Here is a 55837-nt window from a genome sequence, read left to right as displayed (position 1 = left end):
CAGCCCCACGCCAATATTCGCCCGCACCGCCTGAATCAGGTGCGAGGTCATTTCAAAGCTCGGCCCGATGCGCATGCTGCGGTGTGGCAAACCATGATGGGTGAACCATTCCGCCCAGGCCTGGGCATTGCTGCTGACATTGAGCAGTAACTGCCCGGCGATATGCTGTTCGGCTTCGTCGCGTTCGGCCGGCGACAACTGCGCACTGGCAATCACCACCAGTTCTTCAGTGTGCAGGGGCAGGGCGCTCAAGCCCGGCCAGTCCCCCGCACCGACACAGATCGCCGCATCGATTTCGCTGGTGTCGAAGTCGATTGCTTCGATGCGCGAATGCAAGTGTACGGTCATGCCCGGGTGCGCGGTGTAGAAGTCCTTGAGTCGCGGCAGCAGCCATTTCGAGCCGAAGGTCGGCAGCGTCGCCAGACGCAAACTGTGAATGCCCGAACCGAACGCCATGGCCTGCAGGGTCGCGCTGCGGATCTGCCCGAGGGCTTCGGCCAGTTCGCGCTGATACATGCGCCCGACATCGGTGAGCACCACTTGCCGGCCTTCGCGGCTGAACAGGCGCATGCCAAGCATCTTTTCCAGAATCTGCACCTGACGGCTGACCGCGCTTTGCGTCAGCGACAGTTCGTGGGCGGCGCGGGTGTAGCTTTCATGGCGCGCGGCGGCCTCAAAGGCCAGCAACAGCGACATGGAAGGGGTGAGGGTTCGCGGATTCATTCGTTTTAGTCATGGATTACGGGTCGATTTTACGTTTGTCCCGACGGCGCCAAGCAATGAACATAAGCACCATGAGATGGCGGGAGCGTGACGCAATCATTCATTGCGCACAACTGTTCACCGCCACACGGCCCGATTTTGACCGAGATTTCCTGACCGATGATTGCCCAGCTGAAACCCGCCCCGGCATTGACCGCCGATTACCAGCAATTCCTCAAAGCCTTGAAGGCCAGCGGTTTTCGTGGCGAGATCAGCGTCGATTACGCCAGCCGCGTAGTGCTTGCCACCGACAACTCGATCTACCAGCGTCTGCCGCAAGCGGCGGTGTTTCCGGTGGATGCGGAGGATGTGGCGCGGGTCGCACGACTGATTGCCGAGCCGGCCTATCAGCAGGTGGTGATCACTCCGCGCGGCGGCGGCACCGGCACCAACGGTCAGTCGCTGACTGACGGCATCGTTGTCGACCTGTCGCGGCACATGAACCGTATTCTGGAAATCAACGTCGAGCAGCGCTGGGTGCGGGTGCAGGCCGGGGTGGTCAAGGATCAGCTCAACGCCGCGCTGAAATCAGCCGGGCTGTTTTTCGCCCCGGAGCTGTCGACCTCCAACCGCGCCACCGTTGGCGGCATGATCAACACCGACGCCAGCGGGCAGGGCAGTTGCACCTACGGCAAGACCCGCGACCATGTGCTGGAACTCGACATGGTGCTGCTTGGCGGCGAACGTCTGCACGGCGCAGCGCTGGCGGAAGACGACCTGACAGCGCTGTGCGCCCGTGAAGATCGGGTGGGTGAAGTTTATCGCTGTGCGCGGCAGATCATTGATGAGCAGGGCGAACTGATCAAACAACGGTTCCCTGACCTCAACCGTTGCCTGACCGGCTACGACTTGGCGCACCTGCGCGAGGCGGACAATCGTTTCAACCTCAACAGCGTGCTGTGCGGCGCCGAAGGCTCGTTGGGGTTTGTGGTTGAGGCGAAACTCAACGTACTGCCGATTCCCAAGCACACGATGCTGGTGAACATTCGCTACGCCGGGTTCATGGATGCATTGCGCGATGCCCGGGCGCTGATGGCGCTCAAGCCGCTGTCGATTGAAACCGTGGATTCCAAAGTGTTGTTGTTGGCGATGCAGGACATCGTCTGGCACGGCGTCGCCGAGTATTTCCCGGAAAGTACCGAACGGCCGACACTGGGGATCAACCTGGTGGAGTTCTGCGGCGACGATCCTGAAGACCTGCAACGCCGAGTCGAAGCCTTCCTCGAACACTTGAGCAGCGACACCACGGTCGAACGTATCGGCCATACGCTGGCGGTCGGTCAGGCGGCGGTGAACAAGGTCTATGGCATGCGCAAACGCGCAGTCGGCCTGCTCGGCAACGTTGCCGGTGAAGCGCGGCCGCAGCCGTTTGTCGAAGACACCGCGGTGCCGCCGCAGCACCTGGCCGAGTACATCGCCGAACTGCGCGAACTGCTCGACAGCCACGGTTTGCAGTACGGCATGTTCGGCCACGTCGATGCCGGCGTGCTGCACGTGCGGCCGATTCTCGACATGAAGGATCCACAGCAGGCGGCGCTGGTGCGTCCGGTGTCTGATGGCGTCGCGGCGCTGACCCAGCGCTACGGCGGCCTGTTGTGGGGTGAACACGGCAAAGGCCTGCGCTCGGAATACGCGCCGGCCTTTTTCGGTGAGCTGTACCCGGCGTTGCAAGCGCTGAAAGCCGCGTTCGACCCGTTCAACCAGTTCAACCCGGGCAAGATCGCCACCCCGGCCAACACCGCTGCGGCATTGCTGAAAATCGACGAAGTGACCCTGCGCGGCGAACTCGATCGGCAGATCGACGAAAAGGTCTGGCAGAGCTACGGCGCCGCCATGCATTGCAACGGCAACGGCGCCTGCTACAACTTTGATCCCGACGACGCCATGTGTCCGTCGTGGAAAGCCACCCGCGAGCGTGCGCAATCGCCCAAGGGCCGCGCATCGTTGATTCGCGAATGGCTGCGCTTGCAGGGCGAGGCGGGCGTTGATGTGTTGTCCGATGCGATCCGTCGTCCGGCATTTTTCCGCAACCTGTGGACACGCTGGCGCAACAGCCGCGCGCAGGATGCAGATTTTTCGCATGAGGTGTATGACGCCATGGCCGGTTGTCTGGCGTGCAAATCCTGCGCGGGACAGTGCCCGGTCAAAGTCAATGTGCCGGAGTTCCGTTCGCGTTTTCTTGAGCTGTATCACAGCCGTTATCTGCGCCCGGCGCGGGATTATCTGATTGCTTCGCTGGAGTACAGCATTCCGTACATGGCGCGGATTCCGGCGCTGTACAACGGATTGATGGGCGCAACATTCGTGCGCAAACAGTTGGAGCGTCTCGGTGGAATGGTCGATGTGCCTTTGCTCAGCCGCTTCGATTTCCATGCCGCCATGCGCCGCTGGAATGTGCGGCCGGCGACGGTTTCCACGCTGTCGGCGCTGACCCAGGCCCAGCGCGAGCGCAGTGTGGTGCTGGTGCAAGATGCCTTTACCCGATACTTTGAAGCGCCGCTGCTGGCGGATCTGACGGAGCTGATTTCGCGGCTCGGCTATCAGGTGTATCTGGCGCCATTCAGTGCCAACGGCAAGCCGCTGCATGTGCAGGGCTTCCTCTCGGCGTTCAACCGCGCGGCGTTGCGTAATGCCCGGCAACTGCGCGAGCTGGCGGACGTTGGCGTGCCGCTGCTGGGGCTGGATCCGGCGATGACGCTGGTCTACCGCCAGGAATACCTGAAAGTGCCCGACATGGAGCACTGCCCGGAAGTGGCGCTGGTGCAGGAATGGTTGCTCAAGGTGATGCCGGAGCAGACGGGTGTCGAAGCGGTCCAGCCATTCCGTCTGCTGGCACACTGCACCGAGAAAACCAACGCGCCGGCCGCCACCCGCCAGTGGGAGCAAGTGTTCGAGCGGGTCGGTCTGAAACTGGCGACGCAGGCCACCGGTTGCTGCGGCATGTCCGGCACCTACGGCCATGAAGCGCGCAACCGCGAAACCTCGGCGGTGATCTACGAGCAATCCTGGGCGCGGCAGGTCGAGGCACCGGCGGAGCAGGGCGAAGCACTGGCCACCGGTTATTCGTGCCGCAGCCAGGTCAAGCGCCAGTCGGATCGGGCGCTGCGTCATCCGTTGCAGGTGCTGCTTGAGGTGGTACGTCGCTGAGCGCTTCGTCGTCCGCGGCGTTGTCCCAGATCAGCCGTGGATCGAAACTCATCGCCGAGAACATGGTGAACACCACCACCATGCCGAAAAACAGGATGCCCGGGCGTGGTTCGATGTCGCCCAGCGCCTGGAACTTCACCAGCGCCGCAACCAGCGCGACCACCAGTACGTCGAGCATCGACCAGTAACCGATCAGCTCGACGAAACGGTACAGCTTCGAACGCTCACGGCGCGCCCAGCCGCTATCGCGCTGCACGGTGATCAGCAGCAGCGACAGGGCGACGAATTTGATCCCTGGCACCGCGATGCTGGCGATGAAAATGATCAGCGCAATGTCCCACGCGCCGCCCTCCCAGAACTCCAGCACGCCGCTCATGATCGTGCTGTCGGCGCCGTTGCCGAGCATCATGGTGTTCATCACCGGCAGCAGATTGGCCGGCACGTAGAACGCCAGCGCGGCGAACAGATAGGCCCAGGTGCGCGTCAGGGAATTGGTTTTGCGCCGATGCAGCGGTGCTTCGCAACGCGGGCACTGGTGCGGCTCGTCGGTCATGTCGCAGGCCAGCCCGCAGCTGTGACACAGGCACAGGTTCAGTTCGCTGGCGGTCGGTGGTCGCTTCATAGAATGTCCCACAGGTCACGAATGTCGCGGCCGGCAATGCGGATCATCATCAGGCTCAGCACCGCCAGGGCGAACAGGCCGATCCCCGGCAGCACATCGAGCAGCCCGGCCAGTTTGAACACCGCCACCATCGCCCCCAGCAGACACACCTCGAGCATGCTCCACGGGCGCAGCGTTTCCAGCCAGCGCATGCACAGCTTGAAGCCCGGTGCCCGGCGCGACGACAGGGCGAAACTCAGCACCCAGATCAACAGCACCAGTTGAAACGCCGGGGCGATGATGATCGAGATCGCTGCGACCATCGCCATGAACGTGATCGGCCCCTGACTCAGTGCCAGCACCGAATCCCACAGCGTCGCGCTGTTCTTCAGACCCTTCATGCTGATGCTCATCACCGGATAGAAATTGGCGAACAGCCACAGCATAGCCGCGGTGAAACTCAAGGCCAGCCGCTGCTCGACGGTCAAACCGTTATAGCGCTGCAGCACGCCGCCGCAACGTACGCAAAGGGTTTTCTGGTGTTTGCCGAGCACGACTTTTTCGTACACGCAATCGCAATGCTCGCAGATGATCAGGTGTTCGGTTGAGGTCATGGGCAACGCTCGACAGCAGGCGCAAAGGGCAGGGGGCGCCTGATCACTATAGAAGCCTGGCGTGATTGGGCAAATGGCGTTTGGCTTGGGAATCGACTTTTAATGTTATAGAGTAACGCGAATATTTTTGTAAGGCTCGCCGTTGCGACCTCCCGATTCATAGACTCAATGGCGAAATGTCCATGACGATTGCGTGTGCCCGTTCCAACCTGCCGCCGACCGGCCGCTTGCTGTCCATTGATGCGTTGCGAGGTCTGGTCATCCTGTTCATGCTGCTGGATCACGTGCGCGAGACGTTCCTGTTGCATCGTCAGGTGTCCGACCCGATGGACATCGCCAACACCGAGCCAGCGTTGTTTTTCAGTCGCACTTTGGCGCATCTGTGTGCACCGGTGTTCGTGTTGCTCACTGGACTGTCCGCCTGGCTGTTCGGCGAAAAGTACGCGGGCAAGGCCGATGTCAGTGCCTTCCTGTTCAAACGAGGGCTGTTTCTGGTGGTGCTGGAATTCACCTTGGTGAATTTTGCATGGACGTTTCAGTTGCCGCCGAGCGTGATCTATCTGCAGGTGATCTGGGCGATTGGCTTGAGCATGATTGCCCTGTCGCTGCTGGTCTGGTTGCCGCGCTGGCTGTTGTTGGCGCTGAGTCTGGCGATCATTGCCGGGCATAACCTGCTGGATGGGCTGCATTTCGCGCCGGAGTCGGCACTGCATGTGCCGTGGGCGATCCTGCATGATCGGGGCTGGATCGAGGCCGGTGACAGTCTACGCTTGCGTACTTCGTATCCGCTGTTGCCGTGGATCGGCGTGATCGGTCTGGGTTATGCGTTGGGCCCGTGGTTTGCCCGTGCGGCCGACGCCGGAGTTCGTCAGCAGTGCCTGTTGCTGGCTGGTATCGCCGGCCTGCTGGGTTTCGTCGGGCTGCGGCTGCTCAACGGATACGGCGAAAAGCCTTGGGCGGTTGAAGACACGACCGTGCAAACGCTGATGGCATTTTTCAATATCACCAAGTACCCGCCATCGCTGCTGTTCATCACTCTGACGGTGAGCATCGGATTGCTGTTGTTGCTGGTGTTCGAGCGGTTGCAGACGCGCCGCTGGATTCACTGGCTGACGGTTTTCGGATCGGCACCGATGTTCTTCTATCTGCTGCATCTGTACGTGCTGAAGGTGCTGTATCTGATTGCCGTGGCGCTGTTCGGCCTTAACCACGGTAGCTATTTCGGCTTCGATTCAGTAGCGGCAATCTGGCTGGTGTCGCTGCTGTTGGCGCTGGCACTGTACCCGGCGGTACGCTGGTTTTCCGCACTGAAATCGCGGCGCCGTGACATCGCCTGGCTGAAATATCTGTAAGCCCCGAAGGCAACTGTGCTGCTTAACACTCTGTAGGAGCTGTCGAGTGAAACGAGGCTGCGATCTTTTGATCCTGATCTGCAAAATCAAAATCAAAAGATCGCAGCGTGCCGCAGCTCCTACAGGGGGCGGTGATGTCGCGGGTTATTTGCGGTCCAGCCACACGGTCTGTGCGTTGCAGAACTCACGCACGCCGAAGTGCGACAGCTCGCGGCCAAAACCGCTTTTCTTCACGCCGCCGAAGGTCACGCGCGGGTCACTGGCCGAATAGCCATTGATGAACACGCCACCGGTTTCCAGTTCGCTGGTCAGTTGCTGCGCCAGTTGCACGTTGGCGGTGTAGATCGTCGCGGTCAGGCCGAACTCGCTGTCGTTGGCCAGGGCGATGGCGTGGGCGCAATCGCGGGCGGTGATGATCGAGGCGACCGGGCCGAACAGTTCCTGTTTGAACGAGGTCATGCGGTCGGTCACGTCGGCCAGCACGGTTGGTTCGTAGTAGTTGCCCGGACCTTCGGCTTTGCCACCGCCCAACAGCAGGGTCGCGCCTTCTTCAAGGGTATCGCGCACTTGCTGATCGAGTTCGTCACGCAGGTCGAAACGTGCCATCGGGCCGATGTAAGTGTCGGCGGACAGCGGATCGCCGACCTTCAGCTTGCGGGTGGCCTCGACGAATTTGCGGGTGAATTCCTCGACCACGCCTTCTTCGATGATCAGACGCTTGGCCGCTGCGCAAACCTGACCGGAGTTCTGGTAGCGACCGATGACGGCAGCCTGCACCGCCTCATCCAGATCCGCATCGTTGAGCACGATGAACGGGTCGGAACCACCCAGCTCCAGCACGCATTTCTTCAGTGCGGCACCGGCCTGAGCGCCGATGGCCATGCCGGCGCGTACGCTGCCGGTCAGGGTCACAGCGGCGATGCGCGGGTCGGCAATGGCGGTCGAAACGCCTTCCGGGGTGACGTTGATCACTTCAAACACGCCGTCAGCGAAACCGGCGTTCTTGAAGGCGTCGCGCAGCAGGTAGGCGCTGCCCATCACGTTCGGCGCATGCTTGAGCACGTAGGTGTTGCCGGCGATCAGCGCCGGAACCGCGCCGCGCAGCACTTGCCAGATCGGGAAGTTCCACGGCATCACCGCGAGGATGGGCCCGAGTGGTCGGTATTCGATGCGCGCCTTGCCGCCTTCGACCTGGGTCGCTTCGGCGCTGAGCATGGCCGGACCGTTTTCGGCATACCACTCGCAGAGCTTGGCGCATTTTTCGATTTCGCCGCGGGCCTGGGCGATCGGCTTGCCCATTTCCAGGGTGATCATGGTCGCCATGGCTTCGGCGCTGTCGCGCAGAGCGCCGGCGAGGGCGGTCAGGGCGCGGGAGCGATCCTGCAGCGGCTTGCGTTTCCATTTCGAGAAACCGAATGCGGCGCGGGTCAGCGCTGCGTCGAGAGCTTGTGCCGATTCAAAGGCGTAGTGACCGACCTGCTCGCCGGTAGTGGGGTTAATCGAGATGGCGTGGGTCTGGCTGGAAATCTGGCTCATGGCGTCGTCCTGCGTGTTCAGTGGATGGGCCTAGAGTAGGGTGGCGTTTGTTTTCTGGAAACTGAATAATAAAGATCGTTTCTTTCACGATTGGAGAATGACTGTGGATCTGGTGCAGCTGGAAATCTTCAAGGCCGTTGCCGAGCACGGCAGCATCAGCGCCGCCGCGGCGCAGATCCATCGCGTGCCGTCGAACCTGACCACGCGGATCAAGCAATTGGAGCAGGACTTGGGCGTCGACCTGTTCATTCGCGAGAAAAGCCGGTTGCGCCTGTCGCCGGCCGGCTGGAGTTTTCTCGAATATGCGCGGCGCATTCTTGACCTGGTGCAGGAGGCGCGGGCCACCGTCGCCGGTGAAGAGCCGCAGGGCGCATTCCCCCTCGGCTCGCTGGAAAGTACCGCAGCGGTGCGCATTCCTGAACTGCTGGCGGCGTACAACCAGTTGCATCCCAAGGTCGATCTGGACCTGTCCACCGGCCCGTCCGGGACGATGATCGACGGCGTCCTCGCCGGGCGCCTGGCGGCCGCCTTCGTCGATGGCCCGGTGCTGCACCCGACGCTGGAAGGCGTGCCGGCGTTCGAGGAAGAAATGGTCATCATCGCGCCGCTCAATCACGCCCCGGTGCAGCGCGCAGCGGATGTGAACGGCGAGAACATCTATGCGTTCCGCTCCAACTGCTCCTATCGTCACCACTTTGAAAAATGGTTCAGCGCCGACGCTGCGGTGCCGGGGAAGATTTTCGAGATGGAGTCGTATCACGGCATGCTCGCCTGCGTCAGCGCCGGTGCCGGACTGGCGCTGATGCCGCGCAAGATGCTGCAGAGCATGCCCGGCAGCGCAACCGTGAGCGTGTGGCCGCTGGCGGCGGATTTTCGTTATCTGACTACGTGGCTGGTGTGGCGCCGGGGCACGGTGTCGCGCAGCTTGAGCATGTTCGTGCGTTTGCTGGAGGAGCGCGGCGTGGTGCGTGCAGAAGAGTAATTGACACGTTGTGTCATGGTTGTATCTTGATCGGCGTTTCGCAATATAAAAAACTTTACAGCGTAGCCATGAGGAACAAGCAAATGAGTGCAGCCCTGAGCGGTAAAGAAGCCGTCGGAGAACGGTTTGTGCTGGAGACGATGCGTCATGCGCAGGAACTGACCTGGAACGCCGTTGATGCCATTGCCAAGGTGATCAAGCCGGGCATGCGTGAATCCGAAGCCCAGGAACTGGGCAAGCAGATCCTTGCCGGACTGGGCATGGATCGCATCTGGCATCCGCTGCTGATTCGCTTTGGCGCCAACACGCTGAAGGCATTCAAGGAACGTTCCGAAGGCGATCCGGTGCTGGGTGAAAACGATATTTTCTTCATCGACATGGGCGTGGTCTGGCAGGGGCACGAAGGCGATGCCGGCGAAACCTTCACCACCGGCTCCGATCCGGAAATGATCGCCTGCGCGGCGGCCTCCAAGGAGCTGTTCAAGCGGGTCGAGGCGCTGTGGCGCCAAGGCGTGAGCGGTGTCGAACTGTACCGCTATGCCAGCGATCAGGCTGAAGCCATGGGCTGGAAACTCAATCTCGACATCAAGGGCCACCGCGTCAGCGATTTCCCTCACGCGATCCATCGCGGCGGTAATCTCGGCGATTTCGACCAGGCGCCGAACGCCGGTGTATGGATCCTGGAAATCCAGATCGCCCACCCGCATCGACCGTTCGGCGCGTTTTATGAAGATCTGTTGATCTGATTGTCACGGCGTACCGTTTCGGCCGTACAGGCGAAAGCCTTCGCGTTGACTCAAACGCTCGTAATACGCCCTGACGGCGGGATAGTCCGGATGCACGAGCGGCGTTTCGAACCAGCGATTGACCGACAGCCCGATAGGAATATCTGCCAGCGAAAACGCTTCGCCACTGACGTAGGCACCGGTTTTCTGCAACTGCTGATCAAGGATGCCCATGGTCTTCGACCATTGCTCGACGCCGTTGGCCAACGCGGCACTGTCCTGATGATCCGCTGACTGTCGCACCAGCGACATGAACGCATACGACCACGACCGGTTCAGCTCCGACGCCTGCCAGTCGATCCACTGATCGACCCGCGCGCGAACTCGTGGCTCGGCGGGATAGAGGTCGGCGCCGCCATAGGCGCCTGCCAGATAACGAATGATCGTGTTCGATTCCCACAGGGTGAAATCGCCATCTTGAACCACCGGCACCATGGCGCAGGGATTGAGCGCGAGAAACTCCGCCGTGTCGGTGGGTTTGAAGCCCGAGCCCCAGTCCTCACGCTTGAACGGGATCTGCAGTTCGACGCAGGTCCACAGCACTTTGCGCACGTTGATCGATGAGGCCTTGCCCAGTATTCGCAGCATGAGATTCCCTGTGTTGTGGCTGACTGTCCAGCCACAAGAAATACCACACTGCAATGCACAAGGCCCGCACAGTGGCGGGCCTTGTGTTTACAGCGAGTCAATCTCAGAGACTGCCCACCAGTTTCCCGCCCATCATCCGTCGCCGATAGGCGCTGTCACGATTGGCCAGCCAGAAGTACAACGGCGAGGTCACCAGCAGCCCCACCAGCCACGACAGATCCGCGCCGTTGATGTGTGCCGACACCGGGCCGACGTACAGCGGGGTGTTCATGAACGGGATCTGCACCGCGATGCCGATCGCGTAGGCCAGCAATGCCTGCGGGTTGTAGCGGCCGTAGATGCCGCCGTCGACCTGAAAGATCGACTGGATGTCGTACTGGCCCTTGTGGATGGCATAGAAGTCGATCAGGTTGATCGCCGTCCACGGCACCAGGACCACCAGCAGCACCAGCACCATGTCGACGAAGTGGCCGATGAAGTCCTTCGACGCGCCGACGGCGGCAAAGCAGCAGGCCAGCAGGACGATGATCGAGATCACCGCGCGACTTTTCGCGGTGGGGATCCAGCGGTAGGCGAAGGTCTGCACCAGAGTGATCAGCGACAGCACCGCGCCGTACAGGTTGAGGGCGTTGTGGCTGATCACGCTGAGCAGGAACAGCACCAGCATCAGCGGCCCGATCGAGCCGGTGGCGAGTTTGACCGCATCCATGGTGTCCATGCCCACAGGGGTCGCGAGCACGGCGACAGCGCCGAAGATGAACGCCAGACTTGAACCCAGCGCCGAGCCCAGATAGGTGGTCCAGAACGTCGACGAGACTTTGACATCGGCCGGCAGGTAACGCGAATAGTCGGACACGTACGGCGCAAATGCGATCTGCCACAGCGCGGCCAGCGACACAGTGGCGAGCCAGCCGGAGAGGTTGAAGTTGCCGCGAGTGAGGAAGTCATCGGTCTGAATGTGGGTGAAGATGTAGCCGAAACCAACGACGATGCCGATCCCCAGCACCCAGGTGCCGATGCGGTTGAGCACGTGGATGAAGCGGTAACCGATGATGCCGATGATCCCCGAACCGAGGGCACCGATCACGATGCCGACCGGCACCGGGACGCTGTCGACCACGCCATGCAGCGACTTGCCGGCCAGCACGATGTTGGAGGCGAAGAAGCCGATGTACATGACCCCGGCAATCAGCACTACCAGCAGCGCGCCGAGCGAGCCGAACTGCGCGCGGCTCTGGATCATCTGCGGAATGCCCATCTGCGGGCCTTGCGCCGAGTGCAGCGCCATCAGCACGCCGCCGACCAGGTGACCAACCAGAATCGCGACGATGCCCCACACCAGATTCAGGTGGAACAACTGCACGCCCAGCGCGCCAGTGACGATGGGCAACGGCGCGATGTTGCCGCCGAACCACAGCGTGAACAGATCCCTGACCTTTCCGTGGCGATCTTCGGGGGGCACGTATCCAATCGTGTGTTTTTCAATGAGCGGGGCGGACGTTGTTGCAGAGGTGGACATGACGAACTCCAAGGCAAGGATGAGTACGTGGACGTACTTCGGTAAGCGCCGACACGGACGGCGCATTTCTTGTTGAAGCGATCATGTGCAAAGGCCGGGGATAGATAAATTAGTAAGTTTGTTGCTTCAGACCTTAAAAAATATATGCCGCGTGTAATGCGTAGCTCCGGTATGTTCAGGCTTCACTCTTTTCTGGATTTACACAGTTTTGTGGTGAGGGGATTTATCCCCGATGGGCTGCGAAGCGGCTCCTCTTTTGACTTTAGAAACAGGGGCCGCTTCGCGCCCCATCGGGGATAAATCCCCTCACCACAGAACCCCTGACTACAGACAAATGCCCTAACTACAGACAAATGCCCTGACCACAGATAAATCTCCTCAACACAAAAGCGTTGTCTCACTTGCAGAGGTTCATATGGCCGCCTACAACCTGCGCCAGCTCAAATACTTCGTCACCACCGCCGACTGCGGCAGCGTCGCCGAAGCCTCGCGCAAGCTCTATATCGCCCAGCCGTCCGTCTCCACCGCGATCAAGCATCTGGAAGAAAGCTTCGGTGTGCAGCTGTTCATCCGCCATCACGCCCAGGGCGTTTCGCTGACGCCCAGCGGCTCGCGCTTCTATCGCAAGGCGCTGGAGTTGCTGCGAGTGGCGCATGAGTTCGAGCAGAACGCGCTGGCGGACAACGATGTGGTCTCCGGACAGATCGATATCGGCTGTTTCGAAACGGTGGCGCCGCTGTACCTGCCGCGCCTGATCGCCGGGTTCAAGCAGCGCTGGCCAGGGGTGGAAATCCGCATTCGCGATGGCGAACAACAGGAACTGGTGCAAGCGCTGACCGCCGGCAGCATCGATGTGGCAATGCTCTTCGAACACGACCTCGACAGCACCATCGAAACCACTTCGCTGATGCCGCCGCAGCAGCCTTACGCCTTGCTGCCGGCCGACCATCGTTTTGCGCAACAGGCGAAAGTCTCGTTGCACGATCTGGTGCTGGAACCGATGATCCTGCTCGACGTGGTGCCCAGCCGCACCTACTTCGTGAGCATCTTCGAAGAACGCGGACTGACCCCGCACATCGTCTTCAGCTCACCGTCGATCGAGATGGTGCGCGGCATGGTCGGGCGCGGTTTCGGTTTTTCGATTCTGGTGACCCGACCGTTCGGCGAGTACACCTACGACGGGCAGAAAGTGGTGTGCGTGCCGCTGGCAGAAACCGTGACCGGCTCGGGGTTGTCGGCAGCCTGGCTGCGCCGGGTGCAACTGACCAAACCGGTGCAGTTGTTCGTCGATCATTGCCGGGAAGAGTTGGCTCGACTGTACGCCTGAACGTGCGTCGAGCCGTGTTTCAAGCGCGGATAAAGGCCAGCATCCGCTGCAGCATCGCATCGCAGGCATCGAGTTGCGCACGACTGACGAACTCATCGGGCTTGTGCCCCTGGTCCATGCTGCCGGGACCGCAGACCACGGTGGGAATCCCCGCCGCATCGAACAGCCCGCCCTCGGTGCCGAACGCCACGGTGCCGAATTCCTGTGAGCCGCAGAACGCTGCAATCAGCTCCGCCGCCTGACTCTGCGCATCGGTGGCCAGGCCGGGATAGGCCGACAACTCACTGAAACGAATCGCGCTGTGCTCACTCACTGCCCGCATGCGCGGCAGTACTTGTTGCTCTGCGTAGGTTTGCAACTGCTGCGCGACCAGGGACGGATCCTGCGAGGGCAGGGCGCGGATTTCGAAGTCGAAGCGGCAATCGGCGGGCACGATATTCAAGGCCTTGCCGCCGCTGATCACCCCGGTCTGCACCGTGCTGTAGGGCGGGTCGAAACGGCTGTCGTGCTGCTCGGGCGCCTTCAGTTGCTGGCCGATGCGCCCCAGCTCGCCGATCAGCTCGGCGGCGTACTCGATGGCGTTGACCCCCAGCGGCGCGTAGGCCGAATGACACGGATGACCGTGCACGTCGCAGCGCATCGCCAGTTTGCCTTTGTGGCCGAGCACCGGTTTCAGTTCGGTGGGTTCACCGATGATGCACAGCAAAGGTTTGACCGGACGCTGCTCCAGTTCTGCGAGCAACGAGCGCACCCCAAGGCAGCCGACTTCTTCGTCGTAGGACAGGGCGATGTGCACCGGCATGCGCAACTCTGCAGCGACCAGCGCCGGCACCAAGGCCAGCACGCAGGCGATGTAGCCCTTCATGTCCGCCGTGCCACGCCCGAACAGCTTGCCGTCACGCTCGCTGAGTTCGAACGGCGTAACAGTCCACGGTTGGCCGTCGACCGGCACCACATCGGTGTGACCCGAGAGCACAATGCCCGGTTGCTGGGCCGGGCCAATCGTGGCGAACAGATTGGCCTTGCTGCGCTCGGCGTTGTAGATCAACTCGCACGGCACATCGAAGCCAGCGAGGTAGTCGCCCACGAACTCGATCAATTGCAGATTGGATTCGCGGCTGGTGGTGTCGAAGCCCACCAGCGTCTTGAGCAACGCGACGCTGTTGCTCATCGATCGTCTCCGGCAACGCCATAACCCGGCGCCTTGGCCGGGTCGAGGGCGCGATCGATGTAGTCCTGCAACTGAGGCTGATAAGCGTCCCAGAGTTTTTGCAGCTGGCCGATCGGATCTGCGTCCGCCCAGTCGACCCGCAGATTGACGATCGGCCAGGTCTGCTCGCCGACCACCACCACGGCTGCCGAATGCACGGGACCAGCCTCGCCACCCAGGGCCTGGGCGGCGTGCAAGGCCTTGAGCAGGCGGTCGGCCAGTTGGCCGTCGCCGTCTTCAAAAGCCCTGACCATCGCCTCGATCACCGCACGCCCGGCGAGCATGTTGCCGGCGGCCACACATTGCTCGCCGCAGACCGCGTTGTGCACGCCGAGGGTTTGCGCGCCGCTGAAATGTGCGGTCTGGCCGAGGTGGTTGATCGCGGTGATCTGCCGGTACTGGCTGTAGCCGTTGCGGGTCAGGACCTGGTCCAGCGCCGCGTCGGGCGCGTGGCCTTGCTCCATCAGCGCGAGGACTTCCGGACCGAGGGACGGCAGGGTGATGTTCTGGCTCGACACCGCGCCAACCCCCGGCAACAGCCACGGGCAACGTGCGCCGACGGCGATGCTGGAGGAACTGATGGCGACACCGAACTGGCCGGTTTCGGGGCAACGGGCTGCGATTGAAAAGGTCATGGTCTAACTCCTTTCGAGGAATTTGTTGTCCTGGCGGGCCTCTTCGCGAGCAAGCTCGCTCCCACAGTTGGCATGTATTTCCCTGTGGGAGCGAGCTTGCTCGCGAAGGCCGCGACTCGGTCTGCCGACTTACTCGGGAATCACCGCCACCACATCAATCTCCATCAGCCACTGCGGCTGCCCCAGTGCCGACACCACCAGCCCGGTGGAAATCGGGAACACGCCTTTGAGCCATTTGCCGACTTCCTGGTACACCGGCTCGCGGTAGCGCGGGTCGATCAGGTAAGTGGTGGTCTTGACGATGTGGCTCATGTCGCTGCCGGCTTCTTCGAGCAGTTGCTTGACGTTGCGCATGGCCTGTTCGGCCTGCGCACGCGGATCACCGAGGCCCACCAGATTGCCGTCGAAATCGGTGCCGACCTGACCCCGGACATACACGGTGTTGCCGGCGCGCACGGCCTGGCACAGGTCGTTGTCCAGGGTCTGGTTCGGGTAGGTGTCCTTGGTGTTGAACATACGGATGCGGGTGTGAGTTGGCTTGCTCATGTACAGCTCCAGACTGAGTATTGAGCGGCGCACCGGGCGCCGCCGCGAAAGAGGGCAATCAAGCGTCGACGGTGTCGGCGGCTTTGGTGTTGGCGTTCGAATGCAGGGCCGCTTCACGCTGCTCGGCATCCTTGTAGTCGAGGTATTTGCGCTGGGTGGCGATGTGGTCGGCCACGTGTTTGGCGTCATGCCACACGCCCCAGATGAACGATGAACCGCGCCGCGACTGCCATGGCAGCCCGAGGAAATACACCCCCGGCTCGCTGGACACGCCGCGCTGATGCTGCGGTTTGCCCTTGTCGTCAAACGCTGCGACCTGCAGCCAGGAATAATCCACGGCGAACCCGGTGGCCCAGATGATCGAAGTGATCCCGGCTTTGGCCAGATCCAGATCCACCAGCGGATTTTTCACGCAGTCGGGATCCGGGTAGGTTTCGCGTGCCTCGGGCTCTTCGGGCAGATCCAGACCGTTGCGCTCGATGTAGGCGTCGGCGGCATCCAGCAAGGCGAGGTAGTTGTCATCGCCACGTTTGAGGTTGTCCACCAGGTCCTGCTTGAAGGTCACCACGCCGTTATTGAACGACTCGGTGACGCCAACCAGGGTCATGCCGCGATGGGCCAGACCACGGAAGTCGATGGTGCGCCCGCCATGCGCGCCGCTGACCGCGATGGTCACATGCTCGCGACCGGGTTTCATCGCTGCCTGATCCCACTCGCCGAGCACTCCAAGCCACCAGCAGAAATCACGGTTGCGATAGGCACGCGGCGGACGGTCATGGGCGCCGACCGAAAGGTAAACCTGCTTGCCGGAGCGCTGCAGTTCATCGGCGATCTGTACGCCGGACGAACCGGCACCGACCACCAGCACCGCGCCTTCGGGCAGTTGCTGCGGATTGCGATAGTCGGCGGAGTGGATCTGCAGCAGGCGCGGGTCTTGCGGGGCGATCGGCGGGATCACCGGACGCTGGAACGGCCCGGTCGCCGCGACCACGCGGCTGGCTTCGATCACGCCTTCGGAGGTCTCGACGGTGAAGCCCGGACGACCGACATTGCGTATTACGCTTTTGACCTCGACCCCGGTGCGGATCGGCGCGTTGAATTTCTTCGCATAGGCTTCGAAGTAGTCGGCGACTCGCTCCTTGGGGGCGAAACCATCGGGATCGACATCATCGAATTCCAGCCCCGGAAAGCGGTCGTGCCACGCCGGACCGTTGGCTACCAACGAGTCCCAGCGCCCGGTGCGCCAGCGTTCGGCAATGCGGCTGCGCTCCAGCACCAGGTGCGGCACACCGAGTTTGCTCAGGTGCTCGCTCATCGCCACACCCGCCTGTCCGGCCCCCACGACAAGCGTGTCTGTTTTTATTATTTCAGTGGTCATTTCTACATCCTTCCTGGCAAGGCAAGTGGATTCGGATCGCTTCAGGCTGGTCCGTTTTGCTTGCGGTCAGACTAGGCAGGAGGGGGGTATCGGTAAAATATTATTAAGCTGGGATGTGAATACAAATTGCTGAAGCAGAAGGGACAGAGCCAGTAAAACCGCGGCTTGCAGGGTAGGGGGAGAGTTGCCCCGGGCAGGAAAACCCGGGACAGAGTTGGAAAATATCGACTGCAGGGGCAGCAAGCGTTCAGTTCAAGTGACTGGGCGCGATGCCCAGCAGCCCGGTCAGCGTGTTCATGATCGCCTGTTGTCGTGCCCGGTCGTTCTGGTGTTCGGCTTCGGCGGCGGCGACATCGGCGGCGCAATGCGGACAGATCACCTCGTGCGGATAGATGTACTGCAAGCAGCTGCGGCACAGGCTCAGTTGCGGGGCGATCCGGCCTTGTTCCGGCGATTGCTGGCCCTGATTGATCCACGCCAGTTTGATCACCTGACCGCTGTCGCTGACGCTGCTGACTTTTTCGCCGGTGTCGATGCGTTCGGTGATCAGATCGAAACGACCGACGGCAAACGATTTCTGCGCCGCGTCCTCGACCTTGACGATGCGCTCGCGCAGCCCGCGCTTGTGCAACTCCAGGGTGCGGTAATGGCAGTAAGGGTTGTTGCCGGGTTTGCCGAGCAGTGAGTGCGAAGTCCAGGTGCAGCCGCCGCGACAGACATCGTTGTAGTAACAGCCACGGCAGTAACCCCACATGTCATCCACCGAGCGCAGGCGACCGAAATGCATGCCTTCGCTGTAGTGCCAGATGTCGTGCAGGCTCATGTTGCGCACGTTGCCGCCGGAGAAACCGACGGTCGCCAATGACGGGCAGCCCTTGACCGTGCCGTCGGCCTCCAGCGCCAGAACAGTCTGGCCGGCGGCGCAACCGGTCCAGTGCACGCGCTCGTCGCCGAAGCCGCGCCATAAATGCTCAAAAGGGCCGTAATAGCCGATGTTGTTGCCGACGTTCATCAGCAAGCCACGGTCGACGCCTTCGCTATACAGGCGCGCGAGCAGCGGCATCACCTCCAGCAGTTGATAGGGTTGCAGCAGCAGTTCCGGATGGTCCACCGCGTTGCCCATGGCGACGGTGATCTGGATCTGCCAGTGGGTGGCGCCGAGTTCGATGATGGTGTCCATCAGCGCCGGCAAGTCGGGCAGGGTGGCCGCGCCGATCTGAGTGTTGACGCTCACCGCCAGCCCCGCAGCCTTGGCCCGGCGCAAGGTGTCCACGGCCTTGTCGAACGAGCCGGGGACGTTGCGCACCGCGTCATGCAGCGGCGCGAGACCGTCGAGGGAAATGCCCACGCCGTCGAGCCCGGCATCGACCGCTGCCTGCATTTTCGCCGGCGTCAGGTTGCGCCCGCCGGTCTGGATTGCGCAGTACATGCCGTGGTCGTGAATGGCCTTGATCAGTTGTGTCCAGTCCTTGCGCAGATAGGCTTCGCCGCCGATCAGGGTGATCTCGCGGGTGCCAAGCGCGGCCAGCGAATCGATGACGTCCAGGCATTCGCGGGTGTTGAGTTCGTCAGGCCGGCGATGCCCTGCGCGGGAGCCGCAATGCAGGCATTTCAAGTCGCAGGCCAGGGTGATCTCCCAGACCACATGCACCGGCACGTAGCGTTTGAGATCGGAGTCGCTGAGATAACGGGCAGGGCGCACGTCTGACATGGGAAATCCTTGCGCACAATCCGGTGCGCGCGACGAAGGGATTGACCGCAGTTGAACAAGCCCCGGGCGAGATCCTTTGCAATCGCGCCCGGGGTCTATCGGTTAGCGCGTTTCCAGACGCGCAATTTCCGCCTTTAGATGCTCAAGGGCACTGCGCAAGGCGCCCTCGTGCGCCACCTGTTGCTCGGCCTGTTGCACCACGGTTTTGAGTTGCGCCAGATTGCCGCCGGTCTGCGCCTGCTGCACGGCCACGGCGTACAGTGGCTGCGGATGCGGCGTGGGGTGCGGTTGCTCGCTGGGTGCCTGATGCACCGCGACGTGCTTCACTTCGTGCCACTGGCCCTGTTCTTCATAGCGATAATCGACAAAGCCGCTGGCCCAGTCGCCACCCAGAATGCCTCTGAGGTGGAAGGTCTGCGCGATCTGGCTGAGCGGGCCGCTCGGACCACCGTCGAGGGTGAGAATGATGTGGTTCTCGACGTTTGCAGTCAGTTTGGTTTCGGAAAAACTGCCCCAGACCTGAGTCCGGAAATTGACCGTCGGCCAGGTGGCCTGAAACACGCTGGCAATCCCGCTGACACGTTTGTTCACGGTATCGACCAGCAGATCAAGGTTCAGAACCGGTGCGCCGGGCAATGCATTGCTGATGCTGAGACGGGTGTGAAAAAGTCCAATCGACATGGTGCTACTCCCTAAGTGAATGGCGGATCAAGTGGCCTGACTCAGTGGCTCTGCAGCCGGCTGACCTCTTTCTTCGCGGTGTCCAGTGCGTCGCGCAATTTCGGCAGTTGCTCCAGCTGCTGTTCGGCGAGTCGGGCCAGGTTCTTCATTTGCGCCAGATCACCGCTGGCGATGGCGCTCTGAATCGGCGCGGCATACAGCGGCAGGATCGGTGGGTGCGGGTTGATTACCGGGCCGGGATTGAACGGTGAAGGTATCGATTCAACCAAATGCGCCGGGGCGTTGTTGACCTCGTGCCAGCGTTGCCCATCGAAGTAGCGATAGTTGGCGACACCTTCACGCCAGTCAGTACCCACCACCAGGCGCACATCGAAATTGATGATTGAGTTGGCGCCTGAGCCGCCGTGATTGCCTTGGGCGGTCACGAGGATTTTGCTGACACCGGGCGACATCACGGTGAGGTAGGTGTACTCGCCCCAGACGTCGGAGTGCACATCGAGTGGCGGATTGGTCGCCTGGGAGATCGCGGCGGTGCCGCTGACTTTCGTATTGGGCGTCGAGACCAGCAGGTGCAGGGCCAGCGACTGCGCGCCGGGTGCGCCGGTGGCGATGCGATAGCTCACCGGGAACAGGCCGACATTTTCAGTAGAACCGGACATGTTGTTTGCCTCCATTGCAGTGTGATTGATGGCTTCAGGACTTTTCGTGCCTGGAAACTTCCCTGGCCAGTTTTTCGTACGCGTCTTTCAGGTCTTGCGCTTCAGGCTTGCTGGTGTCGCGCTGCTGCAACAACGTTTTCATGTGCTGCACATCGCCTTGCTTGATCGCACTTTGAATGGCGACCCCGTAAGGCGGGATGCTGGCCGTTGAACGGGACATAGCGAGGTTCCTCATCGGTGCTGCAAAACCGCCCCTTGCGGACAAGGGGCGCCGTACCTGACAGCCAGGCAGCCGCGACCAGCAAGAGCAGCGGCAGGCGCTGTTCTCCACGAGTGGGTTACCTGATCTGTCGGGATCTGATCGAGTGCGGGTTTCAGTGCGCGCAGTGCAGGCGTCAATACGCCCGAGCCGGCGCCAGCGTTCTCAGCCGAATCCGCCGGGCGGGATGTCGGGAGCGTCGCGCGTGGCCTGCCTGAGTGGCAGATGCAGAGAATTGACCGATACGTTGTTCATCTTTCTGTCCTTGATAGAACACAACGAAACGCAGGGATCAGTAGCGCGCTCGGCAAGAGCGCAGGAGAACCGCAAGCACAAAAACCATCCCTGATTGCTTTTCCGGTGCCGCTACGGGCGAGTGCCGATTCGACATTCGCTGGATGGCTGGCATATCGCCAGCGATGCAACCCTAGATGCGAATTTGCGGCCTTGCCAGAGAAAGCGCCGAACGGTCGTGGGCGAGAGATTGACGGCTCGCAGGAGGTATCCGCTCAAGGGCGGCAAACCGTTGAGCGGACGAGGATATTTCCAGGGGGAGAAAGGGCCAAGGCCAGCGCAGAGCCGGATGGATTGATTGGCAATAAGCAATCCGTCCGCCCGGTATATCTCGTCAGCGCTGCCCTGTGGCTGGCGAGTCAATTGCCGTCGGCAACCTTGCGTTCGATCGCATCGGTCTTGCGCTTGAGTTCCTCGGCCTCCTGTTCTTTGGTGCGGATCGAGGTCGGCGTCAGCACCTCGTCCACAACCTTGGTATCGTCGTCGCTGTCCTGCAGATCGCGGCGAACCACATCCACCGGTTTGCCCGCAGCGTCGAGCGGAGGCGCGTTATGAGGGGTTGCAGGCTTGCGGTCGTCAGTGTTTTTCATTTTCATACCTCCATTGGCTTACAACGTTGGATACGACGACATGACACGAGTTCGAGAAATTTCATCGGTGATTGGCGTGTTAGTCGGTGCCGGTTTGTGGCTGGCCGCCGATTCGGCCCTCGCCGCCAGTTTCGACTGCGCCAAGGCGCGGACGCCAGACGAGAAAGCCGTTTGCGCCAACCGCACGCTGAACGACTTGGACGTGACCATGGGCGAGCTGTTCAGCCTCGACAAACGCCTGCTGCCGATGGGCGGGCGCGACGCGCTGATCGGCGAACAGCAGGCTTTCCTGAAAAGCCGCAAGGCCTGTGGCGCGAAGGTCGGTTGCTTGACTGAGCTGTATCAGAAACGGGTCGCGGCGCTGCGCAGCATCATCGAGACGCGGGTGATGACGCAGGGGCCGTTTTGACGGACTGATTGACCCTTTGGTCGATGCATAGCAGCATCCCGGGCAAACCATTCGCAAAACGGAAAGTGCCACGATGTCTGCGCCTGATGATCTTGATGAATTACTGGAACGGGTAAACGACGAGCAATCGTTCATTACGTTTATTCAGGCACTGGGTGCCGATTTCGCCCGTGAGCGGACGATGAACGAACCGCTGTCACCTCATGGGCGGGGTGCCTTGGATTGGGAAAATGGATCTGTGGATGCGTTTCTCGAGGCCGCAGGTGCCTGGGCGATCGACAGTTCCAGGCAGGTGGCGGCGGATGTCGCTTCAGCCAACGTATGGCAGCGCTGTGCGAGCATTTTGCTGGCCGGCAAGTTTTATGAGTGAGCAGGCCGAGAGAATGTCAGTTTTGCGATTCCGTGATTGCCTTGGCCAGTTGTGCAGCCTCGACACGCAGCGTGTCGAATTGCTCGTTCAACTCGATGTAGCCGGGTTTCCAGGCAAATACCCCATCGACGCGACTTTGCCCTAAAACCACATCATTGAACGAACCCATTCCGCCGTAGGCCGATAACAAGTAGGTGATCCCGGAGTAATCAGAGGCAAGAAGACGCGCTCTTGTGTTGCGCATCCGCTGGCTCCAGTGCATGTCTCCGTCGTGTTCAAGTACCTCGATCAATTGATCAAGAACAATGAGCAGCTTTTGCGTCATCGGTCCCATTTCCTGAAACTCCCGTTTGATCGCGCTGGCCTTCACCAGATGAGCGAATCGGTAACCCCTTAAAGCAGACTCCACGACACCCCGACATAAACCCCCAACCCTTCACCCGGAGTAGACCGCGCCGCGTCCTGGCCCTTGTCGTCATACCCCGGCGTGACCGTAGCGGCGTAGTGCTTGTTGGTCAGGTTGCGCAGGTCAAGCCAGGTTTGCCAGTCGTTTTTCGGCGCGTTGTAGCCGACGGTGGCGCCGAACAGTGCGTAGGGATCGGCGTAGTAGCTGTTGGCGTAATCCACCGCGACTTTGGACACCAGTTGCGTGTTGACCGCCGCGAAGAAGCCTTGCGGCCAGTCGTGACGCAGTTCGCCCTGGTAGTAGTGCATCGGCAGGCCCGGCAGGCGGTTGTCGCCGAAGCGCTGGTCGTCGCGGTAGTGGAAATCGCTGAAAGTGTAGGCCTGACGCAGGCTCAGTTTGCGCCCGTCGGCGGCTGACCACAGCGTGCTTTGCAAACTGGCTTCCACGCCTTGGTGCACGGTGGGGCTGGCATTGAGTTCGTACGGGGTGACGGCGTTGGCGTCCGGTAGCACCGACAGCAACTCGTGGCGCACCTGGGCGTAGTACCACGCCAGGCTCCACTGGCCGAGCGCGCTGTCGCCGCGACCGCCGAGTTCGAGGGTGGTCGCGGTCTGGTTCTGCAGTTTGATCGGATCGCTCTGGGTACCGGTCGCCGCGCCGTTGCCGGCCGGGAAGCGGATGTTCGAGCTGTAGATCAGCGACCACGGGTGCGGTGCCTCGACCGAACGGCTGAGGTTGCCGAACAGTTGCAGGTCCGGTGTGACCTGATAGCGCAGGCCCAGACGCGGCGCGTAGTCCCAGTCGTTCAGACTGGTCTTGCCGCCGCCCTGCGGGTAGGTGACGGCGCTTTCGCGGCGGGTGTAAATGGCGGCGAGGCCGGTGGTCAGCCACAGGTCGTCGGCGATCTCCAGATCGTTGCCCACGTGCAGAACGGTGTCCGAACCCTGATAGGTGAAGTTGCGCATGCGCGTGCCCGGCGCATAACCGGCGGTGTTGCCGCTGGGGATACGGACGAATTCACTGGCGCCGTCGTTGGGCAGGTGTTTGGTGGTGCGCAGGCCCACGGTGCTGCGGCTTTCCATGCCGAACAGGGTGTCGCGGCGCTTGTAGTCGAACGTGCCGCTGACGTCGGTGTAGGCCACTTTCAGACGGTTCGGGCCTTCGCGCAGGTCCATCGGGTAGTCGTGATAGACCAGGCCGGTCTGGATGCTCGAATCGTCGTCGATGTAGTAGGTGGTCTTGTTACCGATGAAGGTGCTGCCCGGTTGCTTGCGGCTGTCATCGCGCGCCACATAGGCCGGATTGGCCGCCCGTGGAGTGTGCTCGATCGAGTGCTTGGTCACGCGGCCGGCGAGGTCGTTGTCGGTCTCGCGATAGCGGATATAGAAGCGGGTTTCCAGGTTCGGATTGAAGCGATAACCGAAGTTGGCGATCACGCCTTTGCTCTCGCTGGCGGTGTGATCCTGATAACCGTCGGCGTTCGCATCGGTCAGCGACACGTAGTAATCGAAGTCGCCCAGCACCTGCCCGGAACTCACCTGACGTTGTTGATATCCGTGGCTGCCGGTGGCATAGCGCACCTGCAATTTCGGCGCGTCATAGCCGGTGTGGCTGACGTAATCGACAGCGCCGCCCAGCGCCAGCGCACCACGATCAAAACCGTTGGCGCCGCGCAGCACCTCCACATGGTCGAGCCACAGCGGTTCGAGCAATTCGTAGGGCGTGCCACCGGGGCCGGTCAGCGGCAGGCCGTCGAGCAGGGTGTACAGCCCCGAAGCGTGCGCGCCCGGTGCGCGGTTGATCCCCGAACCACGGATCGAGATTTTCACCCCTTCATTACCTGCCGACTGCGCGTAAACCCCCGGCTGATACGCCAGCACATCCTGATTGCTCGCCACACGGCCCTGCAACGGCTGACGCAGGTCGACCACGTTGCTTGCGCCGGGCACCTGCGCCAGGCGCGCTTGGGCCTCGGCGACGGAGGCATCAGTGCCGCTCTGTTCCTCGGCCGAAATCAGCACCTGGCCCAGCTCCATGCCTTTGGGTTCCTCGGCCATGGCCGGGCAGGCGAGGGCCAGGCCCAGCAGGGCAGAGGGCAGGGATTTGGGCGATGGCATCGAAGAGACTCCAGACAGGAACGGGCAATGAACAGTGCGACGCAAGAAGAAACGACGGAAACACATGGCAATTTTGCTTTTTTAACGGGGCGCTGCGTGGCAGGCGGGGGCAGGATGGCTCAGGAGGCGGCAGTCAGGGCCATACAGGCAGACGACTGGCCGCTTTCGATCGCGGCCAGTCGTCCGGCGTGTGGAGGGATCAAGCAATCTTCAACGCCATGAGAATGTCCAGCGGTGTCTGGGCAAATGCCTGTGCCCGTTCGGTCATCTCGGCAAGGTTTTCTTCGGCCGTGAGCAGCGGCTGGTCGCCCTTGTGCAGCACTTCGCCCTGATCACCGATGACGGCCCACGCCAACTGCGCCCAGTCTTGCGGGTCGGTCATGCCTTGCTTGATCGAAATCAGGAACAACTGCTGTACGCGGCTGATCGGCACGCCACCGCCGGTGACCGGGCTGGCCAGTACCTGAATGTTGCTGTTGAACAGTGCGCGCTTGCACAGTTGCAGGTTGAGGGTGTCGCAACGTTCCTGCACCTGCCTTTCGGCGGATTCACTCTGGCACGGCGCGGCGACGCCCATGCCGATCAGCACGGTGACAGCTTGCACCAGGTCGTCATAAGCAACGGCGCCGACGGCCATCGACAATTGCTGCAAGGTTTTCGGGGTGTAGGCATTGGCGGCGAGCGCTGCGAGTACCGGGCGGTAAATCTCCGCCTGCAGCGAAGCTGCGCCTGCAGGACCTGTGACTGTGTCGGGAATGCTTTCAATGGCTTGCAACAGGACATAACGGTTTCTCAGCAGGCCATCGCGTTGCTCGGCGGCAGACAGCCGATTGGCGCCGCGTACGTACAGATCCCGGCGGAAGTTCTGATTGATGAAATAGTCGCGCGCCTGTTCGCGCATGATCGGGTGCTCGATACCTTGCAGAAAGTCCATGCCTTCTGCACTCAGGTTCAGCGCCGCCACGGTGTCCAGCGGTACGGCCGTGGTGGCAAAGTCGAGTTTGGCCGCGGTCATGGCGTCGACCACATCAATGAAATACATGCAGTCCCAGTTGCGATTGAAATACTCATGGGCCACGTACTGACGGTTCTGGCCCTTGATGCTCTGCAACTGGGCACCCAGGGCCGGCGCCGTTCTGGCGTACTTCGGATTGGCTGCCAACAGCGTTTCGGAAAACTCCATCGCAGCATCGATGCGTTTGGCCGGGCTGGTCGAGGCCTGGCTGGCAAAGCGATTGTGCAGGCTGAACAGATTGCGCAGTGGCGCCGACGGCGACCAGCCCGGGAAACAGTTGTAGCTCACGTACAACATGCCTCCGGGCTTGAGGTGGCGGCGGGCGAACTCGACGATCAGTTGCTGATTGTCGCGGCTGACCCAGGACCAGATGCCATGCAGGCTGATGCTGTCGAACGCCGGCAGATCATCGCGGGCCAGCAGTTGCTCGAAGCTGTCGTCATACAGGCGGGCCTGGCTGTTCCAGTCGTTCGCCAGCGCCATGGCATGCGCGGCCTGGGACGGCGTGAAGTCGGTGCCGACGTAGTTGCCCGGGTTGGCGGCGGCGTGGATGTTGATCGAGACACCCTGGCCAAAGCCGAGTTCGCAGTGGTAGCCACCAGCGCTTTCGAGGGTGGCAAAACCGCGCAACAACAAACAAAAACGCTGGAACACCGGGTTGATTTCCCGGCTGTACGAATAGGTGTAACCCTCATCGGTGAAATACCCTTCGTTCCAGGCATTGCTCATGGGTGCATCCTTAAATTCGCGAGTGAGAGTCGCTCTTATAAGGGGTTGGCATTGCGCACCACAAGCGGAAAAACATGTAAGTGAATCTTACGATTGCAGAGGTACGTAGACGTCTGTCTGCCACTGATCCTGTGGGGTCTCGGGATAGACGCTCAGGTAATGGAAAAACAGCGGATGATCACGTAATTCCTCCCCGCTGGCCGGCAGCCAGTCGCGGTAGACGGGATAGATGGTTTCGCCAATGTGATCCGGTGAACCCACATGCCGCACCACCACGCAACGCCCCCCGGGAATCACCAGTTCCCCCACGCCGAACGTATTGGGTGCCACCGGCTCATCAATCTCGCCACAGATGACGAAGCGAAAATCCGCCGCCGCTGTGGTGTCGGGGTTGTTGTAGGGAATGCCGAAGGTGCGGCTCGAGGCCACGGGCGACTGCCCGCTATGCATGCGCCAGGCAATGAATGTCTGCACGCTTTGTTGAACCTGCGCCGGCGCGCCGCGGTGCTCAAGCGCGGCGACCCGTACGGTGGGGAAATCGACGATTCTGGTTTGCATGATGACGCTCCTGGAAAAGTGAGGGATGGCGAATACCGCATTCCAGATCTGCCAGTTCGGTTGCTTCCTGAAGGCGCTCGGCGTCATGCCGAAGTCGCGCCGAAATGCGCGGCTGAAGGCTTCCGGGCTCTCGAAACCGGCGTCGGACGCGGCGTCCAGTATCGAGTGATCCGGCTGCGCGGCCAGCCGATGGGCTGCCTTGCGCAAGCGCATCAGTTGCACGTAGCGCGACACCGGCACGCCAACGAACGCGCTGAATTGCCGATGGAAGTGAAACGCCGAAAAGTTCGCTACCTGACTCAACGTGTTCACTGACAGGTCGCCTTCGAGATGGGCGTCGATGTAGGCGAGTACGGCGTTGAAACGTCGGGTGTAGGCGAAGTGGGTCGGCAGTTCGGACACTGGGTAAAGACTCCTGGAAGTGCGGTCTGCTATAGCCTCGACGATTTCGGGGCAGGTGCGCCTAGCCGGGTTTGCTCAGCGTATCCAGCGGCGCCGACGGGGCATCTCACGCGTTGCCAGAAAAGTAGTCTTCAAACAGCATAACGCCCAAGGGGTTGGCGCGCTCTGTATGGATAGAGTGGCGTACTGCCTTGGGCGTGAATGTTTGGTATGAGATTTCGTTTGGCTCAACTGCTCTTCTGCAAGTTCTACGAATTTCCTAAACCTGCTTGAGCGACGCTGTCGCGCCTACTGCCTCCAGTTTTTTTTTCAGGGCCTCTGCATCAGTTTTCGAGAGTTCTTTTTCCACTGGTTTTGGAGCGCTATCCACGAGTTCTTTTGCCTCTTTCAGACCCAGACCGGTGCATTCTCGAATCATTTTTATGACCGCCACCTTTTGGCTTGCCTCAACAGGTTCAAGAATTACTGTGAAACGTGACTGATTCGAAATGTCGGAAGACGAGTCCGATGGGGCTGCGGCATTCGGTACCGTTTTCGTGGTTCCGAACTTCTCCTCTAGTGCGTCTGTTTGCAGTACGGAGTTTGGTGAGAGTGCGTCAAGAATATCTAATTTGGAAACCATGGGGCTTTCTCCTGTAATACAAAGTGAATTAAAAGCATCACTCCTTACCGGAGACTTGGCACCTGATAGAAATTACAGTTTTTCAGATTGTTTAATAATTACTTCTCAAGCCAAAAAAACTAAACATCGGCTTTAATAGGCCGGCTCCTTGCGCGCCGCCGCGAGGATTCATATCCACCAAGCGTCCCCTGTAGGAGCTGCCGCAGGCTGCGATCTTTTGATTCTGCTTTTGAAGGTCAACGTCAAAAGATCGCAGCCTGCGGCAGCTCCTACAGGGGAGGGGGGAGTCAGCGGCCGTGCGCTGCATCCGCCAGTTGGTGGGTGTCGACGCGTACGAACACTGAATCGCCAATTGCCGTCAGCACATCCCCGGCATACACCTCGCAGATCACCCGCGTCTTGCGCCCGACCTCGCCCTCGACCCTGGCGCGCAAGGTCAGGGTGACGCCCATGGGCGTGGGTTTGATGAACTTGAGGCCGAGGTTGCCGGTGACGCAGTCGATGCGCGGCAGGCTGCCTGGTTCGCGTTGTTCGTGGCGATAGTGGTAAGCCATCGCGGTCCAGTTTGAATGGCAGTCGACCAGCATCGCCAGCAGGCCGCCGTACACCAGGTCCGGCCAGCCGCAGTATTTGTCGTCCGGCAGATGATCGGCCATAACGTGCACGCCGTCCTCGTGCCAGTAGCTTTTGACGTGCAAGCCATGGGGGTTGCGGCCGCCGCAGCCGTAGCAGACGCCCTCGGGGGCGGCGAGGTCTTGCAGGGGCGTTTCGGAACGGGTCATGGGTCTGATCATCCTGAAGTGGTGAGCCCGGTCAGGCGCAGGCGGTTGCGGCCGCCGCGCTTGGATTCGTAGAGTGCGGCATCGCCTTGTTCGATCAGCGCCGCCAGACTGGCCGGCGGCTTGTTGAACAGGGTGGCGCCGATGCTCAGCGTCACCGGCTCGGCAGTGGGAAATGTCTGGATCGCAATGCGCTGAAACTGATCGCGCAGGGTGTCGCCCAGTCGGACGATCTGTTCACTGGGCGCGTTGCTCAGCAGAATGACAAATTCGTCACCGCCCAGACGTGCGGCCAGCCCACCCTCGGGAGACTCGGCGCGGATCATCTCGCTCAACGCCACCAGCAAACGGTCGCCGGCCGTGTGGCCGTAGTGGTCGTTGACCAGTTTGAAATTGTCGATATCGATCAGCAGCAGCGCTCCGGGTTGCTCTGCACAGACCTCCCGCAGCAGGCGAGGCGCACGCACTTCAAGGGCGCGGCGGTTGAAGAGGGCGGTCAGCGGGTCTCGGGCGGCCAGTCGGGCGATCTGCTCTTCGCGTCGATAGCGTTCGGTGCCGGTCATCGACAGCGCGATCAGCATGATCGCCATCGCACCCTCGACCAGCGAGATCTGGATGATTTCGCCACGGAACGCGGCCAGGTCGATCAGTGTGCCCGGGATCATCACCGTCATGGCTTTGGCCACATAGAAAATGCCGTGGCCCAACAGCACGTAGCGCAGTTGCACGGCGCCGACGCTCAGCGACTTGCCGTGTGGGCGCAACAGCAGACTGGCCTTGAGCGTCGAGGCGGCCACCAGCAGCGAGTTGGCGGCCAGCATGACTTTCGACCACAGCGGCCCGTCCGGCAATAACAGCATGACCAGCCAACTGACGAAGATCAGATACCAGGCTGGGGACAGGCGGATCTGCGTGAAGCGCGCCACCCCCAGCAGAAACAGAAAGTGCGCGGTCACCAGCAAGCCGTTGGCGAACCAGATGCCGATCAGCAGAAAACCGTTGCTGCGCAGCAAGGCCAGAGTGGAACCGATGGTGATCGTGGCGAAACCGGCGCTCCAGAACAGCAGCGAAGGCTCACGAATGCTGCGCCACTCGACCGCCAGGTACAGCGCGGCAGCAGCTGCGAGAGCGATCGAGATGGTCAGCATCGTTGGTGGGTCGAGCGGCATTTCTTGGGGAGCCTGTCTGAAGGTCGGTTAGACGGGCGATTGTAAGCGTTTGGGGGCGTTTTGGCAGGAGGTGCGGCATCTGCGCAGGCAGACGCCGCACGCAATCGTCACTGGCTGGCGTCCAGCACCACGCGGTAGCGCGCCTTGCCGCTACGCAGATGGTCGACCGCCTCGTTGACCTTGCTCATGGGAAACATCTCGACCTGCGGCAGAATCTGGTGCCGGGCGCAGAATTCGAGCATGGTCGCCATGGTGGCGGGCGAGCCGACCGGGGAGGCGGACAGGGATTTCTGCTGCGGGATCAGATCGAACACATGCACCGGAATCGCGCTGGGCACGATGCCGACGAAATGCAGCCGGCCATTGCCGCGCAGGGTGGCGAGCATCGCTGTCCAGTCGAGATCGGCGTTGGCGCTGATCAGCAAAAAGTCCAGGGTGCCGGCAATCGCTTTCAGCGCACTGCTGTCGGTCGAGGCCACGACGTTGTGCGCCCAGACGCCTGGCTTCGTCCTGCTTGTTCAGTGAAGAAGTAAACGCGGTGACTTCACAACCCCACGCATTGAGAAAGCGCAGCGCCAGATGACCGAGGCCGCCGATGCCGACAACGCCGACGCGGTCGGTGGGTTTGACACCAAACTGCAGCAGCGGGTTGAACACGGTGGAACCGGCGCAGAACAGCGGGCCGACCATCGCCGGATCAAGATTGGCGGGCACCGCAATCGCCCACGCCCAGTGCGAACGCACCCGATCGGCGAAACCGCCGTTGCTGCCGATGATGGTCGGTTGCGCAGTGCCGCACAGTTGTTGCGAGCCGCTGATGCAGGACGAGCAGTGCATGCAGCTGCCCTTGTACCAGCCGATGCCGACGCGCTGGCCGAGTTCGAGGCCGCGCACCTGCGGGCCCATGCGCACGATTTTGCCAACCACCTCGTGGCCCGGCACGAACGGGTAGCGGCTGATGCCCCAATCGTTATCGATCAGCGACTGATCGGAATGGCACACACCGCAGTATTCCACGGCGACCTCAACGTCCTCTTTGCCCAAGGGGCCGGGATCGTAGCTGTAGCGCTCCAACGGGGCGCCGGCGGCGGTGGCGGCCCAGCCGTTGAAAGTTGCAGGTTCGCTGTTGCTCATGGGGACACCTCCGGTTCGACTGACGGGACATTGGCAGCCCGGCAAGTCTAGTCGGTCATGTCGCGGGCGCGAGCCAGGTGTCGACAACCCGCCGATCCAGTTCTTCCCAATAAGCCATGCCCAGCACCCGGGTGGTGTTCAACCCGCGCAGATAACCGCGCAACTGGTTGGCGGTATCGCGCTTGAGCTGCGCGTCGGTGATGTCCTTGTCCAGCAACACGTTTTCGTACTGCACCAGGTATTCGGCCACCCGCTCGCGAAAGTCCTGCAAAACCGCGTCGCGGATCAGGTCAAAGGTTCTCAAATCGGCTTCCTCACTGTTGTTTTAGTCATTGGGGATGAGTGTGTACCCGTCTTTATCGTGCGCAACTATCGCTAGAAGTAATAGTGACCATCACGAAACGCAAGTTCAGCTTTGCAGGCAACAGGCGGAAAATTGCCCTCATTGAAAACGCAGCTCAAGGAAATTGCGCGATGAAGACCCTGACCCGACTGGCGCTGACCGCTCTGCTGATGAGCGGCATGGTAGCCACGGCACCGTCTTACGCCGACGACGCCTGTGCGTGTCATCTTCAGCCAATCGCCGGCAGTAGCGCGACTTTGCAGCATTCACAGACCGTGGGTGTGTTGTACAGCGAAAACACCCGCGAGAACCTGCAATACCTGACGCGCTACCACGACATGGCGCTGCACGGCGCCAAGGATGCCCTGGATTCGCGAATCCGCGCCGCCTTTGTCAGCAGCTCCGATCCGGAACTGGCGATCGACTGGCTGCTCAGCTCGTTGCAGCGGCAGTTCATGTCGGTGACTGTTTACGACAACCTCGATGCGCTGATTCTGGCGCATCCGGACATCGTGGTGAAACTGGACACCTTCAATCGCTTGCTGACTCAGCAGAACAGCCTGTACGAGGCGCATTTCATCGCGCGTTTCTACGATGCCGACCTGCAGTACATCGGCAAGGCCGAAGGCTCGGTGGAGAAACAGATTCCGGCGGTCTGGGTACACGACAAAGCGGCGCACGAGATTGCCGCGCAGATCGAGCAACAACGTGACCTGCAACTCAATGCCTTGAAGCAGTTCGATGCCTCGCTCAAGGCGCTGGTGGCTTCCAGCTGAACACTCAAAACCAAAAGGGCAGCGGCGGCGCCGAGACGCTGAACCGCTGCCAGTTGAACCGAACCTTTATTTTCAGGATTACCCCGATGCGTGCTTTGTTTGCCCCGACCCTGGCCGTTGCTTCCTTGCTGCTCGCCGGTTGCGCCTCCGCACCGAACGACCCGACGCTGACCTTGCACACCAGCAAGACCCCGGCGCAATACGCCGATTGCGTGGTGCCGAAGCTGCAGAAGAGCGCGCTGACCCCGACCGTCTCGCAAACCCAGCGCAGCTATCGGATCGTGGTGCCGAGCAAGGTTTCGGCAGACAACGTACTCGAGGCCTACAAGGCCGGCAACGGCGGCAAGGTGTTCATCTACGAGCGCCACTTGCTGGCCTCCAACTTCCTGCCTTCAAGCTTTGAACGCGCCGCCCAGGACTGCATCTGACCCGGCTGCGCAAACTGTTCTGACCGAGCTCCTTTGGTTGGCCGCAACCAACCAATCCTTTGCCCCGCACCTCATTCGGTTGCGGGGCTTTTTTTGTCTGACGTTTGCTGCTGTGGCGACGCCGACAATCGACCGCTCGCCCGGCGTCGTCGGCTTCTTGCACCGTCATATTGAAATATGGTTGTATGGTGCAACTAAATTTCAGCGGTGGTGTGTCATGAGTATCCCTACAGCCTTGATCGAAGAAATCCGTACAGCGTCGCGCACGATGGTGCGTGAATTCGGTTTCCTGCGCGCCACCCTGGCGGCGACCGACTATTCCGCCTCCGGCGTGCACGCATTGCTGGAAATCGAGGCCGGGGACGGCGTCAGCGCTGCACAACTGGCGCAAAGCCTTGGCCTGGAAAAATCCAGTGTCAGCCGCATGGTCGGCAAACTGATCAAGGCCGGGGAGATCGAGGAGCGTGCTGCCGAGGACGCCCGGGTCAAGCATCTGCACTTGACATCGCAGGGCCGGCAGACCGTCGCCGACATTCATGCCTACGGCCAGGCCCAAGTCAGCAAGGCACTGGACACGCTCAATCCGTCGCAGCAACAGAGCGTGGCGCAGGGCCTTTCAACCTACGCGCATGCGCTCAAGACCATCCGTCTGGGCGCCGACCAGCCACTCACGCCGAACCTGCACATCAGCGCCGGCTATCGCCCCGGGCTGATCGGCCGCGTGGTGCAAATGCATGCGGATTATTATTCGCGGCATTCCGGTTTCGGCGCGATCTTTGAAAGCCGTGTCGCCCGTGAAACGGCGGAGTTTGTCGGACGCCTCGATCAGCCCTGCAACCAGATCTGGGTAGCCACGCTTGATGAGCGCATCGTCGGCTCGATCGCAATCGACGGCCAGGATCTGGGCCACAATCAGGCGCATTTGCGCTGGTTCATCCTCGACGACGGCTGCCGCGGCAGTGGCGTCGGCCGGCAACTGCTGAGCGCGGCGGTGGAGTTTTGCGATCAACAGGGTTTTGATGCGATTCAGCTCTGGACCTTCAAGGGCCTCGACGCTGCGCGCCGACTGTACGAAGCGGCCGGGTTCGAATTGACCATGGAAGAGCAGGGCAGTCAGTGGGGCAGCGTGGTGACGGAGCAGCAGTTCACCCGAACAGCCGTCTCACGCTGAAGGATGATTCAGCGTCATCACGTAGGCACTGAACATGTCCGCCAGCCGGTCGGCGAAGGCCGTGATTTCCAGATCGCTGCGCGCAGTGCCGGAAAAGTCTTTGCCCACCGAACTGAGCGTGGTCAGGATCAGATCGCAGGCCGCGATGCGGGTTGGCTCATCGGATTCCGGCAGCAAATGCTGCATGAACGTGGCGAAGATCTGCCGTCCTGCAGCATGCACCTCGTGGGCCTCGGGCGCATCGCGATACAGCGGCGCCGCGTCGTTCAGTGCACCACGCATCTGCGCTTCTTCGCACTCCGAGCGGATGAACGCCTGCACCAGCGTGCGCAGGCGTGTCAGTGGCGGATGCTCGGGATTTTCCAGAATTCGCTGCAGCATCTGCGTGGTGTGCAGCCACTCATCGCTCTGAAGGCGGAACAGGATCGCCGCCTTGTTGGGGAAGTACTGGTACAGCGAGCCGATGCTCACACCCGCCTTTTCCGCGACCCGTGCGGTGGTGAATCGGGTTGCGCCATGCTCGGTCAAAACCTGAATAGCCGCCTGCAAAATCGCCGCGACCAAGTCAGCCGAGCGTGCCTGCTGCGGCTGTTTACGCGAGGAAATACGGGCGGTCTGACGATTGCTCATGGGCGGCTCGGGCCTCGGGGGAAACGCGAATAGCGGATCGAGTGAATCACTCGCATCATTTAAATGCGACGAATCACTCGCATCTTAATCCCCCATTGACGGAAAGCAATCATGACCACCCTGACTTCTGAACCATTGGCCAGCCTGATCGAACGCCTCTACAGCCAGGCCAGCGCCGCCACCAGCCCGGTGCTGGAAACGGTGTCCGGCACGGAGCGCGAGCGCCTGATGCACAGCAAGACCGAGTACCTGCAACTTTACGCCATGCTCAAGGACCTGTGGCTGCCAGTCTCGCGCGACACCGGCAAACTGCTGTACATGCTGGCGCGCAATACCAGGGCCAAAGCGATTGTCGAGTTCGGCACCTCGTTCGGCCTGTCCACTCTGCACCTGGCGGCGGCTCTGCGCGACAACGGTGGCGGCGTACTGATCGGCAGCGAATTCGAACCGTCGAAAATCGCCCTGGCCCGCCATCACTTCATCGAGGGCGGCGTCAGCGATCTGGTGGAAATCCGCGAAGGCGATGCGCTCGTCACACTCGCCAGCGACCTGCCGCCGTCAGTCGACTTGCTCCTGCTCGATGGGGCCAAGGCGTTGTACGGCGACGTGTTGCGGCTGGTGGAAAAACACCTGAAGCCTGGCGCACTGGTGGTGGCGGATAACACCAACTATTGCCCGGAATATCTGGCCCACGTGCGTGCGCCACAGAATGGTTACCTGTCGGTTCCGTTTGCGGATGACATCGAGCTGTCGATGCGACTGGGTGATTACGCGTAAGCCGCGAAAGGCCTTGCAGATCGCTATTGTTCCAGCCAGTCAGGCTACCTGCGCCTTGGCGCTGGCAATCGAAAACGCCTTCGGCAGGCTGGCGCCATTCTTCGCGGCCAGAATCTCGGCCATCACGCTGACCGCGATCTCCGCCGGTGTCTTGCTGCCAATGTAGATGCCGATCGGCCCGTGCAGCCGTTCGAGTGACGCCTGAGTCTCACCAAAATGCTCGATCAGACGTTCGCGGCGCAGCTGACTGTTGCGCCGCGAACCGATGGCGCCAATGTAAAACGCCGGGCTGTGCAGGGCTTCGAGCAGCGCCAGATCGTCGAGTCGCGGATCATGACTCAAGGCGACGATGCAGGTGCGCACATCGACCGCGAAGTCGCGGACCACGTCATCGGGCATGCCGATAATCCGCTCCACACCGTTCACCGCCCAGGTTTCGATGTATTCGGCACGTGGGTCGCACACCGCGACCTTGAAGCCGTTGAACAGCGCCATGGTCGCCAGATACTCGGCCAGCGCACCGGCACCGATCATCAGCAGCCGATACCCCGGCCCGAGGGTATTGAGCATCTGTTGGCCGTCGAAACCGAATTGCTCCGGGGTGGCCGTGGCTTGCAGTGTGACCTGACCGCTGTCCAGTGCCAGGCAGCGGCGCACCAGTTGCCCGGCATCCAGTTGCACCAGCAGTTCGTCGAGCACCTGCCACGACGGATTGAACTCGAGAATCAGCTCAAGCGTGCCGCCACAGGGCAAACCGAAACGATGCGCCTCGTCGGCGCTGACGCCGTAGCGCACCACTTCGGGCGCCGCGTCCTTCAGGCCGCTGCCGCCATGCGCGGTGGTGTAGCGATCGATCAGGTCGTCTTCGATGCAGCCGCCGGACACGCTGCCCACCACGCGACCGTCGTTACGCAAGGCCATCATCGAGCCTGTCGGGCGCGGCGAAGAACCCCATGTGCGCGCCACCGTGGCGAGCAACACTTGCTCGCCGGCGGCGAGCCAGTCCCGCGCGGTGCGCAGGACCAGCAAGTCGATGCTTTCCATCAAAGTTCCCCTAACGCATTTGCAGGATGATCGGGCTGCTGCTGGCCGGGCCCGTACGTTCACGCAGCTTGCTGACGGCCTGCGCGTCAACGCCGCCGCCCTGATTGCCCCAGGTGCTGCGCATGAAGCTCAGCACTTCGGCAATCTCTTGATCCGACAACTGCTCGCGAAAGGCCGGCATGCGATAGGCGTCCGGCACTCCGGCTGCCACCACCCGCTGCGAACCGTTGAGGGTGATGTTGATCGCCGAGGCGCTTTCCTTGGCCAGTGCCGAAGTGGCGCCGGCCAACGGCGGCATCCATTCCGACTGGCCCTTGCCGTCCAAACCGTGGCACGAAGCACAGCGCGTGACGTAGGTATGAGCACCGGGCGCGTCCAGACGTTCCGTTGCCGAAACCGCTTGGTACTGCCATGGCTGGCCGTCGCGCTGACGGTCCCCCGGCAACGACTTGAGATAACGGCAATTGCGGTGAGATCGTCATCGCTCATGAACTGCGTCGAGTTGTTGAACGCCTCGGTCATCGAGCCGTAAACCACTGCATGTTTGTTACGCCCGGTCTTGAGGAACTGCACGATCTCCGGTTCGCTCCAGCGGCCCAGGCCGGTGTTGTGATCATCACGCAGGCTCGGTGCGTACCAGCCATCGAGCAAGGCGCCGGCGAGGTACGGCGTGGCGGACTCATCCAGAGCCTTCTCATTGAACGCCAGACCGCGCGGCGTATGGCAACTGCCGCAGTGTCCTGCGCCTTGAACGAGATAAGCGCCGCGATTCCACACGGCATCCTGCGACGGTTTGGCCACGTAAGGTTCGGTATCGACGAAGACACCGTTCCACAGCGCAATCGGCCAGCGCAGGTTCAACGGGAAAGGTATCGCACTCGGGATATTCGCCTGCTTGACTGGTGCCACGCCTTTCATGAAGAACGCGTACAGCGCTCGCACATCGTCGTCACTGAGCTCGGCGTAGGACGGGTAGGGCATCGCCGGGTACAGACGACGGCTGTCGGGTGCCACGCCGTGGCGCACCGCACGGTCGAAGTCCGCGAGGCTGTAGCGACCGATGCCGGTTTCCGGCTCCGGGGTGATGTTGGTCGCGTGGATCGCGCCCAGTGGTGTGGCCATTTCCAGACCGCCAGCGAACGGCGCACCGCCCGGCACGCTGTGGCATGCCACGCAATCGCTGAGGCGGGCGACGTATTCGCCACGCGCGACCAGCGCCGGGTCGATATCGGCCACGGCGGTGTGGTTATTTTCAAGGCGCGAGACAGGCTCGCGGGTGACATACCAGGCCAGCAGGCCTGCCGCGACCAGGCACGGCACTGCCAGCCAGCCAGCGGTTCTTGCGAATCGGCGGTTATTCATGGACGCTCCGGCGCTGATCAAGAGAAGGTGTGGCGGCTCATGGGCAGGCTGCGCACCCGTTGCCCGGTCAGCGTTGCCACCGCATTGGCGACGGCGGGCGCGACAGAGGGCAACGGTGGTTCACCGATGCCGCCCATTTTTTCCCCGCTCTCGACCACACGCACGTGGACCCGGGCCATCCGTGAAGGTGGCAGAATCGGATACAAGTCGTAATTGCGCGCGCGCGGCTTGCCATCAATCCACACAGCTTCCTCCACCAGCGTCTGCGAGAGGCCCAGCGCCACCGCGCCATTGACCTGCGCTTCGACAATCGCCGGATTGACGATGCTGCCGGGGTCGATCGCCTGCCAGATGTCGTGCACCTTGACCTGACCGTGCTCGATAGAGACCTCGGCGATCACAGCGGTCTGAGTGCCGAACGGTGACGCCATTGCCACGCCTCGTGCGCGTTTGCTGCCGTCGGCGGCGGTAAACGGCCCGCGCTTCCAGCCACCCGACAGCTCGCCCACTGCCTGCAGCAGCGTGGTCAGTCGCGGGTTGTCACGCAGCAGATGCAGGCGCAATTCGAACGGGTCCTTGCCGCCCTTGTCGGCCAGTTCGTCTAGGAACGACTCATAGAAAAAGTCGTTGAGCGAATTGCCCACCGAACGCCAGTAACCGAGCATTGCCGGGCCTTTGGCGTAGATCTGCGCGATGCGCTTGTTGGGGATCGCGTAGGACTTGCCCGACAAGCCTTCAAGCGCCGTCGGGTCGAGCTTTTCTCCCTGCTTGCCGGCCAGCGCCTCGGTCGGGCCTTCGGTGGCGCTGATCGCTTCGATTGCCAGCGGCCAGCCGTCGTTGTCCAACGCGGCGCGGAAATTCACCGCGGCTACAGGACGCAGCACGTCACGCAGGAACTCTTCCTCGCGGCTCCAGATCAGTTTGACCGGGCGACCAACCGCTTTCGATAACTCGATCGCCTGAGGGTAGGGACTGGCGGCATCGTAGAGGAAATGCCGACCGAAGAACCCCCCGAGCAATGGCGAATGCAAGGTGATGCGCGACGGGTCCAGCCCGGTGCGTTTGGCGATGTCCGCTCGGAACATGTCCGGCGCCTGATTCGGCAGCCAGACTTCCAGCGAACCGTCGGGATTGAATCGGGCCAGCGCCGACGGCGGCTCCAACTGGCCGTGGTTCAGGTACTGGTTGTGGTAAGTGGCGTCAATCCGGGTCTTGGCGCTGGCCAGAACTGCAGCCACGTCGCCCTCATTTTCATCATCCCTGGCCGGGCCTTTGTCGTCAGCCAGGCGCTTGAGCCAGGCGTCGCTGGAAAAATCCGCGGGCATCGAGCGTACCTGGCTGTCGGCCGTGGGTTCCTGCCAGTCGACCTGTATTGCTTCCACTGCACGTTTGGCGTGCCACCAACGCTCGGCGACCACCGCCACGGCCCCCGGCAGGCGATGCACGGAATGCACGCCTTTCATCGCCTTGACCTGTTCTTCGTTGCGCAGGTTGCCCACGGTCATGCCCAAACGCGGGGCATGTTGAACGGCAGCATGCAGCATGTCGTCGACCGTCAGGTCGATGCTGTACAGCGCCTTGCCCGTGGACTTGTCGTAGGCATCGACGCGCTTCACCGGTTTGCCGATCCAGCGGAACTGGCTCGGATCACGCAGCTGCACCGAGGCCGGATCGGGCACCGGCAGATCCATGGCGTGCTCGGCCAGTTCGCCGTAGGCCAGCGAGCGGCCCGACCTGGCGTGCACGACTTTGCCGGGTTCGGTGCTCAGTTCGCTGACCGGCACCCCAAGCTGCTGCGCACCGGCCTGCAGCAGCATGGCGCGGGCGAGGGCGCCGAGGCGGCGCATCACCGGGTAACTCATGCGCACCGACATGCTGCCGCCGGTGATGCGCATACCGTTTTCCATCACTACATAGGCTTCGCCGGGCGGCGCGGCTTCGACCAGGAATGTCGACGGGTCGGCATCCAGCTCTTCACCGACGATCTGCGCCATCGCGGTGAACGTACCTTGCCCGCCTTCCATGAACGGGCAGAGCAGGCGCACGCGGTTGTCCGGGCGGATTTCCAGAAACGCCGGCACCTGCGTGCCACGCTCGGCAGTCGCGGCCGCCACTGCCGCTTGCACGCGAGTCGCACCCAGCGGCAGGCCGAAACCGAGCACCAGTGCGCCGACGGCGGTGCCGGCCAGGAAACGTCTGCGCGACACGTTGATTGGTTCGTGCAGAGCCAGTGCTGAGGCTTCCTGAGCAGGATCGATACGCACGTTCATCAGGCGTCTCCCTTGCCGGCCAGCTCATGCACGGCGGCATGAATGGCGTTGTACGTGCCGCAACGGCACAGATTGACCATCGCCGCCTCGATCTGCGCGTCACTCGGTTTTGGGTTTTGCTTGAGCAGCGCCGTGGCAGCCATCACTTGGCCGGACTGGCAGTAGCCGCACTGGGCGACCTGCAGATCAACCCAGGTCGAGACCACGCGTTTGCCGACGTCATCGGCCTCGATCGCCTCAATGGTGGTGACCTCACGGCCGACCACACCGGCCACCGGCGTGACGCACGAGCGCACCACGTTGCCGTCCACCAGCACGGAGCAGGCACCGCACTGCGCCAGTCCACAGCCGTACTTGGTGCCGGTCATGCCTAGGTCATCGCGGATCACCCACAGCAGGGGCGTATCGGCGTCGGTATCGACCTGATAGGTTTTCTGGTTGATTCGTAGTTCCATGGTTCACCCGCTCGATCATCGGTTGACGTGCATTTTTATAAGCGGTGAAACGCTGCGTGGCGCCTCACCGGTAACGCGTGTTCTTTGCTCAACTGGCCGCGTTGCCCAGCGCTTCTGCCGCGAAGGGGTCGCCACGCAGCAGCGCGATGTCACGACTGGGTGCGGTGCCGTACAGGCGTGCGTATTCGCGGCTGAACTGCGAGGGACTTTCATAGCCGACCGCAAACGCCGCTCGCGAAACGTCCAGACGCTCCATCAGCATCAGCCGGCGGGCCTCGTTCAATCGCAGCCATTTCTGGTACTGCAGCGGGCTCATGCCGGTGAGTTGGCGGAAGTGATGGTGAAAGGTCGGTGCGCTCATCTGCACCCGCGCCGCCAGCTCATCGATGCGCAACGCCGCGGTGTAGTTGACCTTGAGCCAGTCGATGGCTTTGGCGATGCGATAACCCTGGCCATCGACGGCCGTGATCTGCCGCAGCCGCGCGCCTTGATCGGTATGGAGCAGCCGATAGTGGATTTCCCGCAGCACCAGCGGCGCCAACACCGGGATCGCCTCAGGCTCGTCAAGCAATGCCAGCAGGCGCTCAAGCGCGCCTTCCAGCGCGCACGACAGGCTTCCAATACCAGCCCCGGTGTTCATCGACGGCTGCCGTTTCGCAGGCAAGCCACCTTTGCTGAGGATCTCGGCGAGCATGCCGACATCCAGTTTCAGGACCAGCCCGACGCAGGGCTGTTCGGGGCTGGCAAGCATCACTTCGGAATTGGCGGGCAGATCCAGCGAGGTGACCAGAAACCGCAAAGGGTCGTAGCGGTAACCCTCACCGCCGACCCATAAGCGCTTTTCCCCACGACCTACCAGAATCAGGCTCGGCTCGATCATGCACACGCTCGGTGGCGCCGGCTGATCGCGACGAAACAGCGACAGGCCGGGTATCGACGTGGCGAAGTCACCCGGCACACTCACGCGCGGGTCAATGTTCAACGCCAAAGGTGATTCGTGGCGCGCGGGGGTAGGGATCATGTCGGGTCGCTCCTGTTGATCGAACTCTAGTCCGCCCAGCAGAGGTTTCCTATATACCGCCCTGCAACCTCAGAGGATCAGGCAAGCATTCAAGAGGAATGCACTAGGGCAGAGGTGAATCGACCGGGAGAATGTGTCAAACCATTACAGGAGAGCCACCATGCAAGTCTTCGCTTATGGCGCCCATGCGGGCGACAAACCGCTTGAACCTCTGCGCATCACCCGTCGCGATCCCGGCCCGGAAGACGTGCAGATCGAGATTGCCTATTGCGGTATCTGCCACTCTGACCTGCACCAGGTGCGGGCCGAATGGGAGGGCACACAATATCCTTGCGTGCCCGGTCACGAGATCGTCGGTCGGGTCACCGCCGTAGGCCAACAGGTCAGCGGCTTCGCTCCGGGTGATCTGGTCGGCGTCGGCTGCATTGTCGACAGCTGCAAGCATTGCGAGGAGTGTGCCGAAGGCCTCGAAAACTACTGCGACGGCATGATCGGCACCTACAATTTTCCGACCCCGGACGCCCCCGGCTGGACCCTCGGCGGCTACTCGCAAGCGATCGTCGTGCATCAGCGCTACGCCCTGCGCATTCGCCACCCCAAGGCTCAACTGGCTGCCGTGGCGCCGCTGCTGTGCGCGGGCATCACCACCTGGTCGCCGCTGCGGCACTGGAACGCCGGCCCCGGCAAGAAAGTCGGCGTGGTGGGCATCGGTGGTCTGGGCCACATGGGGATCAAACTGGCGCACGCGTTGGGCGCGCACGTCGTGGCGTTCACCACGTCCGAATCGAAACGCGAGGCCGCGAAAAGCCTTGGCGCCGATGAAGTGGTGGTTTCAAGCGATGCGCAGCAAATGGCCGCGCACCTGAAAAGCTTCGACCTGATCATCAACACCGTGGCCGCCCCCCACGACCTCGACGCTTTGCTGGTGCTGCTCAAGCGTGACGGCGCGATGACACTGGTGGGCGCTCCGGCGTCGCCGCATCCATCGCCGAACGTGTTCAACCTGATCATGAAGCGTCGCACCCTGGCGGGATCGATGATCGGCGGCATCCCGGAAACCCAGGAGATGCTCGATTTCTGTGCCGAACACGGCATCGTCTCGGACATCGAGCTGATCCGTGCCGAGCAGATCAATGAGGCGTACGAGCGCATGCTCAAAGGTGACGTCAAATACCGTTTCGTGATCGACAACGCGACGCTGGCACCGTGAAAAACAGTGCGTCCGGGCAATCGCCCGGACGCCTCTCGCAATACAGGTAGTTCCAATGACTTCCCTTTCTACAGAACAACGCGGCTGGAGCGCGGTGCTGGCCATGTCGTTGGCCGCCTTCGCGCTGGTCGCTTCAGAATTCATGCCGGTCAGCCTGCTGACGCCGATTGCCGCCGATCTGCACATCAGCGAAGGCCAGGCCGGGCAGGGGATTTCCGTGTCCGGTGCATTCGCCCTGGTGACCAGCCTGGTGATTGCAGCGGTCGCCGCGCGTGTCGAGCGCAAGAAGCTGTTGCTGGGGCTGACCTTGCTGATGATCGTCTCGGGGACGGTGGTCGCGTTCGCGCCGGGCTACCCCTCGTTCATGTTAGGGCGGGCCTTGATCGGCATCGCCATTGGCGGTTTCTGGTCGTTGTCGGCGGCGACTGCGATGCGTCTGGTGCCGCCTGATCAAGTATCCCGGGCGCTGGCGATCGTCAACGGCGGCAACGCACTGGCGACGGTCATCGCCGCTCCGGCGGGAAGCTTCCTCGGCTCGCTGATAGGCTGGCGCGGCGCGTTCTTCTGTGTGGTTCCGGTCGCCGCGCTGGCGGCCGTGTGGCTGCTGATCAGCCTGCCGTCCTTCAAGCACGAGCGTCAGGCCGGTAGCGGCAATGCCCTGCGGTTGATGAAGCAATGGCCGGTCGCTTTGGGGATGATCGCTGTCAGCGTATTTTTCATGGGGCAGTTCATGCTGTTCACCTACCTGCGGCCCTTTCTGGAGGGGGTCACCGGGGGCAGCGTTGCAACCCTGTCGTTGATGCTGCTGGGGCTGGGGCTTGCCGGCCTCATCGGGACCTTTATGATCGAAAGATTCCTCGACACTGGCCTGTACCGCACGCTGACGGTTATCCCGTTGATAATGGCGGTCATTGCGCTGGCGCTGGTCAACTTCGGTGCCTCGCCGCTGCTGACCGCAGTACTGCTCGGTCTGTGGGGGCTGGTCGCCACGGCGGCTCCTGTTGGATGGTGGACCTGGCTGGCACAGACCCTCCCGGACGATGCCGAAGCCGGCGGAGGGCTGCTCGTGGCCATCGTGCAACTGGCTATCGCAGCAGGGGCAATAGTCGGTGGCCTGGCATTTGATCTGAGCGGTTATCAAGCCACCTTCGAGCTGAGCGCGGCGGTGTTGGTGGTGGCGTCTGTGCTCGCCTGGCTTGCCGGTCGCAGTGCTGAGCAAGTGCATCTGGTCGAGTCGAACGTGATCGGTTGAGAGAAGTGAGAGAGTGATCGTTGAGCGGGCAGCTCGGCTCCAGCAACGGATTTGCAAATGACACCAAGTGTCATATAGTCTTTCGCGCATCACTCTCTCAGCCGCACACCAAGGATTTTCAATGAACGTTCATTTCGTCGTCCACGAAGCATTCGAATCACCTGGCGCCTATGAGACCTGGGTGCGCGAGCGTGGCCATGAAGCGAGTTATTCGCGCGTTCATGCGTTTGAAGCCTTGCCCGCGAGCGTCGAGAACATCGACCTGCTGGTGGTATTGGGCGGTCCACAATCGCCGGCGACGAGCAAAGACGAATGCCCGCACTTTGACGCGGTCGCCGAGCGCGACCTGATCGTTCGAGCGATCAACGCGAACAAGGCAGTGGTCGGCGTTTGCCTGGGCGCGCAATTGCTCGGCGAAGCTCTGGGTGCTGCGCATGGCCACAGTCCGGAAAAGGAGATCGGCAATTTCCCGATCACCTTGACCGAGGCAGGCAAGGGCAATGCCAAGGTGGCGCACTTCGGCGATGTACTCGAAGTCGGGCATTGGCACAACGACATGCCGGGGCTGACGGCGCAGGCGAAGGTCCTCGCCGTCAGTGAGGGCTGCCCGCGTCAGATAATCGAATACGGCGATCTGGTCTACGGTTTCCAGTGCCACATGGAGTTCACGGCGGAGGTCGTGGAGCGCTTGATTGCCGCGTCCGGTGATGAGTTGGCGGCGGCGGTGGATCGTCGTTTCGTTCAGCAGCCGGCGGCACTTCGCACCAACGCGTATGAGCAGATGAACCTGAAACTGTTCGAGTTCCTCGACAAGCTGATGGCGCAGTATCAGCAGCAACGCAAGGGCTAGGAATACCGCGCCAGACGCTCACGCCAGTTGCCTCCGTGCGTGCGTTGGCATTCCTCCTCGGAGTCGAAACGCACGTTGCGCTCTGAAGGGGACAGATCGATATCGGCCTCCTTTAGCGCAGTGGCCGTCAGTTCGAAGAGACGTGCCTTGGCGTCAGTCAGGGCGAGGTTTTTGTCGGCTTCAGTGTCGAACACCCAGATGACGTTCAGGGTTGCCGCCAGTGCGTTCAGGTCAGCGGTGTGGGTCAGCCAGGTGAAGCCTTTGATTTCGCTTTTTGCGGTTTCACACGCGTCGGTGAGCGTGGCAATCAAGCGCCGCTCGATCCGCGCCAGTTCACGTTTTCCAGGGGGCATTGCAGATCCTTTGACGACAGTGGTGGTGTGGTCTCACTGTAATTGCTGAGGTTCAAAAATCCTCATGTCCAACCCGAATTCCCTTTGGGAGCGAGCTTGCTCGCGAAAGCGGTAGGTCTGTTATGTCAGTGTTGACTGACCCGGCGCCTTCGCGAGCAAGCTCGCTCCCACAAAGGTTGCTGGTGATTGCGAAAGCCCCTGTCCAGCACAAATCCCATTGTAATTTCTGGGGCTCACAAATCCTCATGTCCAACCCGAACCCTCTGTGGGAGCGAGCTTGCTCGCGAAAGCGGTAGGTCTGTTATGTCAGTGTTGACTGACCCGGCGCCTTCGCGAGCAAGCTCGCTCCCATAAAGTTTGCTGGTGATTGTGGATTCCCATGTCCAGCACAAGTCTTTGTGGGAGTGTGACGTCAGTCCAGATCGCTGGCCTGATGTCGCTCCGCAACCTGGCTCGCCTCGTCACCCCAGGTGCGGTTGACCCGCTGGCCACGCTTGACTGCCGGGCGCTCGGCGATTTCTTCTGCCCAGCGTTGCACGTGGGTGTACTCCTGGGCTGCGAGGAATTCGGCCGCCGAATACACGTTATTGCGCACCAGTTGCCCGTACCACGGCCAGACCGCGATGTCGGCGATGGTGTAGCTGTCGCCCGCCAGATAGCGGCTCTCGCCAAGGCGCCGGTCAAGCACATCGAGCTGACGCTTGGCTTCCATGGTGAAGCGGTTGATCGGGTATTCGAGCTTCTCCGGCGCATACGCGTAGAAGTGCCCGAAGCCGCCGCCCAGATAAGGCGCGGCGCCCATCTGCCAGAACAGCCAGTTCAGGGTTTCCGTGCGGCCGGCCGGGTCTTGGGGCAGGAAGGCGCCGAATTTTTCCGCCAGATACAACAGGATCGAACCGGATTCGAACACCCGAGTCGGTGGCTGTGTGCTGCGGTCGAGCAGCGCCGGAATCTTCGAGTTCGGATTGATCTCGACAAAACCGCTGGAGAACTGATCGCCCTCGTTGATGCGGATCAGCCACGCGTCGTACTCGGCCTCGGTGTGCCCCAGTGCGAGCAACTCTTCCAGCAGGATGGTCACCTTCACGCCATTGGGCGTCGCCAGCGAATACAGCTGCAGCGGATGCTTGCCCACCGGCAACGTCTTTTCATGCGTCGGCCCGGCAATCGGGCGGTTGATGCTGGCGAACTGGCCGCCGGACGGGGCTTCGTGTTTCCAGACCTTGGGCGGTAAGTAGGGCGCTTTACTCATGAAATGGGCCTCATCGTGGGTTTGCCGAGAGATACCTCGACAGGTATCAGACTCGACAGCATAAACGCTCTACCTCAGGACTGTGCAACCCCGGGAATCATCAAACACGCCGCCAGACCAATCAGCGCCGCACCAATCACCTTGTCAATGAGCCGCTGTTTTTCCAGCATCCGCCGGCGCAACCGTTCCGTGGAGAAAAACAGCGCGACCAGGCTGAACCATGCCCAGTGAGTGAACGACATGAACAGGCCATAGGCGAAGTTCATCGTCAGCGAACTGCCTGGCTCCACCACCTGGCTGTACGCCGCCACCACGAACAACATGGTTTTCGGATTCAGTGCATTGGTCAGAAAACCTGAGCAGAACACCTTCCAGGCGCGGGGTGCCGAAGCGCTCGCATCGGCAAATGTCAGCATCGATTTATTGGTAAAGGATTTGATGCCCAGATAGATCAGGTAGCCGGCGCCCAGCAGCTTCATCATCCAGAACAGCATGGGTGACTGAGTGATGATCAGCGCCACCCCGAACACCGTGTAGAACACATGAACCTGCACGCCACAGGCGATGCCCAGCGCAGCCAGCAAACCACTGCGCCGGCCGTAGGCATAACTGTTGCGAGTGACCATGGCAAAGTCCGGCCCAGGACTGATCACCGCCAGAAGGGTGATGGCGATTACCAGAAACAACTCGTTCATTCCTGCTCTCCCTGACGTTATTTGCGCTACTAAAATTCACAGATGTCGAGCTTCGATCTGTACCAACGACCAACATCGTTGATGCGAATGCTCTAGCGTCTGCGAGCGGCGCCATGATGGAGAAGTGTCTTCGGCAAAAAAAACGATTTATAGTCGCGAAAATCTGTGAGAAATCATCGCCTATATGAACCTGCCTCCCCTGGCTGCCTTTCGCTTCTTCAACACCGCCGCCCAGACCCAGAGCTTCGTCAAGGCTGCCGAGCTGCTGCACGTCACCCACGGCGCGGTCAGCCGCCAGGTGCGCTTGCTGGAGGAGGCGATCGGCGTCGAACTCTTCGAGCGGCGCAATCGGGCGATCTTTCTCAATCACGCCGGGCGCTTGCTGTTCAATGTCACCGCGCCGATGTTCGAGCAGTTGGAAAGCGCTGTTTATCGTCTGCAACGCGAAGTCCACGATGACGTGCTGGTGGTGTCCTGCGAGCCGACCATCGCCATGAAATGGCTGATCCCGCGTTTGCCTGACTTCCACAGCGCACACCCACAGTTGCAGGTGCAATTGCTGACGGCCGGCGGGCCCATCGACTTCGCTCGTTCAGGGGTGGATCTGGCGATCCGGCGCGACGATTTTCATTGGAACGAGACCGTGCATGGCGTGAGCATTTGCGAGGAGTGGATCGGCCCGGTTTGCGTGCCGGCCAGTCGTCCTGCAAGCGATCATTTGCGCGGTGCCTGCCTGCTGCACAGCAAGACGCGCCCACAGGCGTGGGACAACTGGGTGCGACAGGCCGGGATTAGCGTGGCAGAGGTCAGTCGGGTCGATTACGAGCATTTCTACCTGTGCATTCAGGCCGCGCTGGCCGGACTGGGCGTCGGTATGGCGTCGTTTCTGATGGTGCAGGACGAACTCAAGTCCGGCCAATTGATCGCGCCGTTCGGCTTCGTTCGCGACGGTTCGAGTTATTGCCTGTTATCACCGCGACCCTTCGAACAGAGTGCAAATGCCATGCTTTTTCGCGAATGGATTACCCGGCAGATGAGCGCGTGCAGTCAACGGCTCGGTGCTGATCTGAAGCGTTGAAGACAGAGCGCTGCATTCATCCGCCAGGCATGATCAACGAACTTGCATCGGCCAGCGCCTGTTCAGGTGCTCCGTCAAATAATCCATGAAAGCTCGAACCTTCGGCGTCATCGCCGCACGCTCCTGCACGCAGGCGTAGATGTCCATCGGTTCGACATAGGCGTGGCTTTCACCCGGGAGATTTTCAAACAGCGGCACCAGTTGACCGCTCTCAAGATAGGGCGTGGCGACGAATTCGGCCAGGCGCGTGATGCCCGCGCCGTGGACTGCCATTTGCGCCAGCGCATCAATGTCGTCGCTGATGGCGGTGGCATTGATCGGTGCGTCGTAGGGCTGGCCGTCGCGGATCAAACCCCAGCGCAGAAAGCGGCCATCCAGTGGATAGCGGAATGCGAGGCAGGCGTGATGCTGCAGCTCTTGCGGTGACTGCGGTACGCCGGCGCGCGTAAGGTAGGCGGGAGCGGCGCAGAAGACGAAGGGCAGGGACACGATCTTGCGCGCGACGATACCGTCCTCCAATTGCGGCTTGATCCGCAGGCTCAGATCGATGCCGTTCTGAATGTGATTGATCTTGCCGTTGGTGGTCGACAGCTCGACCAGCAGCCGCGGATGCAGTGCGGCGAAACTGGCGAGTAACGGCGCCAATACGTGACGGCCGAAGGCGCTGGTGGAGGCGATGCTCAAGCGGCCCTGCAGTTCGCTTTCGTCGCCGATGATCGCGCTTTGCGCTGACTCCAGATCAGCCGCAATACGCCGCACCTTTTCGTAATACAACGCGCCGTTTTCGGTCAGCGCCATGCTGCGGGTGGTGCGCTGCAGCAGGCGCACGCCGAGGTGGGTTTCGAGGCGATTGAGCGTCTGGCTCACGGCGGCCGCACTGACGCCCAACGTCTTGGCGGCGCCGACGATCGAGCCGGCCTCGACCACTTTGATAAAACTGGCAATCGCCGCCAACAGATTCATCCGTGTCCCGCCGTGTAGGTTTGATTCGTAAGTTGTGCTTTATAAAGTACCTGCGGCGGACCGTCTAGTTGGGGGCAGGGGGCTTTGTTAAGGTGCCGGCTCCCTGTCAATGGATGGAAAAGCCATATGAATCAAAGAACAGATACCGATGCCTTGTATCTCGGCCGACGCAAGCTTTCTGCACGGGCGACGCCGTATGTGTTTGCGCTGTACATGGCGACGATTATGGCATTCCTGATGTCGCTGGTGATCACCGCTGCCAACTCCGGGATTGATAACGACTACCTGAGTAATGCGCTGCACGCCTACAAGCTGGCGATGCCGGTGGCTTTCCTTTGCATCCTCGTGGTGCGGCCGATCGTGATCAAACTGGTGGCGATGACGGTACATCCGCATCGCTGAGATACACCTCAGAAAAACTCGTCGAGCAACTGATAAAAGGCGATTTTTCGCTGATCCGGTTGCACGCCGTAAGCCTCGAAAAATACCGGCAGCCATTGCTCGCCCAGGTTGTAGGCGATGCTGTGGGCTGCCAGTGCCAAGTCCTGAAACCGATCAGAAACACCCAGTCGCCCGCAGTCGACGAAGCCGCTGAAGCGACCGTTGTCGGCGAGCAGGTTGGGCAGACACGCGTCGCCATGGGTCACCACCAGGTCTTCGCTGTCCGGGCGCGCGGCCAGCATCTGCTCGAACACCGCTTCGGCGCTTTGGCCGAGACGCGAATCGTCAAAATCCTCTTCATCGATCAGGCCGGCCAACAGGTGCTCGCGGGCCAGGGCGATTTTCGCATCGAGGCGATGATCGAACGGGCAGTTTTTGATGTCGAGCGCATGCAAGGTGCGCAAGGCATGCGCCGCCAGCGAGACGATTTGCTGCGGTGCGAGATCCCCGCTGCTGGCGAGGTCTCGCCCCGGTACGGCAGTCATCAGCAACCAGTAACGGTCATGGGCCTCGGTGCTGTCGAGCACCCGCGCTGCCGGCACATCCTGCTCCGCCAGCCAGCGCAGGCGCTGGACTTCGCCGGGCAATTCGGCAAAGGAAATCCGTGGTTCCGATTTGACGAACAGCGGGTCTGATCCAGCGGGCGTGAGGCGGAACACGTCGGCACGGGATGCACCGATGGTTTGTTGTTCGTAGCGGATATCAGCGAAGCGTTGGCGCCATGTCGGTGGCAGATCCATTTTCATTGGTTCCTTGTGACAGTGGGCGCCAGTGCGCCTTCAAGAATTCGATAAACACTTTGACCTTGCGCGTGCTGCGCCGGTGCGCCAGGTACAGCACGTAAATCCACGGGCCGAATGCGCTTGGCTCACGCCAGTATTCGGGCATCACCTCCACCAGCTCGCCGCGCGCCAGATACGGCGCGGCGCTCCATTGCGGCAGAAACTGCAGGCCCTGGCCCTTCAGCAGGCAGGCCAGCAGGAAGTCGTAATTGTCGCTGGCCACCCGTGGATTCGGCTGGGTCAGGCGTATCCGCCGGTCCCCTTGTTTGACCCACCAGAAATGCCGGTTAAGCAACGGGTGGCGGAAGATCAGCCAGTCGTGCTGCTGATAGTTGTCCAGTGACACCTCTTTGCCCTTGCGCGCCAGATACGCCGGGCTGGCGCAGAGCACCACCTGATTCTCGACGATGGGTTGGGCGATCACCCCCGGCAGATCGATCGGGCCGTCACGCAGTGCCAGATCGTACCCGCCGTCCACCGGGTCGTCATAGCTGTCGCTCAAGTCGACTTCCAGATGCACCTGCGGATGGGCGTCGAGAAAACGGCAGCAGACTTCGTTGAGGAACGCCGGGGCAAAGGAGGGTGGCGCGGTAATGCGCAGGCCGCCGCTCAACTCGTGCTTGAGCTGTTCGACGCCTTCGCAAGCCAGTTGCAGTTGCATCAGCGCCTGCCGCGCGCCATCCAGATAAATCCGCCCGGCTTCGGTCAGCGCCATGCGTCTCGTCGTGCGGTCGAACAGGCGCGTGCCGAGCTCGTCCTCCAGCTGCGCCACGGCTTTGGTCAGGGCCGACGGGGTCTTGCCGAGCACCTCGGCGGCGCGGCTGAAATTGCCGTGTTCGGCGGTGGCGACGAACATGGTCAGGGCGCTCATCTTGTCCATTGATCTATTCCTGCTGGGCACAGAAGTTGTGCGCGAGGTGGCATTCAGTTATCGCCATGGCTTGGATAGGCTTGCTCGCAGCCTAACAAAAATAACGAGAAACCTCATGAAGCAGCTACTGACCCTGATGGTGTCATCGGCGCTGGCCTGTGCCTCGCTGGAAAGTCTGGCGTCTGCCGATCTGATCCTGCACAACGCCAAGGTCTACACCGCCGAACCCGGCCAGCCCTTGCAGCAAGCGGTGGCGGTGGAAAACGGCAAGATCCTCGCCGTGGGCACGGATGCGCAGGTGATGCGCCTGAAGACGGCCGCCACGCAAGTGATCGACCTGCACGGCAAGGTGCTGATGCCCGGCTTCATCGACTCGCATTCGCACACCATCAAGGGCGGTCTGCAGCTGTTGCAGGCGAATCTCGACGGGCAACTGCTGCCGCTCGATCAACTGGAACAACGTCTGCGCCAATGGCGCCATAACGGTAAGGCGCAGCGTGGAGAATTCCTCAGTGTCGGCGGATTGCCGTCGACTTACTGGAGCGACATTGCCGGTCTCGAACAGCGCTTCAATCAGGGCGAATGGGTGAATCAGCCGATCCTGCTGCTGGGCTGGGATCTGCACACCGGCTGGGCCAATCGGGCGATGCTCGAACGCGCTGGCGTCACGGCAGAGAAAGTTAAAACGCTCAAGGGCGAAGAGCAGGCGACCATCGGCCATCACCCCGACGGCAGCCCGGATGGCTTCCTCGTCGATGCCGGACTGTACCCGGTGCAGGCCTTGTTGCCGCCGCCGACCGCTGACACCTTGCTGGCCGCAGGGCGCGCGGCGTTGAGCTATTACAAGAGCCTGGGGATCACCGGGTGGCTGGACCCGCTCGCCAACGAAGTCCCCGGCAGTGACGTCACCAATGCCTCGCTCGGCGTGCTGCCGACCTACAAAAAACTCTCGGAAAACGGCGAACTCACCGCTCACGTCGCGGCGCTGCTGATGGCGGACTCCAAGGCTACGCCGGCCGACCTTGATGAGCTGGACAAGGTGCGTCAGCAGTTTCTCGGTGTCAGCAACCTGACCCTGCCGGGGATCAAGATCTTCGCCGACGGCGTGGCCGAAGTGCCGGCGCAGAGCGCGGCGATGCTCGAGCCGTACCGCAACTCGAAAAAAACCGGTGAACTGCTGATCGACCCGGCGCATTTCGGCGATCTGGTCAGTGCTGCCGATGCGCGCGGCTGGCTGGTGCACATCCACGCCATCGGCGACCGTGCGGTGCGTGAATCGCTTAACGGCATCGAGCAGGCGCGCAAGGATCGGCAGAGCGGCATCGCCCATTCGATCACCCACCTGCAAATGGTCAACCCCAAGGAATTCGCCCGCTTCAAGGCGCTGAATGTGATCGCCTCGATGCAGATGTTCTGGGCCGCTGCCGACGAGTCGAGCATGGATCTGGTCAAGCCTTACGTCAGCGCGATGGCCTTCATGTACACCTATCCGGCGCGTTCGCTGTTGAAGAACGGCGCGACCATCGCCGGTGCCAGTGACTGGCCGATCACCACCCCCGAACCGTGGAAGGCGATCTACCAGGCGGTCAGCCGCAAAGGCCCGAAAGGCGTGCTCAACGCCGCCGAAGACATCGATCGCCAGACCATGTTCCAGGCCTACACCCTCAACGCGGCCAAAGTGTTGCGCCTGGAAGACCGGATCGGTTCGCTGAAACCCGGCAAGCAGGCCGACATGATCGTCCTCGACCGCGATGTGTTCAGCGTAAAGCCCGAAGCCCTGCGCGACACCCAAGTGCTCAATACCTGGTTTGCCGGGCGCGAAATCTACCGCCGCAAGCCTTGACGGCCTCTCTCTGTAACGTAACCAAGGAAACCTTTTCGTGAATGTTCATTGCTTTGTCACCGACACCCGCAACCCGCAGATTCGCGGGCAACAGATTGGCGCCACCTGGGCTGCGCAGATCCGTCAGACAGTGGCGCTTTATCTGGATTTCTTCTCTCAGGTCGGCGTGCCTGAGGCACAAGTGCGGGCCATCGGCGAAGCCAGTCTGCACACCCTGCAAGGCTGGTGCCCGAGCCTTGCCGAAGAGATCGTTGCCACCGCTGAAGGGGCCGGGGTGCCGCTTTGGCAGCTCGCCAGCCTGAATGCCCGCACCGAGATTCTCGCGGTGATGCCGGCGTCCACCGAAGGCGAGTGTTCCACCGCGGTGTTTGCGCCCAACGGCGCATTGGCGCCGCGCACTATTCAGACCTGGGACTGGCACGATTCGCTGGTGCCCAACGGGTTGATCCTGCAGCTGACCACGGCCAAGGGCATGACGGTCAAGCTGTTCACCGAGTTCGGCATGCTCGGCAAGATCGGCGTCAACAGCGCCGGGCTGGGGCTGCACTTCAACATCCTGCATCACGCCAGCGACAACGGGTCGGCCGGGGTGCCGGTGCATGCGATTGCCCGGCGCATTCTCGAAGAAGCCAGCAGCGTTGAGGAGGCGATTGCGCTGGCGCGTTCGGCGCGGGTCAGTGCCTCCACGGTGCTGACCGTGTTCTCCCGCGAGGATTCGAACCCGCGTGCGGTGAGCATTGAAATGTCGCCGGCCTTCACCGCCGTGGTGCGGCCCGACGCCGACGGCTGGATCACTCACACCAACCATTTTCTCGATCCCGAACTGAGTCTGGGCGAGCGCACGCCTGATGCGTCCACGACCTACGCGCGTATTGCCCACGTCAACACCGCGCGACAAAGCATGACCAGCGGCAACCTCAGTCAGCGGGCTGACGCCATGTGTGGCGAGGCGGGCGAAGACGCGCCGATCTGCTTCCATCCGGACCTGAGCATGCCGGCGACCGAGCGTTGGGAAACCTTGCTGACCATCGGCATCGACACTGAAAACAGCGTGCTCGAATACGCCGCCGGCAACCCCAAGCAGCTGGCCCGAAACGGCTATCTGCGCTTCTGAACCGCTGCCTCCAATAAAAACAAAACGAGCATTGCACATGGCTACCGAGATTGATCGCATGAACGGTTCCCCGTCTGCGCTGAGGACGTTTTTCGTCTCCGGCATGGGCACCGCCCTGGAGTTCTATGACTTCGTGATTTACGGCACCGCCGCCGCGCTGGTGTTTCCCAAGGTGTTCTTTCCGCAGATGGACCCGCTGACCGCGACCCTGGTGGCGTTCGGTGCTTTCGGCGCCGGGTTTTTCGCCCGCCCTTTGGGCGGCATGGTGTTCGGGCATTACGGCGACAAACTCGGCCGGCAGAAAATGCTGGTGATCACGCTGCTGCTGATGGGCCTGAGCACGCTGTTGATCGGGTGCCTGCCGGACTATGCCACCCTCGGCGCGGGCGCACCGGTGTTGCTGGTGTTGCTCAGGCTGGTGCAGGGATTCGCCGCCGGTGGCGAGTGGGGCGGTGCAGCGCTGTTCGGCATCGAGTCGGCGCCGCCCGGACGACGTGGGTTGTGGGGCAGCTTCACCAGCATGGGCATCGGTATCGGCGGGATTCTCGGTGCCGGGGTGTTTGCCATCGTCAGCGTCGCGGCGCACGATGACCTGGCCGGATTCGCCTGGCGCATTCCGTTCTGGCTCGGCGGTGTGCTGGTGCTGATTGGTCTGTATGCGCGCTTGCAGAAACCCCTCGAACAGCCGGCTGAACCGCAGGCACCGGTGCGCATGCCATTGCTCGAAGCATTACGCGCACGGCCCCGAGCCATGCTGCTGTGCACCGGTATCGCTTTCGGCTACGTGACCATCGCCTACATCGGCAGCACGTTCTTTCTGTCATACGCCACGCAACTGGGTTACGGCAGTACCGACGCGCTGATTTTCGATTTGTCGCTGTCGATCGCCATCGTCATCACCGCGCCGTTGTTTGCCTTGCTGTCCGATCGCATCGGCCGTCGCAAGGTAATGGTCCTCGGCGCGGTGATCATGGCCCTTGGATTCTTCGCATTCTTCCCGCTGATCGGCCTCAAGAGCCTGCTGGTTTCCACCGCTGCGTACATCGTCATCGGTGCGTTCATGGGCGCGACGCAAGGGCCGATTCCGGCGTTCCTCGCCGAGCAGTTTCCCCGGCACATGCGCTATTCGGGAATGTCGGCGGCCTATCAGATCGGCGCGGCGCTGGGCGGCGGGACGGCATCCAGTGCGGCCACGGCGATCCTGATCGCCAACAACCACAACGCGTTCGGGGTGGCGGTTTACGGCGCGATTGCGCTGGGCATCGTCGCGTTGTGTTCGTTGCTGCTCAAAGAAACGGCGCACCTGAGCCTTGAACAGATCGACGAGTCCGATTGGCCTTCACCCATGCCCGCTGCCGGTTGAACCATTCGACTCTGTAGGAGCTGCTCGGCAATAAAAACAATCGAAACTTCGCGCGCGTCCCGACTGTCCAGACCCTTGTACCGCCCGGCGGCTAATCCGCCGGGACGGCTTCATGCATCGGTGACAGGCGAGGAACGAGATGACGACGACAGTGGGAGATTTTCTGGTTGAGCGGCTCAGCCAATGGGGCGTCACGCGGATTTTTGGTTATCCGGGAGACGGCATCAATGGCGTGTTCGGCGCGCTCGCCCGAGCCAATGGCAAGATCGAATTCGTTCAGGCCCGTCACGAAGAAATGGCCGCCTTCATGGCCTCGGCCCACGCCAAGTTCACAGGCGAGCTGGGTGTGTGCATCGCCACTTCGGGGCCGGGTGCTTCGCACCTGATCACCGGGTTGTACGACGCCCGCATGGATCACCAACCGGTGTTGGCGATTGTCGGCCAGCAGGCGCGGACGGCGCTCGGCAGTCACTATCAGCAGGAACTGGATCTGGTCTCGATGTTCAAGGATGTCGCCGGGGCTTTTGTGCAGCAGGCGTCGGCGCCATCGCAAGTGCGGCATTTGCTTGATCGCGCCGTGCGCACGGCGGTTGGCGAGCGGCGGGTG

Annotated in this window: 54 protein-coding genes and 2 pseudogenes (2 of these 56 cut by a window edge); 20 read left to right on the top strand and 36 right to left on the bottom strand. The window is 61.7% G+C overall.

Annotation, left to right across the window (positions count from 1 at the left end):
• Positions 1–723 carry the 5' portion of a LysR substrate-binding domain-containing protein gene (locus PMI25_RS14630; protein ID WP_045122067.1) on the bottom strand. It extends 162 nt beyond the left edge of the window, so the window shows 723 of its 885 coding nt (coding positions 1–723); the start codon lies at positions 721–723; its stop codon lies beyond the left edge, outside the window.
• A gap of 159 nt (positions 724–882) precedes the next feature.
• Between PMI25_RS14630 and ydiJ the strand changes: the two genes are divergently transcribed.
• Complete coding sequence (gene ydiJ / locus PMI25_RS14625) at positions 883–3909, top strand: D-2-hydroxyglutarate dehydrogenase YdiJ (RefSeq protein WP_007966798.1); 3027 nt, start codon at positions 883–885, stop codon at positions 3907–3909.
• Here the strand turns inward: ydiJ and PMI25_RS14620 are convergent.
• The gene (locus PMI25_RS14620) at positions 3842–4531 is read right to left on the bottom strand and encodes a paraquat-inducible protein A (RefSeq protein WP_007966796.1); all 690 of its coding nucleotides are present in this window, start codon (positions 4529–4531) and stop codon (positions 3842–3844) included. The genes ydiJ and PMI25_RS14620 overlap by 68 nt on opposite strands.
• Complete coding sequence (locus PMI25_RS14615; RefSeq protein WP_003225887.1) at positions 4528–5124, bottom strand: paraquat-inducible protein A; 597 nt, start codon at positions 5122–5124, stop codon at positions 4528–4530. Before PMI25_RS14615 ends, PMI25_RS14620 begins: the two co-directional genes overlap by 4 nt.
• 182 nt (positions 5125–5306) lie before the next feature.
• Here PMI25_RS14615 and PMI25_RS14610 point away from each other — a divergent pair, with 182 nt between their 5' ends.
• Positions 5307–6476 (top strand): DUF1624 domain-containing protein, encoded by a 1170-nt coding sequence (locus PMI25_RS14610; protein ID WP_007966793.1) that lies wholly within the window; start codon positions 5307–5309, stop codon positions 6474–6476.
• A gap of 144 nt (positions 6477–6620) precedes the next feature.
• On the opposite strand, the gene PMI25_RS14605 is transcribed toward PMI25_RS14610, so the two are convergent.
• Entirely contained in the window at positions 6621–8012 is a 1392-nt protein-coding gene (locus PMI25_RS14605) for an aldehyde dehydrogenase family protein (RefSeq protein WP_007966791.1), read from the bottom strand.
• Between the two features lie 103 nt (positions 8013–8115).
• Here PMI25_RS14605 and ptrR point away from each other — a divergent pair, with 103 nt between their 5' ends.
• A complete protein-coding gene (ptrR, locus tag PMI25_RS14600; RefSeq protein ID WP_007966789.1) occupies positions 8116–8994 on the top strand; it encodes a putrescine utilization regulator PtrR in 879 nt (292 codons plus the stop codon).
• An 83-nt stretch (positions 8995–9077) separates the two neighbouring features.
• A complete protein-coding gene (locus PMI25_RS14595; protein ID WP_007966787.1) occupies positions 9078–9740 on the top strand; it encodes a M24 family metallopeptidase in 663 nt (220 codons plus the stop codon).
• A 3-nt stretch (positions 9741–9743) separates the two neighbouring features.
• Here PMI25_RS14595 and PMI25_RS14590 read toward each other — a convergent pair whose 3' ends face one another.
• The gene (locus PMI25_RS14590; RefSeq protein WP_007966786.1) at positions 9744–10367 is read right to left on the bottom strand and encodes a glutathione S-transferase family protein; all 624 of its coding nucleotides are present in this window, start codon (positions 10365–10367) and stop codon (positions 9744–9746) included.
• A 103-nt stretch (positions 10368–10470) separates the two neighbouring features.
• Complete coding sequence (locus PMI25_RS14585) at positions 10471–11886, bottom strand: purine-cytosine permease family protein (RefSeq protein ID WP_007966784.1); 1416 nt, start codon at positions 11884–11886, stop codon at positions 10471–10473.
• A 415-nt stretch (positions 11887–12301) separates the two neighbouring features.
• Between PMI25_RS14585 and PMI25_RS14580 the strand changes: the two genes are divergently transcribed.
• Entirely contained in the window at positions 12302–13213 is a 912-nt protein-coding gene (locus PMI25_RS14580) for a LysR family transcriptional regulator (protein WP_007966782.1), read from the top strand.
• Between the two features lie 19 nt (positions 13214–13232).
• Here PMI25_RS14580 and argE read toward each other — a convergent pair whose 3' ends face one another.
• The 9 genes from argE to PMI25_RS14535 form a co-directional block, all read right to left on the bottom strand.
• Entirely contained in the window at positions 13233–14384 is a 1152-nt protein-coding gene (gene argE, locus PMI25_RS14575) for an acetylornithine deacetylase (protein ID WP_007966780.1), read from the bottom strand.
• Positions 14381–15058 carry a DUF1028 domain-containing protein gene (locus tag PMI25_RS14570; protein WP_024164463.1) on the bottom strand — a complete coding sequence of 226 codons (678 nt, stop codon included), beginning with the start codon at positions 15056–15058 and terminating at the stop codon, positions 14381–14383. Before PMI25_RS14570 ends, argE begins: the two co-directional genes overlap by 4 nt.
• A 129-nt stretch (positions 15059–15187) precedes the next feature.
• Positions 15188–15604: a RidA family protein gene (locus PMI25_RS14565; protein ID WP_003225869.1), complete on the bottom strand. Its 417-nt coding sequence runs from the start codon at positions 15602–15604 to the stop codon at positions 15188–15190.
• 58 nt (positions 15605–15662) lie between these two features.
• On the bottom strand, positions 15663–16982 hold the full coding sequence (locus PMI25_RS14560) for a flavin-containing monooxygenase (protein WP_007969212.1): 1320 nt from the start codon (positions 16980–16982) through the stop codon (positions 15663–15665).
• Positions 16983–17229: 247 nt separating this feature from the next.
• On the bottom strand, positions 17230–18693 hold the full coding sequence (locus PMI25_RS14555) for a GDL motif peptide-associated radical SAM/SPASM maturase (protein WP_007969211.1): 1464 nt from the start codon (positions 18691–18693) through the stop codon (positions 17230–17232).
• Between the two features lie 102 nt (positions 18694–18795).
• Positions 18796–19374 carry a DUF1842 domain-containing protein gene (locus PMI25_RS14550; protein ID WP_007969210.1) on the bottom strand — a complete coding sequence of 193 codons (579 nt, stop codon included), beginning with the start codon at positions 19372–19374 and terminating at the stop codon, positions 18796–18798.
• A gap of 41 nt (positions 19375–19415) precedes the next feature.
• On the bottom strand, positions 19416–20033 hold the full coding sequence (locus PMI25_RS14545; RefSeq protein ID WP_007969209.1) for a DUF1842 domain-containing protein: 618 nt from the start codon (positions 20031–20033) through the stop codon (positions 19416–19418).
• Positions 20034–20067: 34 nt separating this feature from the next.
• On the bottom strand, positions 20068–20253 hold the full coding sequence (locus PMI25_RS14540; RefSeq protein ID WP_007969208.1) for a DUF1843 domain-containing protein: 186 nt from the start codon (positions 20251–20253) through the stop codon (positions 20068–20070).
• 692 nt (positions 20254–20945) lie between these two features.
• Positions 20946–21176 (bottom strand): hypothetical protein, encoded by a 231-nt coding sequence (locus PMI25_RS14535; protein WP_007969206.1) that lies wholly within the window; start codon positions 21174–21176, stop codon positions 20946–20948.
• A gap of 40 nt (positions 21177–21216) precedes the next feature.
• On the opposite strand from PMI25_RS14535, the gene PMI25_RS14530 reads away from it, so the two are divergent.
• Both PMI25_RS14530 and PMI25_RS14525 read left to right on the top strand, forming a co-directional pair.
• Entirely contained in the window at positions 21217–21585 is a 369-nt protein-coding gene (locus PMI25_RS14530; protein WP_007969205.1) for a lysozyme inhibitor LprI family protein, read from the top strand.
• 73 nt (positions 21586–21658) lie between these two features.
• Positions 21659–21955: a DUF7660 family protein gene (locus PMI25_RS14525; RefSeq protein ID WP_007969204.1), complete on the top strand. Its 297-nt coding sequence runs from the start codon at positions 21659–21661 to the stop codon at positions 21953–21955.
• Between the two features lie 16 nt (positions 21956–21971).
• On the opposite strand, the gene PMI25_RS14520 is transcribed toward PMI25_RS14525, so the two are convergent.
• The 9 genes and pseudogenes from PMI25_RS14520 to PMI25_RS14480 all read right to left on the bottom strand — a co-directional run bounded on the left by PMI25_RS14520 (position 21972) and on the right by PMI25_RS14480 (position 31190).
• A complete protein-coding gene (locus PMI25_RS14520; RefSeq protein WP_238547080.1) occupies positions 21972–22280 on the bottom strand; it encodes a DUF6966 domain-containing protein in 309 nt (102 codons plus the stop codon).
• A 68-nt stretch (positions 22281–22348) separates the two neighbouring features.
• The gene (locus tag PMI25_RS14515; protein WP_007969202.1) at positions 22349–24478 is read right to left on the bottom strand and encodes a TonB-dependent receptor family protein; all 2130 of its coding nucleotides are present in this window, start codon (positions 24476–24478) and stop codon (positions 22349–22351) included.
• Positions 24479–24677: 199 nt separating this feature from the next.
• Positions 24678–26222, bottom strand: a complete 1545-nt coding sequence (locus PMI25_RS14510; RefSeq protein ID WP_007969201.1) for a class I SAM-dependent methyltransferase — start codon at positions 26220–26222, stop codon at positions 24678–24680.
• Positions 26223–26309: 87 nt separating this feature from the next.
• Positions 26310–27182 (bottom strand): AraC family transcriptional regulator, encoded by an 873-nt coding sequence (locus tag PMI25_RS14505; protein ID WP_007969200.1) that lies wholly within the window; start codon positions 27180–27182, stop codon positions 26310–26312.
• Positions 27183–27441: 259 nt separating this feature from the next.
• The gene (gene rplL, locus PMI25_RS14500; protein WP_007969197.1) at positions 27442–27804 is read right to left on the bottom strand and encodes a 50S ribosomal protein L7/L12; all 363 of its coding nucleotides are present in this window, start codon (positions 27802–27804) and stop codon (positions 27442–27444) included.
• A gap of 287 nt (positions 27805–28091) precedes the next feature.
• On the bottom strand, positions 28092–28586 hold the full coding sequence (locus tag PMI25_RS14495; RefSeq protein WP_007960537.1) for a PaaI family thioesterase: 495 nt from the start codon (positions 28584–28586) through the stop codon (positions 28092–28094).
• Between the two features lie 8 nt (positions 28587–28594).
• The gene (locus tag PMI25_RS14490) at positions 28595–29752 is read right to left on the bottom strand and encodes a GGDEF domain-containing protein (RefSeq protein WP_007960535.1); all 1158 of its coding nucleotides are present in this window, start codon (positions 29750–29752) and stop codon (positions 28595–28597) included.
• Between the two features lie 107 nt (positions 29753–29859).
• Positions 29860–30886 (bottom strand): annotated as a pseudogene (gene ahr / locus PMI25_RS14485) (NADPH-dependent aldehyde reductase Ahr).
• Positions 30887–30941: 55 nt separating this feature from the next.
• Complete coding sequence (locus tag PMI25_RS14480; protein WP_007960531.1) at positions 30942–31190, bottom strand: hypothetical protein; 249 nt, start codon at positions 31188–31190, stop codon at positions 30942–30944.
• A gap of 170 nt (positions 31191–31360) precedes the next feature.
• Here PMI25_RS14480 and PMI25_RS14475 point away from each other — a divergent pair, with 170 nt between their 5' ends.
• The 3 genes from PMI25_RS14475 to PMI25_RS14465 all read left to right on the top strand — a co-directional run bounded on the left by PMI25_RS14475 (position 31361) and on the right by PMI25_RS14465 (position 33604).
• The gene (locus tag PMI25_RS14475; protein ID WP_007960530.1) at positions 31361–32005 is read left to right on the top strand and encodes a hypothetical protein; all 645 of its coding nucleotides are present in this window, start codon (positions 31361–31363) and stop codon (positions 32003–32005) included.
• An 86-nt stretch (positions 32006–32091) separates the two neighbouring features.
• Positions 32092–32433, top strand: coding sequence for a hypothetical protein (locus tag PMI25_RS14470; protein WP_007960529.1), 342 nt, complete (start codon positions 32092–32094; stop codon positions 32431–32433).
• A gap of 217 nt (positions 32434–32650) precedes the next feature.
• Positions 32651–33604, top strand: coding sequence for a bifunctional helix-turn-helix transcriptional regulator/GNAT family N-acetyltransferase (locus PMI25_RS14465; protein ID WP_007960528.1), 954 nt, complete (start codon positions 32651–32653; stop codon positions 33602–33604).
• Here the strand turns inward: PMI25_RS14465 and PMI25_RS14460 are convergent.
• Positions 33596–34234, bottom strand: a complete 639-nt coding sequence (locus tag PMI25_RS14460) for a TetR family transcriptional regulator (RefSeq protein WP_007960527.1) — start codon at positions 34232–34234, stop codon at positions 33596–33598. The two genes, PMI25_RS14465 and PMI25_RS14460, sit on opposite strands and share 9 nt — an antisense overlap.
• 111 nt (positions 34235–34345) lie before the next feature.
• Between PMI25_RS14460 and PMI25_RS14455 the strand changes: the two genes are divergently transcribed.
• A complete protein-coding gene (locus PMI25_RS14455; protein WP_007960526.1) occupies positions 34346–35011 on the top strand; it encodes an O-methyltransferase in 666 nt (221 codons plus the stop codon).
• Positions 35012–35050: 39 nt separating this feature from the next.
• Here PMI25_RS14455 and PMI25_RS14450 read toward each other — a convergent pair whose 3' ends face one another.
• From PMI25_RS14450 to PMI25_RS14430, 5 genes and pseudogenes are all read right to left on the bottom strand, one after another.
• Positions 35051–36055: an XdhC family protein gene (locus tag PMI25_RS14450; protein WP_007960522.1), complete on the bottom strand. Its 1005-nt coding sequence runs from the start codon at positions 36053–36055 to the stop codon at positions 35051–35053.
• A gap of 10 nt (positions 36056–36065) precedes the next feature.
• Positions 36066–37417 (bottom strand): annotated as a pseudogene (locus tag PMI25_RS14445) (c-type cytochrome).
• Between the two features lie 17 nt (positions 37418–37434).
• Positions 37435–39687, bottom strand: coding sequence for a xanthine dehydrogenase family protein molybdopterin-binding subunit (locus PMI25_RS14440; protein ID WP_007960518.1), 2253 nt, complete (start codon positions 39685–39687; stop codon positions 37435–37437).
• A complete protein-coding gene (locus PMI25_RS14435; protein WP_007960517.1) occupies positions 39687–40142 on the bottom strand; it encodes a (2Fe-2S)-binding protein in 456 nt (151 codons plus the stop codon). The genes PMI25_RS14440 and PMI25_RS14435 overlap by 1 nt, the downstream gene beginning before the upstream one ends.
• Before the next feature lie 88 nt (positions 40143–40230).
• Complete coding sequence (locus PMI25_RS14430; protein WP_007960516.1) at positions 40231–41163, bottom strand: AraC family transcriptional regulator; 933 nt, start codon at positions 41161–41163, stop codon at positions 40231–40233.
• Between the two features lie 160 nt (positions 41164–41323).
• On the opposite strand from PMI25_RS14430, the gene PMI25_RS14425 reads away from it, so the two are divergent.
• From PMI25_RS14425 to PMI25_RS14415, 3 genes are all read left to right on the top strand, one after another.
• A complete protein-coding gene (locus PMI25_RS14425) occupies positions 41324–42373 on the top strand; it encodes an NAD(P)-dependent alcohol dehydrogenase (RefSeq protein ID WP_007960515.1) in 1050 nt (349 codons plus the stop codon).
• 55 nt (positions 42374–42428) lie between these two features.
• Positions 42429–43625, top strand: a complete 1197-nt coding sequence (locus PMI25_RS14420) for an MFS transporter (protein WP_007960509.1) — start codon at positions 42429–42431, stop codon at positions 43623–43625.
• Between the two features lie 121 nt (positions 43626–43746).
• Positions 43747–44475 (top strand): type 1 glutamine amidotransferase, encoded by a 729-nt coding sequence (locus PMI25_RS14415; RefSeq protein WP_007960507.1) that lies wholly within the window; start codon positions 43747–43749, stop codon positions 44473–44475.
• Here PMI25_RS14415 and PMI25_RS14410 read toward each other — a convergent pair.
• The 3 genes from PMI25_RS14410 to PMI25_RS14400 form a co-directional block, all read right to left on the bottom strand.
• The gene (locus PMI25_RS14410) at positions 44472–44828 is read right to left on the bottom strand and encodes a hypothetical protein (protein WP_007960501.1); all 357 of its coding nucleotides are present in this window, start codon (positions 44826–44828) and stop codon (positions 44472–44474) included. The two genes, PMI25_RS14415 and PMI25_RS14410, sit on opposite strands and share 4 nt — an antisense overlap.
• Positions 44829–45240: 412 nt before the next feature.
• Entirely contained in the window at positions 45241–46080 is an 840-nt protein-coding gene (yghU, locus tag PMI25_RS14405; RefSeq protein WP_007960499.1) for a glutathione-dependent disulfide-bond oxidoreductase, read from the bottom strand.
• Between the two features lie 74 nt (positions 46081–46154).
• Positions 46155–46775 carry a LysE family translocator gene (locus PMI25_RS14400; RefSeq protein ID WP_007960497.1) on the bottom strand — a complete coding sequence of 207 codons (621 nt, stop codon included), beginning with the start codon at positions 46773–46775 and terminating at the stop codon, positions 46155–46157.
• A 184-nt stretch (positions 46776–46959) separates the two neighbouring features.
• Between PMI25_RS14400 and PMI25_RS14395 the strand changes: the two genes are divergently transcribed.
• A complete protein-coding gene (locus tag PMI25_RS14395) occupies positions 46960–47853 on the top strand; it encodes a LysR substrate-binding domain-containing protein (protein ID WP_007960494.1) in 894 nt (297 codons plus the stop codon).
• 33 nt (positions 47854–47886) lie between these two features.
• On the opposite strand, the gene PMI25_RS14390 is transcribed toward PMI25_RS14395, so the two are convergent.
• Entirely contained in the window at positions 47887–48816 is a 930-nt protein-coding gene (locus tag PMI25_RS14390) for a LysR family transcriptional regulator (RefSeq protein ID WP_007960492.1), read from the bottom strand.
• Between the two features lie 126 nt (positions 48817–48942).
• On the opposite strand from PMI25_RS14390, the gene PMI25_RS14385 reads away from it, so the two are divergent.
• Positions 48943–49218 carry a DUF2798 domain-containing protein gene (locus tag PMI25_RS14385; RefSeq protein WP_007960490.1) on the top strand — a complete coding sequence of 92 codons (276 nt, stop codon included), beginning with the start codon at positions 48943–48945 and terminating at the stop codon, positions 49216–49218.
• 8 nt (positions 49219–49226) lie between these two features.
• Here PMI25_RS14385 and PMI25_RS14380 read toward each other — a convergent pair whose 3' ends face one another.
• On the bottom strand, positions 49227–49997 hold the full coding sequence (locus tag PMI25_RS14380; protein ID WP_007960488.1) for an APH(3')-II family aminoglycoside O-phosphotransferase: 771 nt from the start codon (positions 49995–49997) through the stop codon (positions 49227–49229).
• Entirely contained in the window at positions 49960–50919 is a 960-nt protein-coding gene (locus PMI25_RS14375; RefSeq protein ID WP_007960483.1) for a LysR family transcriptional regulator, read from the bottom strand. Before PMI25_RS14375 ends, PMI25_RS14380 begins: the two co-directional genes overlap by 38 nt.
• A 106-nt stretch (positions 50920–51025) precedes the next feature.
• Here PMI25_RS14375 and PMI25_RS14370 point away from each other — a divergent pair, with 106 nt between their 5' ends.
• The 4 genes from PMI25_RS14370 to PMI25_RS14355 form a co-directional block, all read left to right on the top strand.
• Entirely contained in the window at positions 51026–52753 is a 1728-nt protein-coding gene (locus PMI25_RS14370; protein WP_007960481.1) for an amidohydrolase, read from the top strand.
• A 37-nt stretch (positions 52754–52790) separates the two neighbouring features.
• Positions 52791–53867: a C45 family autoproteolytic acyltransferase/hydolase gene (locus tag PMI25_RS14365; RefSeq protein ID WP_007960479.1), complete on the top strand. Its 1077-nt coding sequence runs from the start codon at positions 52791–52793 to the stop codon at positions 53865–53867.
• A 37-nt stretch (positions 53868–53904) separates the two neighbouring features.
• Positions 53905–55230, top strand: coding sequence for an MFS transporter (locus PMI25_RS14360; protein WP_007960476.1), 1326 nt, complete (start codon positions 53905–53907; stop codon positions 55228–55230).
• A gap of 139 nt (positions 55231–55369) precedes the next feature.
• On the top strand, positions 55370–55837 hold the 5' end (the start) of the coding sequence (locus tag PMI25_RS14355) for a thiamine pyrophosphate-requiring protein (RefSeq protein WP_007960474.1). It continues 1320 nt past the right edge of the window; the window shows 468 of its 1788 coding nt (coding positions 1–468); its start codon is at positions 55370–55372; the stop codon falls past the right edge of the window.

This window comes from Pseudomonas sp. GM30 (genome assembly GCF_000282275.2).
Classification (GTDB): Bacteria; Pseudomonadota; Gammaproteobacteria; order Pseudomonadales; family Pseudomonadaceae; genus Aquipseudomonas.
This window is presented reverse-complemented; position numbering and strand designations above follow the sequence as displayed.

Excerpts from the sequence above, each read along its gene's own strand:
- PMI25_RS14440 (WP_007960518.1), bottom strand. The coding sequence starts at position 39,687 with ATGAACGTGCGTATCGATCCTGCTCAGGAAGCCTCAGCACTGGCTCTG.
- PMI25_RS14595 (WP_007966787.1), top strand. The coding sequence starts at position 9,078 with ATGAGTGCAGCCCTGAGCGGTAAAGAAGCCGTCGGAGAACGGTTTGTG.
- PMI25_RS14425 (WP_007960515.1), top strand. The coding sequence starts at position 41,324 with ATGCAAGTCTTCGCTTATGGCGCCCATGCGGGCGACAAACCGCTTGAA.
- PMI25_RS14580 (WP_007966782.1), top strand. The coding sequence starts at position 12,302 with ATGGCCGCCTACAACCTGCGCCAGCTCAAATACTTCGTCACCACCGCC.
- PMI25_RS14520 (WP_238547080.1), bottom strand. The coding sequence starts at position 22,280 with ATGACGCAAAAGCTGCTCATTGTTCTTGATCAATTGATCGAGGTACTT.
- PMI25_RS14490 (WP_007960535.1), bottom strand. The coding sequence starts at position 29,752 with ATGCCGCTCGACCCACCAACGATGCTGACCATCTCGATCGCTCTCGCA.
- ydiJ (WP_007966798.1), top strand. The coding sequence starts at position 883 with ATGATTGCCCAGCTGAAACCCGCCCCGGCATTGACCGCCGATTACCAG.
- PMI25_RS14385 (WP_007960490.1), top strand. The coding sequence starts at position 48,943 with ATGAATCAAAGAACAGATACCGATGCCTTGTATCTCGGCCGACGCAAG.
- PMI25_RS14525 (WP_007969204.1), top strand. The coding sequence starts at position 21,659 with ATGTCTGCGCCTGATGATCTTGATGAATTACTGGAACGGGTAAACGAC.
- PMI25_RS14565 (WP_003225869.1), bottom strand. The coding sequence starts at position 15,604 with ATGAGCAAGCCAACTCACACCCGCATCCGTATGTTCAACACCAAGGAC.
- PMI25_RS14530 (WP_007969205.1), top strand. The coding sequence starts at position 21,217 with ATGACACGAGTTCGAGAAATTTCATCGGTGATTGGCGTGTTAGTCGGT.
- PMI25_RS14360 (WP_007960476.1), top strand. The coding sequence starts at position 53,905 with ATGGCTACCGAGATTGATCGCATGAACGGTTCCCCGTCTGCGCTGAGG.
- PMI25_RS14570 (WP_024164463.1), bottom strand. The coding sequence starts at position 15,058 with ATGACCTTTTCAATCGCAGCCCGTTGCCCCGAAACCGGCCAGTTCGGT.
- yghU (WP_007960499.1), bottom strand. The coding sequence starts at position 46,080 with ATGAGTAAAGCGCCCTACTTACCGCCCAAGGTCTGGAAACACGAAGCC.
- PMI25_RS14450 (WP_007960522.1), bottom strand. The coding sequence starts at position 36,055 with ATGGAAAGCATCGACTTGCTGGTCCTGCGCACCGCGCGGGACTGGCTC.
- PMI25_RS14475 (WP_007960530.1), top strand. The coding sequence starts at position 31,361 with ATGAAGACCCTGACCCGACTGGCGCTGACCGCTCTGCTGATGAGCGGC.
- PMI25_RS14610 (WP_007966793.1), top strand. The coding sequence starts at position 5,307 with ATGACGATTGCGTGTGCCCGTTCCAACCTGCCGCCGACCGGCCGCTTG.
- PMI25_RS14545 (WP_007969209.1), bottom strand. The coding sequence starts at position 20,033 with ATGTCCGGTTCTACTGAAAATGTCGGCCTGTTCCCGGTGAGCTATCGC.
- PMI25_RS14370 (WP_007960481.1), top strand. The coding sequence starts at position 51,026 with ATGAAGCAGCTACTGACCCTGATGGTGTCATCGGCGCTGGCCTGTGCC.
- PMI25_RS14585 (WP_007966784.1), bottom strand. The coding sequence starts at position 11,886 with ATGTCCACCTCTGCAACAACGTCCGCCCCGCTCATTGAAAAACACACG.
- PMI25_RS14460 (WP_007960527.1), bottom strand. The coding sequence starts at position 34,234 with ATGAGCAATCGTCAGACCGCCCGTATTTCCTCGCGTAAACAGCCGCAG.
- PMI25_RS14555 (WP_007969211.1), bottom strand. The coding sequence starts at position 18,693 with ATGTCAGACGTGCGCCCTGCCCGTTATCTCAGCGACTCCGATCTCAAA.
- PMI25_RS14590 (WP_007966786.1), bottom strand. The coding sequence starts at position 10,367 with ATGCTGCGAATACTGGGCAAGGCCTCATCGATCAACGTGCGCAAAGTG.
- PMI25_RS14615 (WP_003225887.1), bottom strand. The coding sequence starts at position 5,124 with ATGACCTCAACCGAACACCTGATCATCTGCGAGCATTGCGATTGCGTG.
- PMI25_RS14515 (WP_007969202.1), bottom strand. The coding sequence starts at position 24,478 with ATGCCATCGCCCAAATCCCTGCCCTCTGCCCTGCTGGGCCTGGCCCTC.
- PMI25_RS14465 (WP_007960528.1), top strand. The coding sequence starts at position 32,651 with ATGAGTATCCCTACAGCCTTGATCGAAGAAATCCGTACAGCGTCGCGC.
- PMI25_RS14470 (WP_007960529.1), top strand. The coding sequence starts at position 32,092 with ATGCGTGCTTTGTTTGCCCCGACCCTGGCCGTTGCTTCCTTGCTGCTC.
- PMI25_RS14380 (WP_007960488.1), bottom strand. The coding sequence starts at position 49,997 with ATGGATCTGCCACCGACATGGCGCCAACGCTTCGCTGATATCCGCTAC.
- PMI25_RS14540 (WP_007969208.1), bottom strand. The coding sequence starts at position 20,253 with ATGTCCCGTTCAACGGCCAGCATCCCGCCTTACGGGGTCGCCATTCAA.
- PMI25_RS14395 (WP_007960494.1), top strand. The coding sequence starts at position 46,960 with ATGAACCTGCCTCCCCTGGCTGCCTTTCGCTTCTTCAACACCGCCGCC.
- PMI25_RS14550 (WP_007969210.1), bottom strand. The coding sequence starts at position 19,374 with ATGTCGATTGGACTTTTTCACACCCGTCTCAGCATCAGCAATGCATTG.
- PMI25_RS14495 (WP_007960537.1), bottom strand. The coding sequence starts at position 28,586 with ATGACCCGTTCCGAAACGCCCCTGCAAGACCTCGCCGCCCCCGAGGGC.
- PMI25_RS14400 (WP_007960497.1), bottom strand. The coding sequence starts at position 46,775 with ATGAACGAGTTGTTTCTGGTAATCGCCATCACCCTTCTGGCGGTGATC.
- PMI25_RS14560 (WP_007969212.1), bottom strand. The coding sequence starts at position 16,982 with ATGACCACTGAAATAATAAAAACAGACACGCTTGTCGTGGGGGCCGGA.
- PMI25_RS14420 (WP_007960509.1), top strand. The coding sequence starts at position 42,429 with ATGACTTCCCTTTCTACAGAACAACGCGGCTGGAGCGCGGTGCTGGCC.
- PMI25_RS14510 (WP_007969201.1), bottom strand. The coding sequence starts at position 26,222 with ATGAGCAATGCCTGGAACGAAGGGTATTTCACCGATGAGGGTTACACC.
- PMI25_RS14455 (WP_007960526.1), top strand. The coding sequence starts at position 34,346 with ATGACCACCCTGACTTCTGAACCATTGGCCAGCCTGATCGAACGCCTC.
- PMI25_RS14390 (WP_007960492.1), bottom strand. The coding sequence starts at position 48,816 with ATGAATCTGTTGGCGGCGATTGCCAGTTTTATCAAAGTGGTCGAGGCC.
- rplL (WP_007969197.1), bottom strand. The coding sequence starts at position 27,804 with ATGGTTTCCAAATTAGATATTCTTGACGCACTCTCACCAAACTCCGTA.
- PMI25_RS14435 (WP_007960517.1), bottom strand. The coding sequence starts at position 40,142 with ATGGAACTACGAATCAACCAGAAAACCTATCAGGTCGATACCGACGCC.
- PMI25_RS14375 (WP_007960483.1), bottom strand. The coding sequence starts at position 50,919 with ATGGACAAGATGAGCGCCCTGACCATGTTCGTCGCCACCGCCGAACAC.
- PMI25_RS14415 (WP_007960507.1), top strand. The coding sequence starts at position 43,747 with ATGAACGTTCATTTCGTCGTCCACGAAGCATTCGAATCACCTGGCGCC.
- PMI25_RS14410 (WP_007960501.1), bottom strand. The coding sequence starts at position 44,828 with ATGCCCCCTGGAAAACGTGAACTGGCGCGGATCGAGCGGCGCTTGATT.
- PMI25_RS14605 (WP_007966791.1), bottom strand. The coding sequence starts at position 8,012 with ATGAGCCAGATTTCCAGCCAGACCCACGCCATCTCGATTAACCCCACT.
- argE (WP_007966780.1), bottom strand. The coding sequence starts at position 14,384 with ATGAGCAACAGCGTCGCGTTGCTCAAGACGCTGGTGGGCTTCGACACC.
- PMI25_RS14430 (WP_007960516.1), bottom strand. The coding sequence starts at position 41,163 with ATGATCCCTACCCCCGCGCGCCACGAATCACCTTTGGCGTTGAACATT.
- PMI25_RS14535 (WP_007969206.1), bottom strand. The coding sequence starts at position 21,176 with ATGAAAAACACTGACGACCGCAAGCCTGCAACCCCTCATAACGCGCCT.
- PMI25_RS14620 (WP_007966796.1), bottom strand. The coding sequence starts at position 4,531 with ATGAAGCGACCACCGACCGCCAGCGAACTGAACCTGTGCCTGTGTCAC.